Origin of the sequence: Sphingopyxis sp. H115 (assembly GCF_001468465.1) — a bacterium.
Lineage (GTDB): Bacteria > Pseudomonadota > Alphaproteobacteria > Sphingomonadales > Sphingomonadaceae > Sphingopyxis.
The window spans coordinates 1-56436 of the sequence record NZ_LNSA01000029.1 but is presented as its reverse complement, the minus strand read 5'-3'; the positions used below and the strand labels follow the sequence as shown (position 1 = coordinate 56436).

Annotated in this window: 47 protein-coding genes and 1 tRNA gene; 25 read left to right on the top strand and 23 right to left on the bottom strand. The window is 66.4% G+C overall.

Annotated features, from left to right (window positions below; genetic code table 11):
* Window positions 1-1139 (bottom strand): terminase large subunit domain-containing protein (locus ATE71_RS17395; protein WP_058804598.1); only part of this gene is annotated, 1139 nt, incomplete at its 3' end.
* A gap of 2 nt (window positions 1140-1141) precedes the next feature.
* Complete coding sequence (locus tag ATE71_RS17390; protein WP_058804597.1) at window positions 1142-1654, bottom strand: hypothetical protein; 513 nt, start codon at window positions 1652-1654, stop codon at window positions 1142-1144.
* Window positions 1655-1938: 284 nt separating this feature from the next.
* Between ATE71_RS17390 and ATE71_RS22750 the strand changes: the two genes are divergently transcribed.
* Together ATE71_RS22750 and ATE71_RS17380 are read left to right on the top strand one after the other, a co-directional pair.
* Entirely contained in the window at window positions 1939-2766 is an 828-nt protein-coding gene (locus tag ATE71_RS22750; protein WP_058804596.1) for a LytR/AlgR family response regulator transcription factor, read from the top strand.
* A 99-nt stretch (window positions 2767-2865) separates the two neighbouring features.
* Entirely contained in the window at window positions 2866-3600 is a 735-nt protein-coding gene (locus tag ATE71_RS17380) for a hypothetical protein (RefSeq protein ID WP_058804595.1), read from the top strand.
* Between the two features lie 12 nt (window positions 3601-3612).
* On the opposite strand, the gene fahA is transcribed toward ATE71_RS17380, so the two are convergent.
* The gene (gene fahA / locus ATE71_RS17375) at window positions 3613-4932 is read right to left on the bottom strand and encodes a fumarylacetoacetase (protein WP_058804594.1); all 1320 of its coding nucleotides are present in this window, start codon (window positions 4930-4932) and stop codon (window positions 3613-3615) included.
* Complete coding sequence (locus ATE71_RS17370) at window positions 4929-6170, bottom strand: amino acid aminotransferase (RefSeq protein WP_058804593.1); 1242 nt, start codon at window positions 6168-6170, stop codon at window positions 4929-4931. The genes fahA and ATE71_RS17370 overlap by 4 nt, the downstream gene beginning before the upstream one ends.
* A gap of 111 nt (window positions 6171-6281) precedes the next feature.
* Here ATE71_RS17370 and ATE71_RS17365 point away from each other — a divergent pair, with 111 nt between their 5' ends.
* Window positions 6282-6734 carry an Lrp/AsnC family transcriptional regulator gene (locus ATE71_RS17365; RefSeq protein ID WP_058804592.1) on the top strand — a complete coding sequence of 151 codons (453 nt, stop codon included), beginning with the start codon at window positions 6282-6284 and terminating at the stop codon, window positions 6732-6734.
* Window positions 6735-6743: 9 nt separating this feature from the next.
* Here the strand turns inward: ATE71_RS17365 and pip are convergent, their stop codons facing one another.
* Entirely contained in the window at window positions 6744-7835 is a 1092-nt protein-coding gene (pip, locus tag ATE71_RS17360) for a prolyl aminopeptidase (RefSeq protein ID WP_058804591.1), read from the bottom strand.
* A 145-nt stretch (window positions 7836-7980) separates the two neighbouring features.
* Here pip and ATE71_RS17355 point away from each other — a divergent pair, with 145 nt between their 5' ends.
* Window positions 7981-10143, top strand: coding sequence for a S9 family peptidase (locus ATE71_RS17355; protein WP_058804590.1), 2163 nt, complete (start codon window positions 7981-7983; stop codon window positions 10141-10143).
* A 458-nt stretch (window positions 10144-10601) separates the two neighbouring features.
* Window positions 10602-12113 (top strand): MFS transporter, encoded by a 1512-nt coding sequence (locus tag ATE71_RS17350; RefSeq protein WP_058804589.1) that lies wholly within the window; start codon window positions 10602-10604, stop codon window positions 12111-12113.
* Here ATE71_RS17350 and ATE71_RS17345 read toward each other — a convergent pair.
* The 6 genes from ATE71_RS17345 to ATE71_RS17320 all read right to left on the bottom strand — a co-directional run bounded on the left by ATE71_RS17345 (window position 12110) and on the right by ATE71_RS17320 (window position 19709).
* Complete coding sequence (locus ATE71_RS17345; RefSeq protein WP_058804608.1) at window positions 12110-13519, bottom strand: efflux transporter outer membrane subunit; 1410 nt, start codon at window positions 13517-13519, stop codon at window positions 12110-12112. The two genes, ATE71_RS17350 and ATE71_RS17345, sit on opposite strands and share 4 nt — an antisense overlap.
* Window positions 13520-13530: 11 nt before the next feature.
* On the bottom strand, window positions 13531-16722 hold the full coding sequence (locus tag ATE71_RS17340; RefSeq protein ID WP_058804588.1) for an efflux RND transporter permease subunit: 3192 nt from the start codon (window positions 16720-16722) through the stop codon (window positions 13531-13533).
* 63 nt (window positions 16723-16785) lie between these two features.
* Complete coding sequence (locus tag ATE71_RS17335; RefSeq protein ID WP_058804587.1) at window positions 16786-18057, bottom strand: efflux RND transporter periplasmic adaptor subunit; 1272 nt, start codon at window positions 18055-18057, stop codon at window positions 16786-16788.
* Window positions 18058-18460: 403 nt separating this feature from the next.
* Window positions 18461-19081, bottom strand: a complete 621-nt coding sequence (locus ATE71_RS17330) for a TetR/AcrR family transcriptional regulator (RefSeq protein WP_063132303.1) — start codon at window positions 19079-19081, stop codon at window positions 18461-18463.
* Window positions 19082-19130: 49 nt separating this feature from the next.
* Window positions 19131-19511 (bottom strand): OsmC family protein, encoded by a 381-nt coding sequence (locus ATE71_RS17325; RefSeq protein WP_058804586.1) that lies wholly within the window; start codon window positions 19509-19511, stop codon window positions 19131-19133.
* A gap of 124 nt (window positions 19512-19635) precedes the next feature.
* Window positions 19636-19709: transfer RNA gene (locus ATE71_RS17320), tRNA-Cys, on the bottom strand.
* 248 nt (window positions 19710-19957) lie between these two features.
* Between ATE71_RS17320 and ATE71_RS17315 the strand changes: the two genes are divergently transcribed.
* From ATE71_RS17315 to ATE71_RS17305, 3 genes are all read left to right on the top strand, one after another.
* On the top strand, window positions 19958-20620 hold the full coding sequence (locus tag ATE71_RS17315; RefSeq protein ID WP_058804585.1) for a protein-L-isoaspartate O-methyltransferase family protein: 663 nt from the start codon (window positions 19958-19960) through the stop codon (window positions 20618-20620).
* Window positions 20621-20648: 28 nt separating this feature from the next.
* Window positions 20649-22145 carry a TolC family outer membrane protein gene (locus tag ATE71_RS17310; protein WP_414893032.1) on the top strand — a complete coding sequence of 499 codons (1497 nt, stop codon included), beginning with the start codon at window positions 20649-20651 and terminating at the stop codon, window positions 22143-22145.
* 104 nt (window positions 22146-22249) lie between these two features.
* Window positions 22250-22642, top strand: a complete 393-nt coding sequence (locus ATE71_RS17305) for a DUF2497 domain-containing protein (protein ID WP_058804605.1) — start codon at window positions 22250-22252, stop codon at window positions 22640-22642.
* A 53-nt stretch (window positions 22643-22695) separates the two neighbouring features.
* Here the strand turns inward: ATE71_RS17305 and ATE71_RS17300 are convergent, their stop codons facing one another.
* From ATE71_RS17300 to ATE71_RS17285, 4 genes are all read right to left on the bottom strand, one after another.
* Window positions 22696-22911 carry a hypothetical protein gene (locus tag ATE71_RS17300; RefSeq protein WP_058804584.1) on the bottom strand — a complete coding sequence of 72 codons (216 nt, stop codon included), beginning with the start codon at window positions 22909-22911 and terminating at the stop codon, window positions 22696-22698.
* Window positions 22912-22972: 61 nt separating this feature from the next.
* A complete protein-coding gene (gene nudC, locus ATE71_RS17295) occupies window positions 22973-23845 on the bottom strand; it encodes an NAD(+) diphosphatase (protein WP_058804583.1) in 873 nt (290 codons plus the stop codon).
* Window positions 23845-25131, bottom strand: a complete 1287-nt coding sequence (locus tag ATE71_RS17290; RefSeq protein ID WP_058804582.1) for a serine hydrolase domain-containing protein — start codon at window positions 25129-25131, stop codon at window positions 23845-23847. The genes nudC and ATE71_RS17290 overlap by 1 nt, the downstream gene beginning before the upstream one ends.
* Window positions 25128-26192 (bottom strand): A/G-specific adenine glycosylase, encoded by a 1065-nt coding sequence (locus ATE71_RS17285; protein WP_235588062.1) that lies wholly within the window; start codon window positions 26190-26192, stop codon window positions 25128-25130. The genes ATE71_RS17290 and ATE71_RS17285 overlap by 4 nt, the downstream gene beginning before the upstream one ends.
* A gap of 26 nt (window positions 26193-26218) precedes the next feature.
* Between ATE71_RS17285 and ATE71_RS17280 the strand changes: the two genes are divergently transcribed.
* The 4 genes from ATE71_RS17280 to smc all read left to right on the top strand — a co-directional run bounded on the left by ATE71_RS17280 (window position 26219) and on the right by smc (window position 32016).
* Window positions 26219-26815, top strand: a complete 597-nt coding sequence (locus tag ATE71_RS17280; RefSeq protein ID WP_414893031.1) for a DUF721 domain-containing protein — start codon at window positions 26219-26221, stop codon at window positions 26813-26815.
* Between the two features lie 10 nt (window positions 26816-26825).
* The gene (locus tag ATE71_RS17275) at window positions 26826-27539 is read left to right on the top strand and encodes a thioredoxin domain-containing protein (protein ID WP_058804581.1); all 714 of its coding nucleotides are present in this window, start codon (window positions 26826-26828) and stop codon (window positions 27537-27539) included.
* A gap of 37 nt (window positions 27540-27576) precedes the next feature.
* Window positions 27577-28317: a thioredoxin domain-containing protein gene (locus ATE71_RS17270; protein ID WP_058804580.1), complete on the top strand. Its 741-nt coding sequence runs from the start codon at window positions 27577-27579 to the stop codon at window positions 28315-28317.
* 255 nt (window positions 28318-28572) lie between these two features.
* Entirely contained in the window at window positions 28573-32016 is a 3444-nt protein-coding gene (smc, locus tag ATE71_RS17265; RefSeq protein WP_058804579.1) for a chromosome segregation protein SMC, read from the top strand.
* Here the strand turns inward: smc and ubiA are convergent, their stop codons facing one another.
* The 4 genes from ubiA to ATE71_RS17245 all read right to left on the bottom strand — a co-directional run bounded on the left by ubiA (window position 32017) and on the right by ATE71_RS17245 (window position 36284).
* Window positions 32017-32925: a 4-hydroxybenzoate octaprenyltransferase gene (gene ubiA, locus ATE71_RS17260; protein WP_058804578.1), complete on the bottom strand. Its 909-nt coding sequence runs from the start codon at window positions 32923-32925 to the stop codon at window positions 32017-32019. It lies immediately after the preceding gene.
* Between the two features lie 86 nt (window positions 32926-33011).
* The gene (locus ATE71_RS17255; protein ID WP_058804577.1) at window positions 33012-33686 is read right to left on the bottom strand and encodes a hypothetical protein; all 675 of its coding nucleotides are present in this window, start codon (window positions 33684-33686) and stop codon (window positions 33012-33014) included.
* 19 nt (window positions 33687-33705) lie between these two features.
* Entirely contained in the window at window positions 33706-34290 is a 585-nt protein-coding gene (locus tag ATE71_RS17250) for a TadE/TadG family type IV pilus assembly protein (protein WP_058804576.1), read from the bottom strand.
* Entirely contained in the window at window positions 34287-36284 is a 1998-nt protein-coding gene (locus tag ATE71_RS17245) for a TadE/TadG family type IV pilus assembly protein (protein WP_058804575.1), read from the bottom strand. The genes ATE71_RS17250 and ATE71_RS17245 overlap by 4 nt, the downstream gene beginning before the upstream one ends.
* A 204-nt stretch (window positions 36285-36488) precedes the next feature.
* Between ATE71_RS17245 and ATE71_RS17240 the strand changes: the two genes are divergently transcribed.
* From ATE71_RS17240 to ATE71_RS17220, 5 genes are all read left to right on the top strand, one after another.
* A complete protein-coding gene (locus ATE71_RS17240) occupies window positions 36489-37238 on the top strand; it encodes a 16S rRNA (uracil(1498)-N(3))-methyltransferase (RefSeq protein WP_058804574.1) in 750 nt (249 codons plus the stop codon).
* A 223-nt stretch (window positions 37239-37461) separates the two neighbouring features.
* Complete coding sequence (locus ATE71_RS17235; RefSeq protein ID WP_058804573.1) at window positions 37462-39372, top strand: proprotein convertase P-domain-containing protein; 1911 nt, start codon at window positions 37462-37464, stop codon at window positions 39370-39372.
* A 2-nt stretch (window positions 39373-39374) separates the two neighbouring features.
* The gene (locus ATE71_RS17230) at window positions 39375-41732 is read left to right on the top strand and encodes a hypothetical protein (protein ID WP_058804571.1); all 2358 of its coding nucleotides are present in this window, start codon (window positions 39375-39377) and stop codon (window positions 41730-41732) included.
* Between the two features lie 51 nt (window positions 41733-41783).
* The gene (locus tag ATE71_RS17225) at window positions 41784-43157 is read left to right on the top strand and encodes a glutamate--cysteine ligase (RefSeq protein WP_058804602.1); all 1374 of its coding nucleotides are present in this window, start codon (window positions 41784-41786) and stop codon (window positions 43155-43157) included.
* 306 nt (window positions 43158-43463) lie between these two features.
* Complete coding sequence (locus ATE71_RS17220) at window positions 43464-45725, top strand: TonB-dependent receptor (RefSeq protein WP_058804569.1); 2262 nt, start codon at window positions 43464-43466, stop codon at window positions 45723-45725.
* 39 nt (window positions 45726-45764) lie between these two features.
* Here the strand turns inward: ATE71_RS17220 and ATE71_RS17215 are convergent, their stop codons facing one another.
* Window positions 45765-47171, bottom strand: coding sequence for a methyltransferase family protein (locus tag ATE71_RS17215; RefSeq protein ID WP_082665281.1), 1407 nt, complete (start codon window positions 47169-47171; stop codon window positions 45765-45767).
* A gap of 231 nt (window positions 47172-47402) precedes the next feature.
* Here ATE71_RS17215 and ATE71_RS17210 point away from each other — a divergent pair, with 231 nt between their 5' ends.
* On the top strand, window positions 47403-48614 hold the full coding sequence (locus ATE71_RS17210) for a M23 family metallopeptidase (RefSeq protein ID WP_058804567.1): 1212 nt from the start codon (window positions 47403-47405) through the stop codon (window positions 48612-48614).
* Window position 48615: 1 nt separating this feature from the next.
* Window positions 48616-49008 carry a bactofilin family protein gene (locus ATE71_RS17205; RefSeq protein WP_152998823.1) on the top strand — a complete coding sequence of 131 codons (393 nt, stop codon included), beginning with the start codon at window positions 48616-48618 and terminating at the stop codon, window positions 49006-49008.
* Between the two features lie 31 nt (window positions 49009-49039).
* Here ATE71_RS17205 and ATE71_RS17200 read toward each other — a convergent pair whose 3' ends face one another.
* The 3 genes from ATE71_RS17200 to ATE71_RS17190 form a co-directional block, all read right to left on the bottom strand.
* Complete coding sequence (locus ATE71_RS17200; protein WP_058804564.1) at window positions 49040-50797, bottom strand: sensor domain-containing diguanylate cyclase; 1758 nt, start codon at window positions 50795-50797, stop codon at window positions 49040-49042.
* A 61-nt stretch (window positions 50798-50858) separates the two neighbouring features.
* The gene (locus tag ATE71_RS17195; RefSeq protein WP_058804562.1) at window positions 50859-51164 is read right to left on the bottom strand and encodes a DUF1905 domain-containing protein; all 306 of its coding nucleotides are present in this window, start codon (window positions 51162-51164) and stop codon (window positions 50859-50861) included.
* Window positions 51164-52672 (bottom strand): YifB family Mg chelatase-like AAA ATPase, encoded by a 1509-nt coding sequence (locus ATE71_RS17190; protein WP_058804560.1) that lies wholly within the window; start codon window positions 52670-52672, stop codon window positions 51164-51166. Before ATE71_RS17190 ends, ATE71_RS17195 begins: the two co-directional genes overlap by 1 nt.
* 162 nt (window positions 52673-52834) lie before the next feature.
* Here ATE71_RS17190 and ATE71_RS23075 point away from each other — a divergent pair, with 162 nt between their 5' ends.
* The 6 genes from ATE71_RS23075 (at window position 52835) to ATE71_RS17160 (ending at window position 56432) form a co-directional block, all read left to right on the top strand.
* Window positions 52835-53536: a TetR/AcrR family transcriptional regulator gene (locus ATE71_RS23075; RefSeq protein ID WP_082665280.1), complete on the top strand. Its 702-nt coding sequence runs from the start codon at window positions 52835-52837 to the stop codon at window positions 53534-53536.
* A 73-nt stretch (window positions 53537-53609) separates the two neighbouring features.
* A complete protein-coding gene (locus ATE71_RS17180) occupies window positions 53610-54044 on the top strand; it encodes a VOC family protein (RefSeq protein WP_058804558.1) in 435 nt (144 codons plus the stop codon).
* A gap of 24 nt (window positions 54045-54068) precedes the next feature.
* Complete coding sequence (locus ATE71_RS17175) at window positions 54069-54509, top strand: DoxX family protein (RefSeq protein WP_082665279.1); 441 nt, start codon at window positions 54069-54071, stop codon at window positions 54507-54509.
* Window positions 54506-54724 carry a DUF4287 domain-containing protein gene (locus ATE71_RS17170; RefSeq protein ID WP_058804556.1) on the top strand — a complete coding sequence of 73 codons (219 nt, stop codon included), beginning with the start codon at window positions 54506-54508 and terminating at the stop codon, window positions 54722-54724. Before ATE71_RS17175 ends, ATE71_RS17170 begins: the two co-directional genes overlap by 4 nt.
* Window positions 54725-54753: 29 nt before the next feature.
* A complete protein-coding gene (locus tag ATE71_RS17165; protein WP_082665278.1) occupies window positions 54754-55725 on the top strand; it encodes an alpha/beta fold hydrolase in 972 nt (323 codons plus the stop codon).
* Window positions 55726-55757: 32 nt separating this feature from the next.
* Window positions 55758-56432, top strand: a complete 675-nt coding sequence (locus ATE71_RS17160; protein WP_058804552.1) for a glutathione S-transferase family protein — start codon at window positions 55758-55760, stop codon at window positions 56430-56432.
* Window positions 56433-56436 lie beyond the last annotated feature (4 nt).

Genomic DNA, 56436 nt, shown 5'->3' with positions numbered 1-56436 from the left:
ATCGCGACCGGCTCGGCGCGCCGCGCCTTGCCGACGCTCGCATGCACCGGCACCACCGGCAGCGTCAGTTCGGCCTGCCGCAGCGTATTTTCGACCATCTCGCCGCCCATATTGCTCTCGGCCACCACCCGGTCGGCGCCCCAGCGCGCCGCCGCGCTCGCCACCGCCTGCGCCCACAGCGCGGGCGGCGGGTTCGGGACGCTCGCATCCTCGACCACCGCCAGCCGCCCGTCGCGCAGCAGCGCCGCCACCACGATCCCGCACGCATCGCCGGTGCTGGTCGCCGGCGGATCGACGCCGATCACGACGCGTACCGGCTTGCCGATCTCGTCCGCAGCAACGCGGCACCGCTCGACCAGCCCCCGCGTCCACAGTGCGCCCTCGACATCTTCGAGCAATTCGCCATCGAGTTCCTGCCGCCCCAGCCGGGTGCCGCCATAGCTCGCCACCATCGCCTCGACGAAATTGGAAGGAAGATAGGCATTGTCATTTGTCCCGCCGCGCGTTTCCTCGAAACCCGGCAACGCCATGATCCGCCGTATCAGCGTCGTCGGACGCGGCGTTGTGGTGACGAGCACGCGCGGCGCATCACCCTGCCGCAACCCCATCATCAGATTGTCCCACGCTGCGTCGCCCCTGGGCCATTTCGCCAGCTCGTCGCACCACGCCACATGGTGCTCGGGCCCGCGCAGATTCTCGGCTGCGGCCGCCGAATAGAGCGTTGCGACCGCGCCGCTGTCGAAATGCACTTCGCGCCGCCCACCGATCCAGTGCGGCTTCTCTTCCGATCGCGCGACCGCCAGCAGCCCGCTCGGCCCCTCGATCATCACGCGCTGCCCGTCGGCTTCGTTCGCTGCGACGAGCGCGATCCGGGCGCCCGGAACCATGCGCGCCCATTCGCTGATCCACTCGGCACCCGCACGCGTCTTGCCGAAACCGCGCCCGGCACGGATCATCCAGATGCGCCAGTTGCCCGGCGGCTCGCACTGTCCCGGTTGCGCCCAGCCCTGCCAGCGTTCGATCAGTTCCCGGCGATGCTTTTTCGACAAATGGCGCATCAACAGCCGGAGTTGCCCCGACGTCAGCTCGCCCAATTGCTCCAATATATCGCCGACGACGTCGCGGATCGCCTGCGCCACGGCTATAATTTGTCCCAGCCGCGCTGGCGGCGCAGGATCGCCAGTCGGGACAGGATCGCCTCGTCGGTTTCTTCCGAGGTCGGCACGCGCGCCGCGCCGCGCCGGTTGCTCTGCACCTTGCCGCTGCGAACCGTCGCGCGATAGCGACCCAAAAGCTGGATAGCCTGCTCCATCGTCATCGATTCGATGATCGGCGGCGCGACGTCGCCGTCCGTGGCACTTTCGGCCGCGCGCCTGTCGACGCGCGCAAGCGCCGCTTCGATCAGCCCTAGCTCCAGCCGCTGATATCCAACCTCGATCGCGTCGACCCATGCCGCCGCAAAGTCGGCATCGCGGGTACGCAGCCGATAGATCATGCTCTTCGAAACGCCCGCCTCCCGCGCCGCGCGCGACATGTTGCAACATTCGGCCAGCCGCGCGAGAAAATCGTCGATCCGTTCTCGCGGAACCTCGCGCCCCGATGCCTTGGCCTTCATCAGCAAGCGTTCGTTACCGGCCCTGATGATCTCCTCCATCGCCACCTCCAAAGCATTCGGGCCGGAACACCCTCCCGCATCGGAAGGGCGCCGGCCCGAATCGCAATTCTTCATGATGTGATACTTGTGCCATAACAGCGTTACGATGTCAATAAAAATAACCTATATGGTGATTTATTTCGGCGAGCGCCCCTTTCTACATGCATTCAACCCTTCTAAGGCTGCGGGGGCGATCGGGACGGTGCCGAGGCCGGTCCCGACGGTGTGGTTTCCGGTGGACCGGCGCGGCAGGCGCCCCGCCGATCGAGCGGGATGACCGGCGCATGATCGACGACGGCAAGGCAACAACGCGTGATGCGCGCCTCGTCGCGATTGGCGCCGGCGCGCTGCTCTGGGCGTTCGTCACGCTCGCCAGCGCGGCGCAGGGACAGATTTTTGCCGCGTACCATGGGCGGGCGCAGGACTGGTGGCCAACGCTTGGCTATACGGCGGCAATTTTTTCGGTCTGGGCGCTGCTGACGCCGCCGCTGCTCAAGTCGGCCGACGCGCTGCTCGCCGCGCGGTTGCCGCGTTGGGCAATCGCGATGCTCTGGGTGGCGGGCTATCCGCTCGCGACCACGCTGCACGTCGCGCTCTTCGTCCTCTTCTTCTGGCCCCTCTACGGCGCGCAGCCGTCGACCCGATGGGACATGGTCGAACCGGTATTCCTCGCCAATGTCGACAAGGCCGCCTTTGCCTATCTGGCCGTGTTCGCCGCCGCGCATCTGCGCCGACGCCTGCGCGCGCGGGCCAACGCCGCCGCACCGCCTTCCACACCCGCGGGCGACGACGTGCTGTGGATCCGCGTCGCGGGCGGGTCGCACCGCGTCGCGCTCGCCGAAATCGACTGGATCGCGGCTGCGGGCGATTATGCCGAGGTCCATGCGGGCGGGCGCAGCCTGCTTACCGACCGCTCGCTCGCGGCGCTCGCCGCCGAATTGCCGGTCGCCGAATTTGCGCGCATCCATCGCGGTGCGATCGTGCGGCTCGACCGGGTGCGCGAGGTCCGCCGCCTTGGCCATGGCGATGCCAGTCTGCTGCTTTGCACCGGCCATACGCTACGCCTCAGCCGCCGCTACCGCGAGAATGTCGCCGCGCATCTTGCACTTTGACCCGTTTGGCGAAGCGGCGATCCCGCTTGCCGATCACCTCTCGCTTGCGCCCCGCCGCGTGCCGACATGCTCCGGCAGCCACAGCAAAGGGTTATCGCCATGCGCTCCGCACATTTGTTCGCCTTGCTCGCCGCTCCGGTCCTCGCCGCCGTCGCGCCCCTCGCTTCTGCTGCGGCGCCCCCGGCGCCGCGCGGGGATGCAGTGCTCGTCATCGGCGCGCTCCACGACCTCCACCTGCGCGAGCCGGCGTTCGGCTACGACGATCTCGACGCGGCGATCCGCGCTTTCGCCCCCGATGTCCTCGTCCTCGAAGTCCGCGCCGACGAACTCGCGCGCCGCACGGTAACCCCCGGTCGCCCCGAATATCCGGCCGTGATCTGGCCGCTGCTCGCCGCGATGCACGTCGAAACGGTGGCGATGGAGCCCGACGGCGACCTGTTCGAGGCGATTTCGGGCGAAGCGGGCGCCGCCTTCGACGCGATGCGCCAGCGCGATCCCGAGGGCGCCGCCGCGCTGTCGCGCCTCGCGGCCGATGTCGACAGCTTCCTCCTCGCCTATTGGGGGGACGCCGGACAGGTCCATGACGCGACGACCGCCGCGCTCGCGGGCGGCGTGCAGTCGGCGCGCTTCGCACTCGCCGGCCCCGCCTTCGTGCAGGCGCAGGCGCGCTGGGACGATTTCATGACCGGCCGCGCGCTCGATGCGATCCGCGCGCATCCCGGCAAGCGCGTGATGGTGATCGGCAGCTACAAGAATCGCGCGCTGCTCGAAACCGCGCTGCGCAAGGCCGCGCCCGACCGCGTGATCGACGCCGCGCAATGGTTCCGGCGGTAAGCCCTCGCACTCTCAGCGCGCTTCGACGATCCCCCGGCACGGCCCGAAACCGATCGACACGAACCCCGGCGCTTCGAGGGTGCCGGTGATCGAAATCTCGTCGCCATCCTCGATGAAACGCCGCTCCTCGCCGGTCGGCAGTTTGAGCGGATCGCGCCCGCCGGCGGTGATTTCGAGCAGGCTGCCGAAAGCGCCGCGCTCGGGCCCCGAAATCGTCCCCGTGCCCAGCAGGTCGCCGGGGTTGAGGTTGCACCCGCCGACGCTGTGATGCGCGACCATCTGCGCGATCGTCCAGTACATATGCGTCGCCGTGCCGCGGCTCAGCCGGTGCGGCGCCAACTCTTCGTCGCGCATCCGGCGCGACGCGATTGCCACCTCCAGCCGCGCCGCAATCGCGCCCGCCTGCTGGTCGCGCTCGTCCCACAGATAGGGCATCGGCCGCGGGTCGCCCGCGGGCCGCGCCGGCTGCGCGACGCGAAAGGGCGCCAGCGCTTCGGCGGTCACGATCCACGGCGACACGGTGGTGATGAAATTCTTGGCAAGGAAGGGCCCGAGCGGCTGATATTCCCACGCCTGCACGTCGCGCGCCGACCAGTCGTTGAGCAACGTCAGCCCCGCGATATGCTCGCCCGCATCCCCGATCGCGATCGGCTCGCCCAGCGCGTTGCCCGGCCCGATCCAGACGCCGAGTTCGAGTTCATAGTCGAGCCGTTCGGTCGGCCCGAACAGCGGTTCGTCGCGGTCGGGCGCGCGGCGCTGTCCCGATGGACGCACCACCGGCGTTCCCGAAACCGCAACCGACGACGCGCGGCCATGATAGCCGATCGGGACATGCTTGTAATTGGCGAGCAGCGGCTGGTGGGGACGAAACAGCCGGCCGACATTGGTCGCGTGGTGGATGCCGACGTAAAAATCGGTGTAGTTGCCGATCCGCGCCGGCAGGTGCAGCGTCGCGCTTGCCGCCTCGTGCAGCATCGGCGCCACCACGGCCGCGTAGCCGGGGTCCGACAACAGCCGCGACACGTCGCGCCGCAACGCGCGCCGCGCGCCACCGCCGAGCGCCAGCAGCGCGTTGAGCGTATCGCCCGCGCCCGCCCGCGCCGCGCCTTTCGCCTCTTCGCCGATCAGGTCGCCGAGCCCCGGCGCCGACAGGTCAAGAATTTGGTCGCCGATCGCGATCCCGCCGCGCGGCACCTCACCGGGCGGCGAAAAAATGCCGAGCGGCAGATTCTGGACCGGAAAATCGGCATGGCCGTTGGCCGATGCGACCCAGCTCGTCCGCGCGGGGTCATGTGTCTCGTCGATCGCCGCGACGCCGGCCTCGGGGCTCATTGCCTTTGCCCCAGATGCGGGGCGCAGGCGGCGACGAAACGGTCGACGCTCGCCTCGCCCAGCCCCGCGATATTGATCCGGCCATTGCCCGCCATATAAATGCCATGCTCGCGGCGCAGCGCCGCGACGGCACCCTGCGCCAGCGGCAACAGGGCGAACATGCCCTGCTGCCGCCCGATCGGCTCCAGCCGCGGATCGCCCGCCGCCAGCCGCTGCCGCAGCATTCCGATCCGCGCCGCCATCGCCGCCAGCTCGGCGATCCATTCGGCCCGGAGCGCCGGGGTTTCGAGGATATGGCGCACCACCGCCGCGCCATGGTCGGGCGGCATCGACCAGTTGACCCGCGCGAGCGCATAGAGGTTCGATCGCACCGCATCGACCCGCCCCGACTGCGTCTTGACCCAGATCGCGCCGACGCGGTCGCGGTACAGGCCGAAATTCTTGTCGCAGCTATAGGCGACCACCGCCTCGGGCACGCGCTCGACCAGCCGGCGCACCCCCGCCGCATCGGCATCGAGCCCCGCGCCCAGCCCATGATAGGCAAGGTCGACGAAGGGCAGCAGCCCGCGCCGCGCGCACAGTTCGGCGATCGCCTCCCATTGCGCGAGGTCGAACGACACGCCGGTCGGATTGTGGCAGCATCCGTGGAGCAGCACGATATCGCCCGCCGCCGCCGCATCGAGATCGGCCATCATCGCGCCGAAATCGAGATCGGACTGCTCGGCGTCGAAGAAGCGATGGCTTCGCACGACCAGCCCCGCACCGGTCAGCAGCGGCGCGTGATTGGCCCAGGTCGGCGTGCCGACCCAGATGCTGCGCCCCGGCGCCGCACGGGCAAGCAGTTCGGCGCCGAGCCGGAGCGCGCCCGTCCCGCCCGGCGTCTGGAGCCCGATCAGCTCCGCCGCCGCGCCCGCCCCGAACAGCAGTTCGGCCAGCAGGGCGGCGAAGCGCGCATCGCCCTCGGGCCCGAGATAGGATTTGCTCGCCTGCGTGTCGGCGAGCCAGCGCTCGGCCTGCTTGACCGCCGCAAAGACCGGGGTCGCCCCCGCCGCATCGCGATAAACGCCAACGCCGACGTCGATCTTGCCGGGGCGCGGGTCGGCGGCGTGCAGGCCGATCAGCGCGAGCAGCGCGTCGGGCGCCTCGGGTATCAGCGTCGCGAAATGCGATCCGCCCCCTGTTGCGAGCGCCCCGTCGTCGAATGCGCCCGCGGGGCGCGCCTGCCTGTCGCTTGTCATGGCGGCGCTTTTTTCACATTATCGGCGAATTATCCGTTCAAAATCGTCGCTTTCTGCGGGATCATTGAACAAGTCCTTTCAATTTTTCCGACTTTGCGAAATAAACGATCCATGGACGAGATCGACCGCCGCATCCTGCGCGAACTTCAGGCCGACGCCGCGCTCAGCAATGCCGAACTGGCCGAACGCGTCGGCAGTTCGGCGCCATCGTGCTGGCGACGCATCCGGTCGCTCGAGGCCGCGGGCATTCTCGGCCCTGCGGTCCGCCTGCTCGACGCGGCAAAGGTCGATTGCGGCGTCAACGTCCTCTGCAACATACGCATGCGCGACCATGCGGCCGAGAGCACCAAAGCGTTCGAGGCGTTCGTTCTCGGCCGCCCCGAAATCATGGACTGCTATTCGATGTCGGGCGACTGGGACTATCTCCTGCGCATCGTTGCGCCCGACGTCGCGGGTTACGAACGCTTCCTGATGCGCGTCCTCCTCGGCCATCCCAGCGTCGCGACCGCGTCGTCGCATTTCGCGCTGTCGCAAACCAAATACAGCACGCAGCTTCCCGTCTGACGCCGCGCGTCAGCCCCCGATCGGCGCCAGCCCGTCCATGATCGCGGTCAGCGCCAGCGCATTCTCGCGCTCCATCGCGCTGTGCCCGGCGTTGGTCACGACATAGGTCCGCGGCGCGCCGCCCGCCTCGGTCAGCGCCGCGACCAGCCGCGATGCCTGCGTCAGCGGGCACACCTCGTCGAACCGCCCATGGACGATATGCACCGGGATGCGCGCCAGCGTCGCGATATGGTCGAAGAAATGCCCCGCCGGCAGGAACAGGTCATTGGCGAAATAATGCGCCTCGATCTGCGCGAAGCACAGCGCGAAATCGGCCTCGCCGAACTTGCCCGTATCGGCGGTCTCGGGGATCATGTTCGAAATCACCCCCTCCCACAAAGACCAGGTCAGCGCCGCCTGCAACTGGCGCTCCTTCTCGGCCGCGTTCGCGGGCACCATATCGAAAATCGCCTTGTAGGATGTCATCACGTCGCGGCGTTCGTCGGCGCTCAGCACCGACAGCAGCGCCGCCCACTCCTCGGGATATTTCATATAGGCGCCGGGCTCGGTCAGCCCATAAGGGTCCGCGTCCCAAGTCGCCGCATTGCCCTGATAAAGATACAGCAGATCCTCCGCCGCGCCGAGGAAGATGCCGCGCAGGATCAGGCTCGCGGTATGATCGGGATGCGCGATGCCATAGGCCATCGCCAGCGTGCTGCCCCAGCTGCCGCCGAACACATGCATCGGCCCGGCAATCTCCAGCTTTTCGCGCAATTTCTCGATATCGCCGATCAGGTCGGCGGTGGTGTTTTTGCTGAGCGCCACCGCCGGCCCGGCCGACGCCACATTGGGCTCGCTCTTGCCGCAGCCGCGCTGGTCGAACAGGATGACGCGATAGCGTTTGGGATCGAAAAAGCGCGCCATCGCCGGCGCGCACGCACCGCCGGGTCCGCCGTGCAGGAACATAACCGGCTCGCCGCCCGGATTGCCATATTCTTCCCAATAGATGCGATGCGCCGGGTCGCGGTCGACCTCGAGCCAGCCGAAATTCAGGCACGGCGGCTGCGGATAAACCCAGTCGTCGCCGATCTTGCTCGAAGCCTGCAACCGCGAAAAATCCATTCCCATAGCCTTCCCTGCCACCTTTCCTCCGTCCACGCGCGGCCCGCGTCAAATCCTTGAGTCAAATCCTTGAACCGTCGGGTAGTTGACCGCCCGCCCTCGAATGTCCAGACCCTGCACTTCGGAAAAAACGGGGAAGCATATCATGCGCAAAACGGCTTTGTTCTCAGCCACCATTTTCGCTTTCGCGGCCCAGCCACTCTGGGCGCAGCAGGAGGAGGCGCCCGACACCGCGCTCGCATCCGAGCCCGTCACCGCCACGCCCACCCCCGCTCCGATGTCGGCCTCCGCAGTCGGCAGCGCACGTACCGGCCCCGAACGCCGCCTCACCGGCGCCGACCTTTTCGACCTTTCGATCGCATCGGATCCGCAGATCGCTTCGGACGGCCGCCACATCGCCTATGTCCGCCGCTCGAACGACATCATGACCGACCGCGCGGTCAGCTCGATCTGGCTGATCGACACCGCGACCGGCGCGGAAACGCCCGTCGTTGGCGGCGCCTTCGCGCCACGCTGGTCGCCCGACGGCAAGCGCCTTGCCTATGTCTCGACCGACGGCGGCAGCGCGCAGCTCTGGGTGCGCTGGATGGACGGCGGGGAAGCCGTGCGGCTGACCGGCCTGCCCACCAGTCCGTCGAGCCTCGCCTGGTCGCCCGACGGCCGTTCGATCGCCTACACGATGCTCGTCAAGGACGAGGGGCCGAAATTCGGTAGCGCCCCCGCGAACAAGCCCGAAGGCGCGAAATGGGCCGACCCGCTCGAGGTCCGCGACCTCCTCACCTACCGCGCCGACGGGCAGGGTTATCTCGAACCGGGGTTCGAAAAAATCTTCCTCGTCCCCGCGACCGGCGGCGCGCCGCGCCAGCTGACCTTCGGCCCCTATCATGACGGCGGCCCCTTGAGCTGGTCGCGCGACGGCCGCACCCTCTATTTCAGCGCGAACCGCCGGCCCGACTGGGAAAGCGATCCGGTCGAAAGCGAAATCCATGCGCTCGACATCGCCAGCGGCACGATCGCCACGCTCACCGACCGCAACGGCCCCGACGCGAGCCCGCTCGTCTCGCCCGACGGCGGCAAGATCGCATATCTCGGCTTCGACGATGCCGGCCGCGCCTATGAAAACACCAACCTCTATGTGATGAACCGCGACGGCTCGGGCCGCCGCGCCATCGCTGAAAATTGGGACTATAGCGTCGATGCGATCCAGTGGGCGGCGGACAGCCGCGCGCTTTATGCCCAATATGACGACCATGGCGAAACGAAGGTCGCGCGGATCGGCCTCGATGGCGCGGTCCGCGACGTCGCCAAGGGGCTGTCGGGCGGCGGGATGGACCGTCCCTATACGGGCGGCAGTTTCACCGTCTCCGACGGTGGCGCGATCGCCTTCACCGGCGGAACCTGGGCGCGCCCGGCCGAAGTACAGCTCGCGCGCGGTGGCGAATCGCGCATCCTCACCGACCTCAACCGCAGCCTGCGCGAGGTGAAATCGTTCGGCGAGGTGCGCAAGATCACGACCGCCTCCAGCCATGACGGCAAGACGATCGAGGGCTGGCTCACCCTGCCGCCCGGCCATGTCGAGGGTCAGCGCGTGCCGCTGATCCTCGAGATCCACGGCGGCCCCTTCACTGCCTACGGCCCGCATTTCTCGACCGACAACCAGCTTTATGCCGCTGCGGGCTACGCGGTGCTCTCGGCGAACCCGCGCGGCTCGACGAGCTATGGCGAGGCCTTCGCACAAGAGATCGACAAAGCCTATCCGGGTAATGATTATTACGACCTCATTTCGATCGTCGATCGCTCGATCGCGCTCGGCATCGCCGATCCCGACGCGCTGTTCGTCACCGGCGGCTCGGGCGGCGGAGTGCTGACGAGCTGGATCGTCGGCAAGACCAACCGCTTCAAGGCCGCGGTGACGCAAAAGCCGGTGATCAACTGGACGACGCAGGCGCTGACCGCCGACGGCCCCGCCTTTTTCGGCCGTTATTGGCTCGGCGCCCAGCCGTGGGAAAAACCCGAACTCTACTGGTCGCTATCGCCACTCTCGCTCGTCGGCCAGGTCGAAACCCCGACAATGGTCGTCGTCGGCGCCGAGGATTATCGAACCCCGGTCAGCGAGTCCGAACAATATTACACCGCGCTGCGCCTCCGCGGCGTGCCGACCGCGCTGGTCAAGGTCCCCGGCGCCAGCCATGGCGGTATCGCAGCGCGCCCCTCGCAATCAGCGGCCAAGGCCTCGGCGATCCTGGCATGGTTCGAAAAATACAAAAAAGGCTGGACGCGCCCGGCAACCGACGCGCCGACAAAATAGCCAACCCGCCCCAGATCGGCTCCGCGATGGCAAGCTGCCATTGGCGCCGTCGGCTATCGCAGGATGGGTCCGCGACGTGGACGGCGCATGGGCCCATGACGCATAGCAAAGTTCGGGAAAGTTCAGCCTTTGCGTCTCCCGATTTGGCGCCTGTGGCGGACATGCCGCGCGGGTTTGCCCGCATCCGCAAACCGGGCAGCAGCCGCATTGGTCGACACATTAAAGAGCCGAGACGAAGGTTCGGCATAGCCAGATAATGTAGGCAAGACTTTTTTGAAGGCCCGACTTCGGGGTGGGAGCGGACATACTCATAACCCATATTCGGCGACCACAAGCCGCTCGAAACCGGCCCCTACACGTATTCGTATACGCAGCGCCGCAATGCTTGCCCTGCCACGCGCCGCCTGCGACAGCGGGCGACGAGAGCCGCGACCGGCGGCCCGACGGGGAGACGCGTGATGGACAAGCCGAAACAAGGCTTTGCTGGCCTGTGGAATATCAGCTTCGGCTTTTTCGGCATCCAGATCGGTTTCGCGCTGCAAAATGCGAATATGAGCCGCATCTTCCAGTCTTTGGGCGAAGATATCGAAAAGCTCCCCGGCCTGTGGGTCGCCGCGCCGCTTACCGGGCTGCTCGTCCAGCCGGTCATCGGCCATATGAGCGACCGGACCTGGCTCGGACGGCTTGGCCGCCGCCGTCCTTATTTCCTCGCCGGCGCGATCCTTGCCGCGATCGCTCTTTTTATCATGCCCGAAAGCCCGGCGATCTGGTTTGCGGCGATGATGCTGTGGATTCTAGACGCCTCGCTCAACATCTCGATGGAGCCCTTCCGTGCCTTCGTCGGCGACATGCTGCGCCGCGACCAGCACAGCGCCGGCTACGCGGTGCAGACCGCCTTCATCGGCGCCGGCGCGGTCGTCGGATCGCTGTTCCCGACGCTGATGGAAGCGCTGGGCGTCGCCAATGTCGCGCCGCCCGGACAGATTCCCGACACGGTCCGCTATGCCTTCTGGTTCGGCGGAGGCGCGCTGTTCCTTTCGGTGCTGTGGACCGTCGTTACGACGAGCGAATATGATCCCGCGACGATGGCAAGGTTTGAGGCGGAAGCCCGGGCGCAAGAGGCCCCCGCGATGCGTGCGCTCGCGTCGCACAGCTATGCGGGCGGGCTGGCCTGGATCGCTGCGGGTATCGCGACGACGCTGATCCAGATCGAGTTTGCCCTGCTGCGCGAGGTGCTGCTGCTCGGCGCGCTGCTGATCGGTTATGGCCTTGCCAGCCTGTTGGCGATCGCGCTTGCCCGCGCAGGCAATGCGCAGAATATGCTGTCGAGCATCGTCGGCGACTTTGCGGGTATGCCACCGCTGATGAAACGGCTGGCGCTGGTACAATTCTTCAGCTGGTCGGCGCTTTTCATCATGTGGATCAACACCACGCCGATCGTCGCTCAATATCATTTCGGCGCGACCGACGCAGCGAGTGCGACCTACCAGCAGGCGGCGAACTGGGTCGGCGAACTGTTCGCCATCTACAACGCCGTCGCCGCAGTAGCGGCGTTGACCCTGCTCCCCTGGCTAGCGAAACGCATCGGGCAGGCGCGGACGCATATCGCGGGGCTCGTCTGCGGCGCGATCGGTTACGGCAGCTTTTTCGTCCTGCGCGACCCGACGCAGCTGATCGCGAGCGAAATCTTCATCGGCATCTTCTGGGCCTCGGTGCTCGCTATGCCCTATGCGATGCTCGCGTCGAGCCTGCCGCAGGCGAAACTTGGCATCTATATGGGATTATTCAACGTCTTCGTCGTGATCCCCCAGTTGCTCGTCGCGACGGTCATGGGGTCGATCATGCAGGCCTTTTTCCCGGGCGAGCCGATCTATACGATGGCGTTTGCGGCCGCGACCTTGCTGATCGCCGCGCTCGCGATGCTGCGCGTCGTGCCGCTCACCGCCGCCGCGCGGCCGGTCGAAGCCTAGCTCGACCAGCCCCCCGCGAGCGCGCGGAACAGCGCGATCTGGCGGCGCGAGATCTGCCCATCCTGTTCGGCGAGCGTCGCTTCGGCTTCGGCAAAGGTGCGCTCGGCATCAAGCCATTCGAACGAATCGGACGCGCCTTCCTCGCGCTTGGCACGGACGATCCGCGCCGCGCGTTCGGACTGGTCGCGCGCCGCGCGCAGCGCCTGCCGTTGCTCGAGCGCGCGCGCGTAGGAGGAGAGCGCAGTCTCCGTCTCCTCGAGCGCGCGCAGTACCGTGCCGTCGAATTCGGCGAGCGACGCCTGCGTGTCGGCCTCGGCCGCCGCGATTCTCGCCCGTGCGGGCTCCTGGTTCGGGAAGGCCCAGTTGAGCAAGGGCCCGAGCAGCCAGCGAACCGGACCGCCGCCGAAGATGTCGCCGAAGCCCGCGCCCGTCGACCCCGCCGATCCGCCGAGCGTGATGCGCGGATACAGGTCCGCCGTCGCGACGCCGATGCGCGCCGTATCGGCGGCCAGGCGGCGCTCGGCGGCGCGAATATCGGGGCGGCGCTTGAGCAGCGCCGCCCCATCACCGACCGGGACGGGATCGGTGATTTCGAGGCTGATGTTGCGGTCGCCCGCGATCGCGGGGAGCGCAGCGGGCGCGCGACCGGTCAGAGTCGCGAGGCGGAACAAGGCCGCCTGCCGCTCGGCCTCGATAGCCGGAATTTCTGCGGAGCGCTGGTCGCGCAGCGTCGTGATGCGCGCAAGGTCGAGCCCCGTCGCCATTCCGACCTCTTTGCGCCGCTGCGTCAGCTTCACCTGCTGGTCGAGCAGACCGACGATGCGCCGCGCGACGTCGAGCCGCGCCGCGCCCGATGCGGCGTCGGCATAGGCTTGAGTCGTATCGGCGGCGACGATCACGCGCACCGCGTCGGCATTGGCCTCAGCGGCTTCGGCATCGCCGCGCGCGGCCTCGACCGACCGGCTGACACGGCCGAAAAGGTCGACTTCGTACGACACGTTGGCCCCGACATCGACGGTCCAATCCTCGCGGTCCGCACCGGGAAGGCGCTGCCCCTCGGGACTGCGGCCGTAATTGGCGCCGGCGCCGATCGCGGCCTGCGGCAAGCGGTCGGCGCGCGCACCGCGAAGCGATGCCCGGGCGCGGGCGATATTGGCAACCGCGACGCGGACATCGGTATTGTTGGCGAAAGCATCGTTCACGAGCCCGTCAAGGACGGGATCGTTATACAGGCGCCACCAGTCGGCGGCGACCGGATCGAGCGACACCGCGGGGCTGTTCGCCGAGACGAAGGGCCCGGTCGCCACCGGCGCCGACGCCGATTGCGGCGCCTTGTAATCGGGGCCGACAGCGCAGGCGGCGAGCGCGAGCGCTGATGCGGCCGTGAGGATGTTGCGGAGGATCATGACGTTACTCCTTATTCCGCCGGAACCGGCAGCGCGGTCCTGTTGTCGTCCGACCCGCGCCGCGCGCGCCGCGCAGCCGACCATTGGCTGAGTGCACGCGCGACGACATAGAAGGTCGGGGTGAAGATGAGGCCGAACGCCGTCACGCCGAGCATGCCGAAGAAGACCGCGGTACCGAGCGCCTGGCGCAGCTCCGCCCCCGCCCCGCTCGCGATCAGCAGCGGCACCGCGCCGAGGATGAAGGCGAAGCTGGTCATCAGGATCGGGCGGAGACGGTCGCGTGCCGCACGCACCGCAGCGTCGATCGGCGACAGACCATCTTCTTCTTCGGCCTGCTTGGCGAATTCGACGATCAGGATCGCATTCTTCGCAGCGAGCGCGATGAGCACCACGAGCCCGATCTGCGTCAGCACATTATTGTCCATGCCGCGCAAATTTACGCCGATCATCGCTGCGAGCAGACACATCGGGACGATGAAGATGATCGCCAATGGCAGCATCAGGCTTTCATATTGCGCAGCGAGCACGAGGAAGACGAAGACCACCGCAAGCGCGAAGACGATGCCGGCGGTATTCGCCGCCGCCTTTTGCTGAAAGGCGATGCCCGTCCATTCGGTGCCGTAGCCGGCGGGCAGATTATCGGCCGCGAGCTTTTCCATCGTCGTCAGCGAGGCGCCCGACGATGAACCCGGCGCGGTATCGCCGTCGATCTCCACCGCAGGGAAGAGGTTGTAGCGCGTGACGCGATACGGCCCCGTGCGGTCCTCGAAATTGGCGACCGACCCGATCGGCACCATTGCGCCCGAGTCCGACCGCGTGCGAAGGTTCGCGATATCGGCAACGGTCTGGCGATAGGGCGCATCGGCCTGTGCGGTCACGCGATAGGTGCGGCCGAGCAGGTTGAAGTCGTTGACGAAAGCGGAGCCAAGATAGACCTGCAGCGCTTCGAACACGCGTTCGGGCGGGACGCCGAGCATATTCGCCTTGGCCCGGTCGATATCGGCATAGACGCGCGGGTTCGACGGGTCGAAGAAGGTGAAGACATTGGCAAGTCCGGGGGTCTGGTTGGCCTTGCCGATCAGATTGTTCGTCTCGTTCGCTAGCGCCGCATATCCGTTCCCGCCGCGGTCCTGCAGGATCATCCGGTAACCGCCGGCCGAACCGATTCCCTGAATAAGCGGCGGCGGGATGACCACGATCTGCGCCTCGGTGATATCGGCCGTGCGCGCGCGCGCCTGGTTCATGATGTCCTCGAAATCGACGCCGAGTTTCTTGCGCTCCTCGAACGATTTGAGCGGGAAGTAGGCGGCGGCTGAGTTGGGCGCGAGCGTTTGCGAAGGGCCGTCGAAGCCCGCGAGCATCACCGAGCCGAGGACGCCCTCGACCGGCAGCACGCGCGATGCGACCTTTTTGAGCACCGCATCGGTACGCTCGACCGAGGCACCTGCGGGCAGTTTGGCGACGACGAGGAAATAGCCCTGGTCCTGCGCCGGGATGAAGCCGGTCGGCGTCGCCCAGAACAGGCCTGCGGTCGCGGCGATGAGGCCCGCATAGGTGACCATCATCTTCTTGGGCGCGCGCACCAGCCGGTCGGTGAGCCGCGCATAACCGTTGCTCAGCCGCTCGAACGCCGCATTGAAGCGTTCGCCGGCGCGGTGGATATGCGCCATCAGCCAGCCGTCGGCCTGCGTCGGCGCGTGAGGCTTCAACAGGATCGCGGCGAGCGCCGGCGACAGGGTGAGCGAGAGGACGAGCGAGATGATCGTCGCGGTCGAGATCGTTACTGCGAACTGCTGATAGAAAGCACCCGACAAGCCGGTGAGGAATAGCGTCGGCACAAACACCGCGCAGAGCACGAGTACGATGGCCACCAATGCGCCCGACACCTCGTCCATCGAGGTACGCGCGGCTTCGAGCGCGCTCATCCCTTTTTCGAGATTGCGTTCGACATTTTCGACGACGACGATCGCGTCGTCGACGACGATGCCGATCGCGAGCACCAGGCCGAACAGGGACAAATTGTTGAGGCTGTAGCCGAACGCAGCGAGCACCACGAAGGTCCCGATCAAGGATACCGGGATCGCGAGCACCGGAATGATCGCCGCGCGCCATTTTTGCAGGAACACGAGGATCACGATCACGACGAGGAAAACCGCCTCGATCAGCGTTTCCATCACCGCGTCGATCGACTGGGCGATGAATTCGGTGGGGTTGTAGATGACCCGATATTCGAGCCCCTTCGGGAAATTCTTCGACGAGGACGCCATTTCGGCCTCGACCGCTTCGGCGGCGGCGAGCGCGTTCGAACCGGGGCGCTGGAACACCGCCATGATGACGGTCGGGTCGCCCGAGAGATAGGTATTGCTGTTGTAATCCGATGCACCGAGCTCGACGCGCGCGACGTCCGACACGCGGACCTGGCGCCCGTCGGCATCGCTGCGGATGACGATATTGGCGAAATCCTTGGGATCGGTCAGGCGGCCCTGCGTTTCGACACTGAGCTGGAAGTCGCTGCCATTGGCGTAAGGGGGTTGCCCGAGCGTGCCTGCGGCGACCTGCACATTCTCACGCCGCAGCGCGGCGACGATCTCACCCGCCGTGAGGTCGAGCGCGGCGGCGCGGCCGGGATCGATCCACACGCGCATCGCATAGTCGCGCGCGCCGAATAGCCGCACGTCGCCGACGCCGTCGATGCGGGAGAGGCGATCGCGAAGCTGGGTCAGCGCATAGTTCGAGATATAGGCGCGATCGAGCGACTTGTCGGGCGAGACGAGGTTCACGACCATCAGGAAGTCGGGCGAAGTCTTGCGCGTCACGACGCCGAGGCGCTGTACCGTCTCGGGCAGGCGCGGGGTTGCGATGGCGACGCGGTTCTGCACCAGCACCTGCGCGGCATCGAGGTCGGTGCCGATCTTGAAGGTCACGGTGATCGTGACGACGCCGTCGCCGGTCGACTGGCTGCTCATATAGAGCATATTGTCGACGCCGTTGATTTCCTGCTCGATTGGCGCCGCGACCGTATCAGCGACGGTTTCGGCCGATGCACCCGGATAGGTTGCGGTCACCGTCACCGTCGGCGGGACGATGTCGGGATATTGCGAAACGGGCAGGCCAATATAGGCGACCGCGCCGACGATGGTGATGATGACGGCGAGCACGGCTGCGAAGATCGGCCGGTCGATAAAGAAGCGTGATAGGCGCATGGGAGAGCCCCTGTCTGAAAACTGTTCGGGTTACCCCCTCCCGCAAGCGGGAGGGGAGATAAGTCACTTTGCGAAGGTCGCCTGCGCCGACACGGGTCCGTTCGAGGTTGCCGCCGCCTTTTCGGACGCATCGGCGGCGATTTTGCCCACCTTGGTCACCGCCTTGGTGCCGGGGCGTGCGAACTGATATCCGTTGATGACGACTTGGTCGGCCGGGGCGAGGCCCGAACGGATGACGCGCAGGCCATCGACTTCGGGACCGATTTCGACCGGTTTCGCCGCGACCATGCCGTCCTTGCCGACGACATAGACGATCTTGCGCGCCTGGTCGGTCTGCACCGCGGCGGCGGGGACGAGCAGCGCGCGCGCCGTCTGGCCGGTCGACAGGCGCATGTTGCCAAACATGCCGGGGGTCAGGAACATCTCCGGGTTGCGGAAGCTGGCGCGCGCGCGGATCGTTCCCGAACGCGGGTCGAGGCCATTGTCGGTAAAGTCGAGCTGACCCTTCCAGCGATAATCGCTTTCGTCCTGCAGGCGGACTTCGACCGCTGCCCCCTCGTCGCCGCCCTCGCGCTTGGTCTTGAGGAAAAGCGCCTCCGAACCCTGGAATGTGAAGTAGACGGGATCGAGGGCGTTGATCGTGGTCAGCAAGGTGCCACCGGCATCGCCCGCCGACACGAGATTGCCCGCGTCGATCTGGCGGTCCGAGATGCGGCCGGAAAGCGGCGCGCGGACGGTGGTGAATTCGACGTCGAGCGCGCGCGCCGCGATGCGCGCTTCGGCGCCCGCCAGCGCCGCGTTGGCGGCACTGACCCGCGCGCGAAGCCGGTCGATCTCGCTCTGCGACACCGCCTCGATATCGACGAGGCGATTTGCGCGATCGAGTTCGAGCTTTGCCAGCGCGAGGTCACTGCGCGCGCTCGCCGCCGAAGCCCGCGCCTCGGCCAGCGCCGCGCGATAGGGACGCGGATCGATGGTGAAGAGCGGCTGGCCCTGCCGCACGATCTGGCCGTCGGTGAAGTGGATGCCCGTGATCGCGCCCGAAACGCGCGGGCGCACTTCGACCGCCTTCGACGCCTCGAAACGGCCGATATATTCGTCCCACAAAGTCACGTCGCGCGCGATCGGCGCGGCGACGGTGAGCACCGGCGCGGGCGCGGCCGCGGCTTGCGGCGCACCGTCGCGCAGCAACCACCAGGCGCCGACGATCAGCACGAGGAACGCGCTGATCCACGCGGCGCGGCGCCCGCGCCCCGGATGGAGCAATGTCTTGAGTTCGCGGCGGACCTTCGCGTCGGCGGGGTCGAGTTTTTCGATCGGCGTATGGACGGTCATGAAATGCCCTCTTCTTTTCTTTCCTTTCGGCTGCCCGCGCCCCGGGGGAGGGGGAGAGGGGGCGCGGGCAGCCGACGCCGGAAGCGCATGCGCCCGGCTGATGTCACACATGGTCGTTGTTGCCGGAGCGTCCCTGCTGAGAGGACGATCGCCCCGTCCCGCCGCACGCATCCGATGCGCAGGGGGTCCCTGTTTATATCTTGCCGGCGAACGCCACGGGGCGCCCGACCGGAGCAAGGCCCGCTCCCGGGACAATATTCGATGATGAAAGTTCCGGCCGCCGCACGGTCTGCGTCATGCGGCGGCCGGTCTCGGGGGAGAGCCTCTTTGTATACTGAGTGGTATATAAGTCATGTTGCGCTGCGTCAAGCGCATTCTGTACCGGGCAGTAAAAATAATTCTATCAGCGCCCCGGCCACAGCTTCAGGCTGGTTTCGACCAGCCGCTCGAGCTCGGCGCGCGTCGCGCCGGCGCCGGCCTGCACCGACATGCCCTGATTGACCGCGGTCAGGAAGGCGGCGAGCCCCTCGGCATCCGTGTCGGGCGGAAAGTCGCCCTCCTCCTTCGCGCGCGCAAAGCGTTCGAGCATCGCGCGCTTCGCCGCCGCGCCGCGTTCGAGCACGGCCTGGCGGATGCACTCGGCCTCGGCTCCGCACGCCACCGAGGTGATCACGCCAAGGCAGCCGTTCGGATTTTCGGGGCAGGTGTACATGTCGAGCGCGCCGTACATCAGCCGCTCGGCCACGCCGCGCGCGGTCGGCGCGTCGAGCGCGGCGCGCATATAATCGGCCTTCTCGCGCTCATAGAGGTCGAGCGCCTTGTTGAAGAGCGCTTCCTTGTTGCCGAATGCCGCGTAAAGACTGGGCTTGGTGATCCCCATCGCCTCGGTCAGGTCAGCCATCGACGCGCCCTCATAGCCCTTGGACCAGAAAACGCGCAGTGCCGACGCCAGCGCGGCGTCGACGCAAAATTCGCGCGGACGGCCCTTGTGCGGCGTGGCAGCGGTGGCGGTGTCGATTTCCATAACGTCTGGTATATAAGTGCTGGATCGCAACTTGTCCAGTGGCCGCCGGTCAGGCGAGCCGCGTATCGATCGGCAGACCGCCCTTCAGGGTCAATGTCACCGGCGTCCGCTCGGCAATGTCGGCGAGGCGGGCCATCTGTTCGTCGTCGAGGCCGGCGATCGTCAGTACGCGGTCGATACGAAGACCGTCCTTGTTGGTGAGCCGCAATCCCACCTCGACCGATTCGAGCGGCCAGTCCTTCCTGTCCGCATACATGCGCAACGTGATCGCGGTGCAGGCGCCAAGGCCGGCGAGCAGGAAATCATAAGGCGCGGGCCCGACATTCTTTCCGCCCAGCCCCGGCCCCTCGTCACCGACCAAAGCGTGCCCGCTGACATCGATTTCGGTGCGATAATGATCCTTGCCGATGCGGGCGGTTCCATAGGCCATGACGATCCTTTCGATGGGGCGATCGCCAATCCTATTCCGGTCCTGGGCCCAACAACAAGGCGAAACCCGAACGCGGAGCCAGGGCCTCCCACTTCGGGGGCGGTCAATTCGCCGGAATGGTCGATGGAGGCCCGAGCCGGAATCGAACCGGCGTATACGGATTTGCAGTCCGCTGCGTCACCACTCCGCCATCGGGCCTCGCGCCGAAAGCCGTGGCCGCGGATGCGGACGGCCGGGTGTTGAACGGCGCCGCTAGTGAGGGGCTTTGATCGCCTTGTCAAGGATTCGCCGGAGGCTCCGCTCGCGATGCGGGGTTGGCGGCATCGGTGTTGCCAGCTATGCGCGGCGACAGTACGGCGCAGGGCTGTATTACTATTGCAATACAGCATGGCTTCGGCTAGGGCTGCGGTGCAAAGGTTGAAGCCCCAGGGAATCGGAAAAGGCTGATGGCGACCAAGTTTAGCGAATTCACGGCGGCGGAAATGCGTTCCGCGATGATCGACAGTCAATTGAGGACGAACGACGTCATCGACCCGGCGGTCATCGGGGCGATGGCGGCGGTGCCGCGCGAGGCGCATGTGCCCACCGCGCTTGCGGGCGTCGCTTATATGGACCGGGCGATCGCGCTCGGCCACGGCCGCGTGCTCAACCCGCCGCTGGTCACCGGCCGCATGCTGGTCGCTGCGGCGGTTCGTCCGGGGATGCGCGTGCTGCTGGTCGGCAGCGCCACCGGCTATAGCGCGGCATTGCTCGCACTGATCGGTGCCGAAGTCCATGCGCTCGAGGAACAGGGCGAATTGATGGCCTCGGCCCAAAGCGCAGTAAGCAACGCCAATATCCACTGGGCCGAAGGACCGCTGTCGGCCGGCTTGCCCGACGCCGCACCGTTCGATCGCATCATCATCGAAGGCGCGATCGATGTCCTTCCCGAAACTTTGGCGGCGCAGCTCACCGAAGGCGGCCGGCTGGTCGCGGCGCGGCGCGAAGGTGCGGTCACGCGATTGGTTCAGGGGGTAAAGGCCGGCGGTACGCTTCCGCTGCGCAGCTTCGCCGACATGGACGTCCCCCCCCTGCCCGGCTTTGCGGCGCCGGCGGGTTTTCAATTCTGACGCAATTTCTCCCCTGTTGCAGGCTGATATGACGATGCGCGATACCAACAAAATACAGTTTCGCCGGACGCGCTGGCTCGTCGGCCTGGCGGCGGGGGCGCTGGCGCTGCCGGCTGCGGGGCATGCCGAAACGCTGCAAGGGGCGCTTGCCAAGGCGTATGAAAACAACCCGACGCTGACAGCGGCGCGCGCCGGCCAGCGCGCGAACGACGAAAATGTCCCGATCCAGAAGAGCTACGGCCTTCCCGACATCGGATCGCAGGCGTCCTATGACGAAAATATCATAGTCCCGGGCAACAGCTTCAACGCACCGGCACGCTCGCTGAGCGCGGGCGGCCAGCTGACGGTTCCCCTCTATCAGGGCGGGGCGGTACGCAATGCGGTGCGGGCAGCCAAATATCGCGTCGAGGCAGGGCAGGCCGATCTGCGCGCGACCGAGGCGAGCATCTTCTCGCAGGTCGTCGGCGCTTATATGGACGTGATCCGCGATCAGGCGATCGTCCAGCTCAATCAAAAGAATGTATCGGTCCTGCGCACAAATTTGCAGGCGACGAGCGACCGGTTCGAAATCGGCGACCTGACCCGCACCGACGTGGCCCAGTCCGAAGCCCGGCTGGCGCTGGCCGAGGGCGACCTGCGCACCGCCGAAGCCAATCTAATCGCCAGCCGCGAGAGCTATATCCGCCTGGTCGGAGAGGCGCCGGTCGACCTCGAGGCGCCGCCGACGCTGCCGAACCTGCCCGGCACTGCCGAAGAGGCCGTCGCGGTCGCGCTGAACAGCAACCCCGACATCGAAGCGGCGACCCAGCAGGTCAACGCGTCGAAGGCCGACATCGGCACCGCCAAATCGTCGCGCGCGCCAAAGGTGTCGGCGATCCTGAACGGCGGTTACAACAATTATCTCGGCTCGCTCGACAGCGGCGTTCCCGGCGTCAGCGTGACGCAGGAAACCTCCAGCGCGGCGGCGGGCGTGCAGGTCACGCTGCCGATCTTCACCGGCGGGCGGCGTTCGGCGCAGGTCCGGCAGGCGCAATCGCGCAGCAGCCAGGCAATGGAACAATATATCGAGGTCGAACGCGGCGTGATCGCGCAGACGCGCGGCGCCTACGCCGCGTGGCAGGCGAACGAGCGGATTATCGCCGCGACGCAGCAGGCGGTCGGCGCGAACGCGCTGTCGCTCGAGGGTGTGCGCGCCGAAAACAGCGTCGGCACGCGGTCGATCCTCGACATATTGAACGCCGAGCAGGAATATCTGAACACGCAGGTCCAGCTCGTTTCGGCCCAGCGCAACTCCTATGTCGCCGCCTTCTCGGTGCTCGCCGCGATGGGCAAAGCCGAAGCGCGCGACCTGGGGCTAGAGGGCGGCGCGCTTTACGATCCCGAGGTCAATTACAGGCGCGTAAAAGGCGAGTTGTGGGACTGGGCCGACGATCCGGCGCCGCAACAGGTCGCGACCGACACGCGCACCGTTCCGGCGGCAAATGCCGGCGTTCCCGAAGGCCCGCCGTCGCTGCCGCCGCAATAAGGATTGGCAAAAGCCGCCCCGAATCGGTAAGAGGCGCGTTAACCATCCGGTAAGCGCGATGGTTTAGGGGGTTGGTTATGGGCGATATGTCGCGGGAACCGTCGATGGAAGATATCTTGTCGTCGATTCGGCGCGTGATCGCTCGCGATGAAGCGCCCGGCAGCGCACGCGAGATTCGCGTCCCCGAAGCCGACGACATCCTCGACCTCCAGGATGAAGAAGACCGCGCCCAGGCCGATCGTGCGGACGACGAGCTTGTCTCCGAAGCCAGCGCCGATGCCGCGCGCCAGTCGCTCGACGCGCTGACCGCCGTCGTCACGCCCGCCGTCGCCGCCGCGACCGTCGCAGCGCCCACGGTAGCCGGCCGTACGATGGAAGAGGTCGTGCTCGACGCGCTTCGCCCGATGCTCAAGGAGTGGCTCGACGCCAACCTGCCCTCGCTCGTCGAAGCGATGGTCGCGAAGGAAATCAGCCGGATCACCGGCAAGAAATTCTAAGCCTCGCAATCTACACGCCTCGCGGCCGGTTTCGACCGGTTGCGGACGTCAGCTCACTGTCTGAGCTTTGCCATCCATGGAACCTGTTGCATTGCCTCAGTCTCTGCGGTCAGGGCGGAATCATAGATGCCGCACTCAGGTCCGAGCGGCCCCCAACCAGTGCCATCCCGCCAGCGGCGCTGAAACGTAAAGGTCGCATCGTCCCTTTTAGATATGACGACCTGCTCCTGATCGTTGGGGCTGGTCAGATATTTCTCGATGCTGCCCATGGACTGCAATTAGTTGAAGTCATGTCCGCTTCCCACCCTAAACGCCGTCATCGATCTCGCCCTATAAACCCGCCCAATCCTCCAGCAAATGCCGCGCGATCGCCAACGACGGGGGCGCCATGAACGGCGCGCCCATATCGCCCGCCAGCGCCGCGCGCACTTCGGCCTTGTCCACCCACATCGCCGCCTCGATCTCGGTCGTGTCGAGCGTGAGCGCAGTATCCTTGGCGGTCGCGCGGCAACCGATCATCAGCGACGACGGGAAGGGCCAAGGCTGGCTCGCAACATAGGCGACATCCGATACGCGGATACCCGCCTCTTCCCACAATTCGCGCGCGACGGCTTCCTCGAGCGATTCGCCGGGTTCGACGAACCCCGCAAGCGCCGAAAAGAAGCCCGGCGGAAAGCCGCCCTGCCGTCCGACGAGGACGCGGCCCTCGCATTCGGCAAGCATGATGACGACAGGGTCGACGCGCGGGAAATGTTCGGCGCCGCACGCGCCGCATTTGCGTCCCCAGCCGCCGCGGAACAAATCGGTCGGCGCGCCGCACACCGCGCAGAAACGGTGCCGCGCGTGCCAGTCGACCAAGCTGCGCGCGCCGCCATAGAGCGCCGCCTCCTCGCTCGCGAGCAGCGGCAGCAATCGCATCACCGTGCGCGAACGCGCATCGATGCGCACTCCCGCGGGCGCTTCGCGCACAAAATGCGGAACCCCCGCCTCGTCGATGCCAAGCAGCATCGGCGCACGCTGATCAGCGGGATCGATCGGGTCCCAGCGCAGCCCGCCGCTCTCGCCCGGCACGAAGTCGATCCCGTCGAGCGCGAGGCAACGCGCGCGTGGATCGGCAACCGCGGCGGCGAGGGCCTCTGCATTCGTGCGCAATTGGTCGGCGCGGTCGAGCCGCGCGCCGGTAAAACCGAGCGGGAGCGACATCAGACCATCACATCCTCGAAGAAAGTCTCGCCGAACTTCGACTGGAAAGGCACGGCGTCGGACGGCATGATCTGCGTGTAGCCGGCCGCGCGATAGCCGAGCTTACGGTGAACGAAACCGATCGTCCCCGCCGCGCCGGCCCAGCCGAAAACCCCCTCGCCGCCCGGCGAGGTCGGCAGCGACACGCGCCCGCCAGCGCCAAAGCCCTGCCCGTCGATGAAGGTCCCCTTGCGATCGACGCTGTCGGCGATCAGGTTCGACATCGCGAGCCGCGCGGTTTCCGGGTTCATCACGCGCACACCGCCGGTGATGCCTTCACCCAGCAGCATCGCAAGGAAGCGGTCATAATCGCGTGCGCTCGAAACCAGCCCGCCGCCGCCATAGGGGATCGGCGGCGGGTCGAGATAGATTGAGCTGGTCGCCGGATCGACCGGCAACAGCGCACCGCCCATCGGCGCATAATTGGTCGTGAACCGCCCGACATCGCGCTCGGCGACGCGAAAACCCGTGCTCGCCATTCCCAGCGGGTCGAAGATGCGCGCCTTCAGGAATGCGTCGAACGCCTGGCCCGACACGACTTCGATCAACCGCCCGGTCAGGTCGAGGCTGACCGAATAGCTCCAGCGCGTTCCGGGTTCGTAAACGAGCGGCAGCTTCGCCAGCCGGTCGGCAAATTCGGCCAGGCTGGGCGCGGGTTTCGTCGTCGGCAACCCCGGGATCGGCAGGCGGCTGACCTGCCCGCCAAAGATGCCCGCATCGTCATAGGCTTTTTTGATCGGGCCCTTCTGCATAATGCCATAGCCGAGACCCGCCGTATGGGTGAGCAGCTGCCGCACCGTGATAGGCCCCTTGGCCGGGCGAACATCGGTGATCGAGCCATCGGGGACATTCTGTACCGTCATATTCGCAAAGGCGGGCAGGAAATCGGCGATCGGCTGGTCAAGCGCCATCTTGCCGTCTTCGACCAGCAGCATCGCAGCGATGCCGGTTACCGGCTTGGTCATCGAATAGAGGCGCCACAGCGTGTCGGGTCCGACCGGCACCGCATCGCCGATCGACTGGACGCCCGCGCCGAAAAAGACAGCCCCCTCCTGCCCCTTGCCGATCGCGGCGAGCGTGCCCGCCAGTTCGCGGCGATCGACGAAGCCCTTGATGAAGGCGTTGGTCGCGGGATAGAGCGCCGCGCCGTCGACTTTCCATGCCAGCGCCGCGCGCGGCAGCAACGCACCCGCACCCGCCAGCGCCATTCCACCCATCAGCGCGCGGCGCGACACCATCATGTTCATGCGTCTCTCTCCAGCATCTTGTCGGTCAGTTTGCGATAGAGCGTTGGCAGCCCGGCCGCGTCAAGGCCCGCGATCGGCCACCAGCCACCTTCCGTTGCGGCATCCGGGGCTTCCGAGGCCCCCTCGGTGGGGGCTTCGCGCCGCACCAATGCCAGCGTCAGGTCGAAATGGGTAAAACCATGATCGACGCTGACGATTCCCGACTCGGCCGGCCGCACGTCGGTCCAGTCGCCGCCGGGTAGCGCACGCATGCCGCCGAGCATGCCCTTCGCGGGACGCTTGACCAGCCATATCTTGCCGTCGGCTTCGATCCAGTGCGCCAGCCCATAGCGATGCGGCTTCGCCTTTTTCGGCGGCTTGACCGGCAGGCGCTCGATGTCGGGCCGCCCCCGCGCGCGACAGTCGGCCATCACCGGGCAGATCGCACAGGCAGGTCCGCGCGGCGTACAGACGGTGGCGCCAAGATCCATCAGCGCCTGCGCAAAGTCACCCGGTCGCTCCGTCGGGACGAGCGGCGCCAGCGCGGCCCGTATATCGCGCTTTGCCATCGGCAACGGCGTTTCGATCCACCGATGACGGGCAATCACGCGCTCTATATTCGCATCGACCACCACCGCGGGCTGCCCGAATGCGATCGCAGCGACCGACGCCGCCGTATAGTCGCCGATGCCCGGCAGCGCCCGCAGCGCGGCTTCGCTGTCGGGGAAATGCCCGCCATGATGGGCAACGACGGCGCGCGCGCAGGCAAGCAGGTTGCGCGCGCGGGCATAATAACCAAGCCCCGCCCACGCCGCCATGACGTCGGCATCTTCAGCCGCGGCAAGGTCAACGACGGTCGGCCATCGCCCGGTAAAACGGGCAAAATAGCCCGCGACCGCCGCGACGGTCGTCTGTTGAAGCATCACCTCGGCAAGCCAGATACGATAAGGATCGGGGAGTTCGTCGCTGTTGGGCGCGATCCGCCAGGGCAGGTCGCGCGCGGCGCGGTCGTACCAGGCGAGGAGCCGGTCCGCGAAGGCGTCGGCGATGGTCGCTGCGATGCTCGAAGTCTGGACGCTCACCCCTCGCCTATGGCATGGCACCCGCCATGACGAAAGACGCAGGCGAGGATCGGCCGGCCAAAAAGGCAACGGCCAAGACTGGGGCCAAGACTGGGGCCAAGACCGGCGCCAAGGCCGCGAAGGCGCCGGTGCGCGCCTATGAGCGCCCGCGCGGCGGCGAAGCGCGCATGATATCCGACCTCGTTCCCGAAATCGGCCGCGCCGCGTTCCGCAAATTCGGCTTCATCCAGGCGTCGGTAGTCAGCCGCTGGCGCGAGATCGTCGGCGACCGGCTCGCCGACGTCACGCAGCCAGCGATGATCCGCTTTCCCGCCGGACAAAAGGCGGGCGGAACGCTGCACCTGACGATCAGCGGCGCGCACGCGCCGATGCTGCAACATGTCGCCCCTGACATCGTCGCTTCGGTCAACCGCTTCTTCGGCTATGCCGCCGTCGCGCAGGTCCGCATGACGCACGGCCAGGTTACGCCCGCCGCGCCCGTTCAGCCGCCGGCAATGCTGAAACCCGTACCCGCCGAACTGGGGGACAGTTTGCGCGACATCGGCGACCCGGAACTTCGCACTGTGCTCGAACGCATGGCAGCGGGGCTCGCGACGCCGCCCAAGCTGCCCCGTATCAGATAGGGTCCATATCATGTCCGCTTTTGACGATCCGCTCCTCGATCGCCGCGCCGCCGTCCTCGCGATTTCGGGCGCCGCGCTGACCTTGCTCGCCGCGACCCCGGCCAGACCTGCCTGGTCGGCGACCGTCACGACTAGCCCGATCGGCGCCTTCCTCGTCGGCAACCCGGCGGCAAAGGTGAAGCTCGTCGAATATTTCAGCTACACCTGCCATGTCTGCGCCGATTTCGCCAAGGCGGGCTCGCTGCCGCTCAAGACCGGCTACATCGACCGCGGGCTGATCCTGTTCGAATATCGCAACCTCGTTCGCGATCCCGTCGACATGGTCGCCGCGCTGCTCGCGCGCGCTGGCGGCGCCAAGGGCTTCGCGGGTAATCACCAGGCGATCTTTGCCGCCTTCCCCGCCATCATGGACAAGGTCCAGAAAGCGAGCGAGGCGCAAAAGAAGAGCTGGCTCGAAGGCAGCACGGCCGAGCGCGCGCGCAAGATCGCCACCGCCACCGGCCTCGCCGCACTGATGCGCGGCCGCGGCTATACGCAGGCGCAACTCGACGCCGCGCTCGACAGCGAGGTCGCGCAGGCCGAACTCACCGGCATGACCAACATCGGCCTCAACGCCGACCGCGTCGAAGGCACGCCGAGCTTTTTCGTCAATGGCCGCAATGCCGGCGTCACCGCCTGGCCCGCGCTCAAATCGAAACTCGACCTTGCGCTCAAGGCCTCGTAAAAGCCCCGCATTCCCGTTTCCGTGGAGAAAGAAAAAGATGAACGCATCGCTTCGTATCGCCCTGTTGTCCTCGCTCGGCGCCCTCGCCCTCGCCGGTTGCGGCGACGGCGCGACCGACCCCTCCAAGGAACAGGACGTCGTCGCCAAGGTCGCGCCGCCCGCCGGCAAGAGCTGGTCGCAGGTCGTGCGCGTCGACGGCGATGGCGTCGTGATGGGCAACCCCGACGCACCGATCAAACTCGAAGAATATGGCGCCTTCACCTGCGGCCATTGCGCGAAGTTCGCCCAGGATTCGCACGAGGAACTGAAGCGCGACTTCGTCGACACCGGCCGCGTGTCGTACAAGCTGACGCCGTTCATGCTCCACCCGGTCGACGCCATCTCGGGCGCCATCGTCAAATGCACCGGCCCCGATCGCTTCTTCCCGCTCGCCGACGCGACCTTCCTCGAGCATGAAGCCTTCATCGCCGGCGCGTCGAAGCCGCAGCCGGGGATCGAGGAAGCGATGAAGCTGCCGCCCGCGCAGCGTTTCGTCGCGCTCGCCAAGGGCTGGGGCATCGACCAATTCTACCAGCAGCGCGGCGTCCCCGCCGCGACGATCCAGGCGTGCCTCAGCAAGGTCGAAAATGTCGAGGCGGTCGAGAAGGGCACCAACAACGCGGTCGAGCAACATCAGATCAACAGCACACCGTCGTTCGTCATCAACGGCCAGGTTGCCGAAGGCATCAACGGCTGGGGCCCGCTGCGCGACCGCCTGCGCACGATGGGCGCGCGCTGATTCAAATCGATCCTCCCTGCGGCGCAGCCGTGGGGAGGGGGACCGTTTGCGAAGCGAATGGTGGAGGGGCGGCAACGTCGCGCTGCCAGCCCCTCCGTCAGTCCCTGCAAGACTGCCACCTCCCCACGCCTTCGGCGCAGGGAGGATTTGACCCCCTTGCGACTCCCCCGACCACGCGGCATGACGGGTTCATGGGGGATATGTGACGACAAGGTTGCACCAGCTCCGATTCGTTAAGCTGCACGGGCCTATCCCGTGCAGATAAAGCGGCTGCGCCTGACCGGTTTCAAAAGCTTCGTCGAACCCACTGAACTGCGCATCGAGCCCGGGCTGACCGGCGTCGTCGGGCCCAATGGCTGCGGCAAGTCGAACCTGCTCGAAGCGATCCGCTGGGTGATGGGCGAATCCAGCCCCAAATCGATGCGCGGCGGCGGGATGGAGGATGTCATCTTCGCCGGCACCTCGACGCGCCCGGCGCGCGACTTCGCCGAGGTCGCGCTCCACTGCGACACCGAAGGCGCGCTCGTCGCCGGCCTGTCCGATTCGAACGACGGCGACGATCTCGAGGTCATCCGGCGGATCGAGCGCGGCGCGGGCAGCGCCTATCGCGCCAACGGCCGCGACGTGCGCGCGAAGGACGTCGCGCTGATCTTCGCCGACGCCGCCACCGGCGCGCACAGCCCCGCACTCGTCAGCCAGGGTAAGATCGCGAACGTCATCGCCGCCAAGCCGACCGACCGCCGCGCAATGCTCGAGGAAGCGGCCGGCATCGCCGGGCTCCACGTCCGCCGCAAGGATGCCGAGCAGAAACTGCGCGCGACCGAAACCAATCTGACGCGCCTTTCCGAAATCGTCGCCGACATGGAAGTTCGCGCCAATGCGCTACGCCGGCAGGCGCGGGCGGCGGAGAAATACAAGAAACTCTCCGATGATATTCGCATTGCCGAGGGGCGGCTGATCTATGCGCGCTGGCGCGATGCCGCCGCCGCCGCCGACCAGGCGCGCCGCGACGCCGACGCGGCTGAGGCGGCGGTCAAGACCGCACAGGACGAGCTCGAAACCGTGACGAAAGCTCAGGTCGAGGTCGCCACCCGCGTTGCCGCGGCGCGCAGCGATGCGCAGGCGCAGCGCGATGCGCTCGCCGAGGCGACTGCAACCCAGGTGAGATTGCAGGGCGAAGAGCGCGCCGCGCTCCAGCGGCTCGAGGATCTGGCGGCGCAGCAGCGGCGCATCGCCGACGACCGTGCGCACGAAGGCGAACTCGCGCGCGAAGCCCATGCCGCGCTGACCGCGCTCGACGCCGAAACCAAAAAGCTCGCGCAGGACATCGCCGGACACGACGCAGGCAAGACCGCGCTTGCAGACGCCAGCCTGGTCGCGCAGGCCCGCCTTCGCGACGCCGAAGTCGCGCTTGCGCAGGCGCGCGCAAAGGCGGCAAGCGAGGCGGCCGACCGGCGCATCGCCGTATCGGCGGTGGAAAGCGCCGAAGCCGCGGTGCGCCGCGTGGCGAACGACAAGACGCGCGTCGACGCCGATCTGGCCGCGCTCGGCGACAGCGCCGCGCTCGCAGCGAAGCACGCCGATAGCGTAAAAGCCGCGGACGCGGCCGAAAACGCAATCTCCGCCGCCGAAGCCGCGCTGCACGAAGCCGAGGCCGACCGCGAAGCAACCGCTGCCGACCTTGCAAGCGTCGAGGCGGGGCTGGCCGAGGCGCGTGCCGCGCTCGCCGCGCTCGATGGGGAGACGACGACGCTCGAACGCGCGCTTGCCGCCGCGCGCAGCGACGAGGGCCGCATCCTCGACAAGCTGCGGGTTGCGCCGGGTTATGAAGCCGCGCTCGCCGCAGCGCTCGGCGACGACCTCGACGCCGGCACCAGCAGGGATGCCCCACGCAGTTGGGGCGGCGCCGACAAAGCAAAAGCCGACCCTGCGCTTCCGGCGGATACCAAAGCGCTCGACTCGTTCGTCCAGGCACCCGACGCGCTCGCGCGCCGTCTCGCGCAGGTCGCTGTTGCCGAGGCCGATAAGGGGCAGCCGCTTGCGGTCGGCCAGCGCCTCGTTACGCTCGAAGGCATGATGCGCCGCTGGGACGGCTTCGTTACGCGCGGCGACGGCGCGACCGCGACCGAGCGGCTGAAACGCCAGAACCGCCTCGAGGCGCTCGCGGCGCAGCGGCCGCAGATCGAACTCGGCGTGCAGGAACTGCGCGACCGCCGCGAAGCCGCGGCCGCTAAAGCCGCCGCGTTGACCGAAGCCGCTGCCACGGCGCGCAGGGCACTCGCCGCGGCTGACGAAGCGCGACGCAGCGCGTTGCGCGCTGCCGACCAGGCGCAAGCTGCGCTCGATCGTCACAGCGACGCGGCCGCCCTGTTTGACCGCCGCCTCGCCGAAATCGCCGAAGCCGCGAAGGAGGCCGCCGACGCGCTGGCGGTGCAGCAGGCCGCTCTCGCCGCGCTTCCCGACGACAGCATCGCGCGGGCCGCGCTCGACGCCGAGGAACAGGCGGCCGAACGCGCGCGCGCCGACGCCGGCACGGCGCGTGACGCCCTTGCCGCGCACGAACGCACGCTCGCTGCCCTAAGCGAACGGCAGGCGGTGGTGAGCGCCGAAATCAAGAGCTGGAAAGCGCGCGCTGGCGAAGCCGCGCGCCGCGTGACCGAGATGGACAAGCGCGCCGAGACGCTGGCGGTCGAGGCCGCCAAGCTTGCCAACGTGCCCGAAAATCTGGCCGCGCAACGCAGCGCCGCCGAGGCGCAGCAGGCGGCGCTGCGCGAAAAAGTCGCTGCGGCCGAAGCGCAGGAGCGCTCCGCCGAGGCCGCTCTCCGCGAAGCCGAAACCGCATTGAACGCGATCCGCGAACGCGTCGCCGGCGCGCGTGAAACGCGCGCCGGCGCGGTCGCGCGCTCCGAAAACGCCGAACTTCGCCGCATCGAGATGGGGCGCCTATCGGGCGAGCGCTTCGAATGTCCGCCGCCGCTCCTCCCGCAAAAGGCCGGTTTCGAAAGTGCGAGCGTCGGCGACGCCAACGCCGAATCGGCGCAGCACGACCGGCTGATCGCCGATCGCGAGCGATTGGGCCCGGTCAATCTCGTCGCCGCCGACGAACTCGTCGAACTCGACAGCGAACGCGAGAAGAGCGCCGCCGAGATCGAGGAGCTGACGCAGGCGGTGAACCGCCTCCGCGGTTCGATCGGCAGCCTCAACCGCGAGGGGCGCGCGCGGCTGCTCGCGGCGTTCGAGGCGGTGAACGGCCATTTCCAGCGGCTCTTCACGACGCTGTTCAACGGCGGGCAGGCGCATCTCGAACTCGTCGATTCGGACGATCCGCTCGAGGCCGGACTCGAAATCATGGCGCAGCCGCCGGGCAAGCGGCTCGGCACGCTCACTCTGCTCTCGGGCGGCGAACAGGCGCTGACCGCCGTCGCGCTGATCTTCGGCCTGTTTCTCACCAACCCGGCGCCGATCTGCGTGCTCGACGAGGTCGACGCGCCGCTCGACGACGCGAATATCGAGCGCTTCTGCGACCTGCTCGACCGGATGAGCCGCGAAACCAACACCCGCTATCTGATCGTCACGCACAATGCGGTGACGATGGCCCGCATGCATCGCCTGTTCGGGGTGACCATGATCGAGCGGGGCGTCAGCCGCCTCGTCTCGGTCGATCTCGGCGGCGCCGAGGAATTGCTCGCCGCAGAATGATCAGGGCGCGCTGCCCACCACCAGCATCGCCGCAAAGACGAGCAGCCCCGCAAAGCGGTTGCTGCGGAATTTCGTCAGCGCATCCTCGCCGTTTCGGGGGTCGAGCGTCACCACCTGCCCGGTCAGGTGCAGCGCCGCGGGTACCAGCGCCACCAGCACCAGCGGGTCGGGCCGCATCGCCCATAGCGCGCCGCCCCAGCAACCGAGCGCCGCAGCATAGCATAGCGCCACCCCAGCCTTTACATGATTGCCCATCGCGCGTGCGCTCGACTTCACGCCGACCAACATATCGTCCTCGATATCCTGCAGCGCATAGATCGTGTCGTATCCGATCACCCACGCGATGCACCCGGCATAGAGCAAGGGCAGCGCGAGGCCGTCCTGCCCGCCGACCGCGACCCACGCGACAAGCGCGCCCCAGCTGAACACAAGCCCGAGCCACGCCTGCGGCCACCAGGTGATGCGCTTCATGAAGGGATAGCCGGCGACGAGGACCAGGCTGCCCAGCGCGACAATCTGTGCCGGCCGCGGCAATTGGAGCAGGACGAACAGCCCGACGAGCGACAGGAACATCGTCCACAACAGGGCATTGCGCACCGACACCACGCCGCTTGCCACCGGTCGCGATGCGGTGCGTGCGACCTTTGCATCGAGGTCACGGTCGACAATATCGTTATAAACACAGCCCGCGCCGCGCATCGCGATCGCGCCGAGCAGCATCCACAGGAAGAGCGGCCAGTGGCTGACGGCCCCGCCGCCCAGCGCAAGGCCCCAGGCGCAGGGCCAATAGAGCAGCCACCAGCCGATTGGCCGGTCGAAGCGCGCCAGCAGCGCATAGGGACGCGTGGCGGCGGGCAGCAGGGCGACGAAGCCGCGAAGCTGGCTATCTGGAGGATGGGTGGCAGTCATCGGCAGCGGCGCATGTAGCAGCCGGTGCGGCCGCGATAAATGGCCGATTGGCAATCCGCAGTTATCGGCGGCTTAGGGTCAGGCCCCTAGTTGCAGACGGACTTGATCCCCGGGCCATAAACCTGACTCAGGTCGCGCGATTCGCGGATGTTGAACGCCGCCGTCGAACGGATCGTCCGCGGCCCCAGCCATGACCCGAATGCAAGCGGCTGATATTCATAAACGATTTCCACGAACATAACCGCCGTGCCGGCTGCCGCGGTGACTTCGCGGCCCTTCGGGCCCATGCCCTTGAAATCGGTGCCGGTCTTGCCGGTGCCTTCGAGACCATAGCTCGAAGTCGCCACGAGGTCGCCGTAGCAACGCTGCCAGTGAATCCATTGGCCGCCCTCGGGATTGCGTTCGAGGCTCGACAGGATAATGCGCCCATGTTGCTTGAAATCGAGCCCGTTGGCCTGTTCCTCGACGCCCGTGAACACCTCGTTGATGTCGAGTTCGCGGATCTGCGGCAGCGACAGCGACGTGCCCGCCGCGATGCGCGAGGCGTTGTCGGCGGCGCTGAGGCCGATCTGGCTGATCCGCGTGTTCGCCAGCGTCAGATACGCCATTTCCAGCCCGCCAAAGCCGAGGAGCACGAGCAGCGGCACCGCAAAGGCCATTTCGATGATGACGGTCCCGCGCGTGTCGCGCGCCAGCCGGGCGCGGCGCGCCAGCCGGGCCGGAAACGCGCGGGCGCGGGTTAGGATAGCCTTCAGTCGCATGGCGTGCTCCGTTGGATCGTCATGTCGTCACACATATATTCTTGCTGGTTGACGTATTCGCGCCATAGGGCTGGTTGCGCAGCACCGACGTCGCGGTCAGCGTCGTTTCCTTCGGCTGGCCCAGCATGTGCCAGACCGGCAGGATGCGATCGAACTTCATCTTGACGGTATACAGCACGACGTCTTCGGCGCTGCCGTTGCCGTCGCTGCCGACGTCGTCGTCCAGCGTTCCATTGTTGTTGAGGTCGTCGAAGCAATAGCCCGTCTCGTTCGGCACGGCGACTTCGGGATCGCCGATCTGGTCGAAACTTTCATAGGCCTTGCGCTCGAAGGTGAGCGCCGCGTCCTTGAACACATTCTGGACCTGCTGCTTGACGTTGTTGTCGATCGCCACCTGGTTGCCCGCATTGATCTCGAGCGTCGAGTCGCGCGCGGCATTGGCGACCGCGCCCTGCAACACCTGGTTGGCGTACATCTGCCAGCTATAGTCGAACAGCCCCATCACCAGCAGCAGGAAGAAGGGTCCGGCGAGCGCGAATTCGATGATGACGTTCGCACGCTGGTCGCGGCCAAGCCGTCGAAGCAGGATGAGCCGGCGCATCATTCCGACAACCGCAGTTTGGATATCTGGCGCGCGATCGCCTGGAAATGATCGTTCAGCTGCGACGCATTGTTAGCCTGATACGCCTTGCCCGACGACGCGCATTTGGTCAGCTGGTCGTTGAGCGTCACGCCGAAACCGACGACCCACACCGTGATATTCTTGGCCTTGGCCTTTTCGCACAGTTGCAGGAAGCGATTGTTATGCCGCGCGGTCAGCGATGAATCGCTGGTGCCGCCGACGCGCTTGTCCTTCCATTCATATCCTTGGAACGACAGATTGCCCATGTTCGCCGACATTTCGCCGTCGGTCATGAAAATGATGTGGCGGCTGATCGGCCGGCCATTCGGTGCGGAGGCATTTTCGTCGGAGAACATGCCATCCGCCGACAACAGCCGCACGCCCCACACCATGCCCGCGTCGTGATAGGTACCGCCGACCGGCTGGAGCGAATTGATATAGCTGCTGAAGCTCGACCGGTCGTTCGCCGTCTGCGTCGTCAGCTTCATCGCCGGCGCAGGGCACACGCCCCAGCCGTTCGACCAATATTTCGAAAAGCGCTGCCAGCTGCCGTTGGTGCTGCCGTCGCCGCTGACGCTGCTGCTGTTTACGGTGACTTCGCTGGCTGACGAGGGCGTGCTTCCCGGGCCGCTGGCAAAGGGGAAGGCGATTTCGGGCACGAGCAACTGCCATTTCGTGATCGGGTCGCTGCCCGGTGCGGTATCGACATCCATGTCGTAGGCGTCGTTTGGCGCGGTCTCGGTCGGGCCGAACGCCTCGGTCCCGCGCTCGATGACGCACCCGCCCCAGGTCGAAGAAATCTTCGCGCCCGAATCGCCGGTGTCATTTTCGAACGACGATCCGCCCTTGGCCTGGGCAACGTCGAAGTTCCGCTTCTGGTAGATATATTTATTGTCGAAAACGAGCGTCGGAGTTTCGGTCACCGTCGTCGTATGCGTCCGGGTGAAGGTCGCGGTGCGGCGGTCCAGCGCGCAATAGGCTTTCGTTTTCCCATTCTTTGGGACCCACCGATAGCGGTGCGTGTAATAACGATAGGTCTGGCTCGTATCGTAAGTGGTGACGCGGTTGCCGTCGCTGTCGACATATTGGTTCGTCTGGTTCGCCGACGGGCTCCCCTGCGACGTCGGCGTCGTATCGGCGGGCGGCGTTTCGGATTCGCACGTCGACTGGCCGTAGTTGGTGCTGTTCAGCGTCGACCAGTTGCCATAGCTGGTCGTGCCGTTCTGATAATCGTCGTCTTCCTCATAAGACGGGTTCGAATAGACCGTCTTCATCTTCGCCGACCGCGACCACAACTCGGTATTGTCAGCGAGCCAGGCCGGATTCTTGTCATAGAGGATCTTCCCGACATTCGCCGCCGAGCTGTACGGCACGACGCCGAAACGCAGCCGGCCGTCGCCGATCTGCGCTCCCGTCATCGTGTCGAAAAAGTCCATCGTCGCGGTCTTGAGCGCCGCGATGCGGTTGACCGAGTCGCCCGAATTGGTCTGCGCCATCGACCCGGTGACGTCGAGCACCATCATGATGTCGGCGTTAGAGATTTCGAGCTTCGCGGTGCAATTGGCCGTCAGGTCGAAGCCCGGATAGGCGAAGATCCGCATTACCGCGGTCGGCAGATAGGCGCGCGCGGTGCCGACGACGCTCGACGGGCCCGATGCCTGTGACGCGAAGCTGACCTGGCTGCTGCCATATTTGTCGGTGGAATAGTTATAGTTGAACATCTTGTTCGCTTCGGCCTTGGCCGCCGCCGAATATTCGGTGCCGGTCATGGCACGGCGCCCCGCAAGCACGCCCGCGTCGCAGGCCTGCTGCAAGCGGAGCTGCGCCATATAGCCGCGCCCGATATCGATGCCCGACCCGACCATGGCCACGACGGGCACAAGTGCCGCCGCGGTCAGGAAATAGACGTTGCCGCGCCGGTCACGCAAAAGATTGCTAGCGCCCAGCCGCAGCCGGCTGAATACGGTCCCTCGCATAGTCTAACCCCTCTTGGTCCAGACACGCGGCCCACTCAGATGCGTGGCTGGCATCCTTGCACTAGGGGGAAACTGCTTACCAAACCGCTAATCGGAGGGGCGGGCATATCGCCTCGAAACGGCCTAACTGACCCGAATCGGGACAGATTCACCCCCGCAAGGCAACAGATGCGCAAAATTTCGCCGTCTGCTATCGCCGCTGCCATGCCTGCCACCCCCGCCTGGCCGCCCGCCAGCACACCCCGCCTGTTCGTCGACCAGCCCCTGGCGCTCGATGCCACCGTGGCGATCGACGGGAACGCCGCACATTACCTGCTGGGCGTCATGCGGATGAAGGCCGGCGATCCGGTCCTGCTGTTCGACAATCGTAGCGGCGAATGGCTCGCGATAGTCGCCGAGACGGCGAAACGGTCGCTGGCGCTGCGCATCGATCGCCAGACCCGCGACATCGAGCACGTCCCCGACCTCTGGCTGTGTTTCGCGCCGGTCAAGAAAGCGCGGCTCGACTGGATCATCGAAAAGGCGACCGAACTCGGCGTCGCCCGGCTGCAACCCGTCATCACCGAACGCACGATCGTCGAACGCGTCAAGCAGGAGCGCCTCGAGGCCCAGATCGTCGAAGCGTGCGAGCAATGCGGCCGCACCGCGCTCCCGGCGCTCGCCGCCCCTGTCAAGCTGCCGCAACTGCTCAAGGACTGGCCGGCTGACCGCGCGCTGCTGTTCGCCGACGAAGCGGGCGGCGTGCCGCTCGCACGGGTCTCCGCGCCCGCCCCCGCAGGAATCCTGACCGGGCCTGAAGGGGGCTTTACGGCGCGCGAGCGCGACATGCTTCTCGCCCATTCTGCGGTCCGCCGCATTGCGCTCGGCCCGCGCATCCTGCGCGCCGAAACCGCGGCGATCGCCGCCATCGCCCTCTGGATGGGGCAGCATGGCGATTGGGCGGACAAGGAATAGGTAAAGTCCGGGGCAGGCAGCCGCTTTTGGGGTGGGGAGTTGCCATAGCCAGCCCTTCGCCATCTCTCAAACTGTCCCACCTGCGTACAGAATCGACGCTAACCGCCCGATTTTAACCCGATATTAGCTAACCGCAGCGCATAAGGACGGCATGCAACGGCGGGACCAGAGCCGATACCGCTGGCGTGGGGGCCAGTGTTTGCAGTCTGTGCGGGTATGTCTCATGCTCGTTTGGCTGGCGTTGACGCTTGCCAGCAATCCCGCCGCCGCACAGACGACCACCAGCTACAGCAATACGACCAGCGGGACGATCAGCGAAAGCGCAACGCCGTGCATCAGCCCGATGGTGCGCAATTTCACCGTCGCCGCCAATGCGCAGATCACCGACGTCAATATCGGCGTCCAGCTGACGCATACCTATCGCGGCGACCTGCGCGCTACGCTCGTGTCGCCCTCGGGCACCGTGGTCAATCTCATCACCAATATCGGAACGAGCGCCGACAATCTGAACGTGCTGTTCGACGACAGCGCGGCGGCGAGCGTCACGACGCATACGGCGAACGATTCGACCGCCGCGGCACCGCCCTATCAGCGGACGTTCCGGCCGCAGGGGTCGCTGGCCGGCTTCAACGGCGAAGCGGCGGCGGGCACGTGGCAACTGACCATCTGCGATTCGCTCAATGGCGACAGCGGCGCCTTTACGCGATCCGACCTGACGCTGACGACGGTTCCGCTCACGCCCTATGCCGACCTGTCGCTGACCAAATCGGTCAGCAACGCCGCGCCGGCATTCGGTGCCAGCATCAACTACGTCCTCAGCGTGACCAATGCGGCAGCGTCGCCGCTGACCGCAACCGGCGTCACGGTGCAGGACACGCTGCCCGCCGGTTTCGCCTTCACGTCCGCGTCGGGTTTCGGCAGCTATAACAGCGCGACCGGCGTGTGGACCGTCGGCAGCATTCCGCCGGGGGTGACGCGAACACTGACAATCAGCGGCACGGTCGCCGCGACCGCGGGCGCCAGCGTGACCAACATCGGCGAAATTAGCGCCTCCGCCGCCTTCGATCCCGACAGTTCGCCCGGCAACGGCACGGCAGCCGAGGACGATCAGGACAGCGCCAGCTTCACCGTGTCGGGCACCCGCATCGCGGGAACACCGCCGACGCTCGTCTGTCCGGTGGGTATGACGATCTACGACTGGGACAGCGTCAGCTGGGCGGCGGGCACGACGAGCGACAGCCAGTCGCTCACCGCGATCGGCACGGCGAATTTCAATATCGCGATCAGCGGCGGCGCCTTCCTGAGCAATGCGACCTATGGCGGCCAGTCGCCGACGCGACAGAATGTCGTGACCGGCGGGTTGTCGCCTGCGCAATATTCGATCTTCCAGCTCGTCGATTTTTCCAGCCAGGCGGGTATCGTCACCTCGACGATCACCCTTCCCACCGCGGTGCCAGGCGCACAGTTCCGCCTGTTCGACGTCGATTACGCCTCCGGCCAGTTCGCCGACCGCGTGACGGTTACCGGCACGTATAACGGCGTGCCGGTCTATCCCCTCCTTACCAACGGCACTGCCAATTACGTCATCGGCAACAGCGCCTATGGCGATGTCCTGTCGGCCGACGGCAGCCCGGACGGTACCGTCGTCGTCACCTTCCAGGCGCCGGTCGACAGCATCACCATCGAATATGGCAGCCACGCCCTCGCCCCCACCAACCCCGGACAACAGGGCATGGCGCTGCACGACATCAGCTTCTGCCGACCGGTGGGCAATCTCGCGATCGCGAAAACGAGCAGCATCGTCAGCGATCCGGTGAACGGAACCGCCAATCCCAAGGCGATCCCCGGCGCGATCATGCGCTATTGCCTGCTCGTCACCAATAATGGCAGCGCGACCGCAACCGGGATCGCCGTGGCCGATCCGCTGCCCGCGACGCTGGCATTCGTCCCCGGCTCGCTGCGTAGCGGGACGACCTGCGCGAGTGCCACCACGGTCGAGGACGACAATGCCGCCGGTGCCGACGAAGGCGATCCGTTCGGCGCCGCCTTCGCGGGCACCAGCGTTTCGGCGTCGACCGCCTCGCTCGGCCCTGCCGCCGCGATGGCGCTGGTCTTCAACGCGACCGTGAACTGACGGTGCGGACCCGCCTAACCGCCGCGCTCGCCGCCTGCGCGCTCGTCTTCGGCGCGGTGCCGACGGCGGCGCAGCGCGTGATCGTCAATCCCTCGTTCGAATCGAACAATCCGCAGGGCGCGGGCGGCGCCAATTACGAAATCTATGCCAATGGCTCAGTACCCGGCTGGGAATCGACCTCGGGCCAGATCGAGCTGTGGGATTCGGGGTTCAACGGCGTCCCCTCCTATGACGGATCGGTCCACGCCGAAATGAACGCGCACAATCCGGGCGCGCTCTACCAGAATATCTGCATGGTCAGCGGCGAGCCGATCGGCTGGACCTTCGCGCACCGCGCGCGCAGCGGCGGCCCCGCGACGCAGACCGCGCGCTTCCAGATCGCAAATGGTTCGGGCACGCTGATCCAGAACCTTGCGACCCAATCGTCGACCACCGCGAACCAGGTCTGGAACGTCAATAACGGCAGCGCGACCTACAGCGGCGCGTCGGGGGTGCAGCGCGTCCAGTTCGTCACCACCGATGCCGGCAGTATCGGCAATTTTCTCGACGACATCCGCATCACGCTCAATCCCTTCGTCGAGCTGTCGACCGCCAGCGCCGCAGGGGTCGAATCGATCGCAAGCGCGAACCTGCCGCAACTGCGCGTCAACGGCACGCTCTTTGCCGCGCGCACGGTGAATGTCAGCATCACGGGCGGGACCGCGACACGCGGCAGCGACTATACGACCCCGAACGGCAGCGCGAATTTCACGGTCACCCTGCCTGCGGGAACCTATACAAACACGCTTGTGCCCTTGGGTATCGCCATCACCGACGATACCGGCACCGAGAGCAGCGAGACGATCGAGATCGCGCTCACGGGCGGCACCGGCTACACCCTGTCGAGCACCGCAAGCTGCGGCGGCGCCCCGGTCACCGGCGCAACCTATACGATCACCGACAATGATTCGCCCGTCGTCCTTGCCAAGGCATGGTCCAACGGGATCGCGGGCGATGCGGTGAACCTTTCGATTGCCGGCGGCTTTCTGCCCGTCGGCGGCAGCTCGGCTGTCGGCGGCGCCAGCAGCAACGCGACCAGCATCGCGGTCGCGGGCAGCACGTTGACGCTGACCGAAAGCTTCACCAGCGGCAGCGCCGCCAATTATAATTCCACCCTCGAATGCCGCCGCAACAGCGACAATGCGATCGTCGCGACATCGGGCAGCGGGCTCAGCCGCACCGTCACCATGCCCTCGGGCAGCGCGCTCACCTGCACCTGGACAAACAGCCGCAAGTCGGCGACGCTCGTCCTGCGCAAGACGTGGGCCAATGCAAAGCTGGCCGACGCTGCGACCCTCGCAACAATGGGCCTGCTGAACAACGCCAGCTTCCTGTCGGTCGCCAACGCCGCGAAAGAAACCGACACCAACGCCGCGGTCACGGTCTATGCCGCCGAGGCTGCAACGCTGTCGGAGACCTTCTCGGTCGGCAGCGCGGCGCATTATGATGCTGCCCTGGCCTGCACGGGCAATGCCGCCGCGCTCGCGGGCAATGTGCTGACCGTGAGCGCTGCCGACACCGCGATTATCTGTACCTTCACCAACAATCGCATCGCGCAGCAACTCCGTCTCGCCAAGGTATGGAGCGGCGCGACGGCGGGACACAGCGCCGCCGCGACGACGAGCGGCGGCACCGCGAACGCGAGCTTCGCCTCGACCGCGCCCAATGCCGTGATGGGCAGCTATGTCACCGTGCGCGCGGGCGACACGGTCACCCTGCCCGCCGAGACATGGGGCGGCGGCGCGGTCGCCGCGCTTTATAATGCAAGCGTCGAATGCGCCGGCGGCAGCCCGCTTGCCAGCGGCCCGACCGGGCGCACGCTAACGATCGCGGGCAGCACGACGCCGACGACCTGCACCTACACCAATGCCTATGTGCTGCCGCTCGCGATCGCCAAGACCTCGCTCGCCTACAGCGACCCCGTCAACGGCACGGCCAACCCAAAGCTGATCCCCGGCGGTCTTGCCACCTACACGCTCACGGTCTCCGCGCCGGCGGGGACGCAGGCGACGGCGGGCAGCGTCGTCGTCACCGACGCGGTCCCGGCAAACCTTGCGCTGTTCGTCGGCACCTTCGCCCCCGGGCCCGGCCCGGTGCGCTTTGCGGCGGGCGCGAGCGGGCTCAGCTATGCCTTCACCAGCCTCGCGAGCACCGCCGACAGCCTGGAGTTTTCAAACGACGGCGGCGCCAGCTGGGCTTATGTACCCACCCCCGATGTCCACGGCGTCGACCCCGCGGTGACGCATGTGCGCGTCCGCCCGCAGGGGGCGATGGCGCCGGGATCGAGCTTCGCGATCGAGCTGCGCGCCAGGGTCGAATAGGGGCGTTCATAGCCCGATTGCATTCTATACCGGATAGTCTAAATGCGCGAAATGAGCACGCGCACCGCTTCGGACAGCAACGATCCCATCGTCGAAAACCGCGACCAGCTTGCGGCCCCCATGATCAGGGGCGAAAAGCCCCGCGAACAATGGCGCATCGGGACGGAGCATGAGAAATTCGTCTATCGCACCGCCGACCACCGCGCGCCCTCCTACGACGAACCCGGCGGCATCCACGACCTGTTGATGGCGCTCACCCGCTTCGGCTGGGAACCGGTGATCGAGGGCGGAAAGGTCATCGCGCTGGCGGGCAGCGACGGCACCGTCAGCCTCGAGCCCGCGGGGCAGTTGGAACTGTCCGGCGCGCCGCTCGAAAATCTCCACCAGACCTGCGCTGAAACCGGCCGGCATTTGAAACAGGTGAAAGAGGTCGGCGCCGAACTCGGGCTCGGCTTCCTCGGCCTTGGCATGTGGCCCGACAAGACGCGCGCCGAACTGCCGATCATGCCCAAGGGGCGCTACAAGATCATGCTCGAGCATATGCCGCGCGTCGGCAGCTTGGGGCTCGACATGATGCTGCGCACCTGCACGATTCAGACCAACCTCGATTATGCGAGCGAGGCGGACATGGTGCAGAAATTCCGGGTATCTCTCGCGCTCCAGCCGCTCGCGACCGCGCTCTTTGCCTCATCGCCCTTCACCGAGGGCAAGCCCAACGGCTATATGTCGTATCGCAGCCATATCTGGACCGACACCGACCCCGCGCGAACGGGGATGCTGCCTTTCGTGTTCGAGGAGAGCTTCGGCTATGAACGCTATGTCGATTATATGCTCGACGTGCCGATGTATTTCGTCTTCCGCGACGGCAAATATATCGACGCCGCGGGGCAGAGCTTCCGCGATTTCCTGAAGGGCGAGTTGCCCGCGCTCCCCGGCGAAAAGCCGCGTCTTTCCGACTGGAACGACCATCTCTCAACCGCATTTCCCGAAGTGCGGCTCAAGAGCTTCCTCGAAATGCGCGGCGCTGACGGCGGTCCATGGAACCGCATCTGTGCGCTCCCGGCGCTGTGGGTAGGCCTGCTCTACGACCAGGGCGCGCTCGACGCCGCCTGGGACGTCGTCAAGGGCTGGAGTATCGAGGAGCAGCAGGCGCTGCGCGACGCGGTGCCGAGCGAGGGCCTCGACGCCCCCGCCCCGGGAGGCGGCACGGTCGGCGACCTCGCCCACCGCGTTCTCGACATCGCCGCGGCAGGCCTCGCAGCGCGTGGCGAGGTCAATTCGATGGGTGACAACGAGGTCGGCTTCCTCGAACCGCTCCGCCGCATTGCCAAGAGCGGCAAATCCCCCGCCCACGACCTCCTCGACCGTTACGAAGGCCCGTGGGGCGGCGATCTATCGAAAATCTATGACGAGCTGAGCTTCTAAGCGCCGACGTCCGATTTGGAACGTGAAGCTGCATTTTTTCTTATACTTCATCATCCCGGACTTGATCCGGGGTCCATGACTTCGGTGCTGCGGTGGATTTTGGATCAAGTCCGCGATGACGATGACATATGGGCCCGCGCCCGATCGCAAGCCGATGCGCCGCCCCAAAAGTGCAGCAATTCAGCAACACTGTTGACATGAACGTAAGCGGGGCCTGCTTCGGCGATTGATTGCGCGGGCGCTCGGCGTCAAAGAACCGTTGGTTTTTACTCTCCCATCGTCAACTCTGTTTCAGGAAGCTCGCCCATGCGCCATTTTCCTTCCGCTATTGCTATAAGCTTTGCCCTCGCCGCCGGAAGCTGGGTCGCGCCCGCTGCGGCACAGGAAACCCCCGTCGCCGAGGGCGACAGCGGCCTCGGTGACATCGTCGTCACCGCACAGCGCCGCGAGGAAAGCCTGCAGGACGTGCCGGTCGCGGTCAGCGTTCTGTCGGGCGACACGCTCGGGGCGATCACCTCGACCGGGTCGGACGTACGCGTACTCGCGGGCCGCGTCCCCAGCCTGAACATCGAAAGCTCGTTCGGCCGCACCTTTCCGCGATTTTATATCCGCGGGCTCGGCAACACCGACTTCGACCTCAACGCGTCGCAGCCGGTCAGCCTCGTCTATGACGATGTCGTGCTCGAAAACCCGATCCTCAAGGGCTTTCCGATCTTCGATCTCGACCGTGTCGAAGTCCTGCGCGGGCCGCAGGGCACGCTGTTTGGCCGCAACACGCCGGCGGGCATCGTCAAGTTCGACACCGTCAAGCCCGGCAAGACCGGCGGCTATGCCCGCGTTTCCTATGGCCGCTATGGCACCAGCCAGGTCGAGGTCGCGGCAGGTGCCGCCGACGACAATGGCTTCTCGGTCCGCCTTTCGGGTATCTACCAGCATCGCAACGACTGGGTCGACAATATCGCGACCACGGACAAGAATGATCTTGGCGGCTATGACGACATCGCCGCGCGCCTCCAGCTGCAATATGAAAACGGCCCCTTCACCGGACGTGTAACCGGGCAGGTGCGCGTCTATGACGGCTCGGCGATCATCTTCCGCGCCAATACGCAGGTGCCGGGCAGCAACGAACTGGTCGGCCTCGGCGGCGCGGGCACCGAATTCGAACGCGACAAGGTGTGGCAGGACGGGATCAATTTCCAGAAGCTCAACACCTACAATGTCGGGCTGAACCTCGAATATGATTTCGGGCCGGTGACGGCTTATTCGATCACCTCTTACTGGAACGGCAATTTCCGCAGCCGTGGCGACATCGACGGCGGCTTCGGCGCGGTCTTCCTGCCCGAATCGGGCCCGGGCCTCATCCCCTTCCAAGCGCAGAGCCAGGACAATGTGCCGAGCCTCGACCAGTTCACGCAGGAGTTCCGCATCGCGTCGAACAACAGCGGGGGGCTCGGCTATCAGTTCGGCGCCTTCTACTTCGACGAGAAGCTCGACATTTCGAGCTTCGAGTTCGGCGGCCCGACCGACGCCACCCCGTCGGCGATCGCGGTCCAGCGTCAGGACAGCGAAGCTTACGGCATCTTCGGTTCGGTCAATTATGAATTCGACAATGGCTTCAAGCTGCAGGCCGGCGCGCGCTACAACCACGACACGCGCGATTTCGTCGCGTCGCGGCCGGTCGAAACGCGCCCCGACTTCGTCGTCAACCCGAACACGCCGGTTCCGCCGCAGGCCGCCAAGGTCAAGGGCAAGCTGCTGACATGGGACGCCAGCGCGACCTATGAAGCGTCGGACGCGGTGACCCTCTACGCCCGTGTCGCGCGTGGCTATCGCGCGCCGTCGGTGCAGGGCCGCCTGACCTTCTCGCGCGTCATTTCAACGGCCGACCAGGAAGAGACGATGTCGTACGAGGCGGGGATCAAGACCAACTTCCTCGACAACCGCGTCCGTTTCAACCTGACCGGCTATTATTTCGACACCAAGGATCTGCAGCTCACCGCGGTCGGCGGCACGTCAAACGTCGCGAGCCTGCTCAATGTCGATGCAAAGGGCCATGGCATTGAAGCCGAATTGCAGGCGGCACCCGCACGCGGCCTGACCTTCTCGGTCGGCGGCGCATGGAATATCGCCGAGATCGACGATGCCAATGCCTTCGTCGCGGGCTGCGGCTCGGCGACGCCGTGCACTGTACTCGATCCGCCACGCGCCGGCAGCCCGGGCATCTTCTCGATCGACGGCAACCAGTTGCCGCAGTCGCCGAAGTGGACGCTCAACGCGACCGCGGGTTATGAAATCCCCGTCGGCGACGGCGCCATCTATGCCTTCACCGACTGGTACTACCGCTCGAAGGTCCAGTTCTTCCTCTATCGCTCGGTCGAATTTTCCGACGACAAGCTGATCGAGGGCGGCGTGCGTGTCGGTTACAAGACCGACCGCTTCGACATCGCGGGCTTCGTGCGCAACATTACCAATGATGAATCGCCGACCGGCGGCATCGATTTCAACAATCTGACCAGCTACGTCAACGAACCCCGCATCTACGGGATCGAGGCGGGCGTGAAGTTCTGATGCAATGACCTGACCGCGCGTGAGGAAACTTCCGCGCGGTCAGGCGACCGGCCCGACGCGCGGATCGGGCTCCAGCCGGACCAGCGGGCGCTTGCGCCCGGTCAACCTGGCGAAGAAGCGCGGGACTAGCGCATTGTCCTGCGCCCAGTTCCAGTAGGCGACATAGGCGGGATCGGCGAGGAGATGCTTCTCCTCGGTCTTGGCGCGCCAGTAATAGACGCCGCTGACGAGCCCGAGCAGCACGACGTTGCGCGCGCCCTCGACCCAGCCGCCGGCAGTGACGAGGAAGGGGAGCGAGCCGACCCACCAGCTCAAATTCTTCGAAATATAGGCAGGGTGGCGCGTATATTTATACGGCCCGTGCGTGATCACGCCGCGGTGCGTCAGGTTCGAAAAGCGGATGCCGAACGCCATTGTCGCCCAGCTGTAGACCGCGGTCAGGCCGACAAGCACGATCCCCCAGGCGATCATCAGATTGTCGTGGCCTGCGAGCCAATAGCCCCAGTCGGACCCGTTCACCTGATAGTCGAGCGGGCCGCCGTTCATCAGGATGAAGGGCGGGTAACAGACGAGCGCCGCGACCCATGCCATGCCATAGGGATTGGCGGTGCGGATATGCGCGTCGAGCGGCTTTAACGTCAGGATATAGCCGACCGTCGCGATATGGACGTCGACCAGATAGAGGAAATTGATCGCCCAGATGCCGGTCATATAGGGGTTCGCGAACACCTCGCTCATCGGCACCGTGACCAGCGAGGAGAAATTCCCCGGCACGATCGACAGCATGAAAGCGGTGAAAAAGCCCTTCACCGCCCAGGCGCGCAGATGGTGGCCGATCGCGCGGCCGTCGACCGGCTGACCGGGTGCGATCAGCCAACGCCCGAACTGCCAGCATCCGTCGCGCGGTTCGACCATGCGGCGGTCGAGCCACAGCATATAGGGCACCGAGACGAGCAGCAGCCAAGGCGCGACCGTTTCGAGCAGGTTCATCGAAAAGGCATAATTGCCCTCCCAATAATAGCGCATCGTCGCATAGATGAGCGCGATCAGCCCCCAGGTCGCCCACATGCCGGCGAGCTTGGTCAAGCTGATATCGATCGTTTCGCGCCACGGACGGCGCAGCGACCAGTCGATCCCCGTCGACGGATTGCGGTGAACCTTATCGACCAGCACCGACCACAGCACCATCGGCAGGCCGCAGGCGAGAACGCTCGCGATCGCCGAACTGGGCCCGTCCATCCGCCCGCGGTCGCCCCAGTCGATTCCAAGGAACGCCGCGATGTCGGGCGCGAAACGAGCGAGCAAGAGATAGCCGACGAGCCCCGCCAGCCCGACGAGCCCGACGCCCGCGCTGACCGCCGAGCGCGGCCGCGCGCCGGCCTTTGCGAGCGGGTCGATCGCCGATTCGGCGGGACCGGAAGGGGCGGATTCGGCCATGATATTCATCCGCTTAGACCTAGGCAAAAATGGTAAGCAAGCCGTCAATGAATTTGGCCGATTCGCGCGGCATTTACTGCATAAATGGCAGCATTCGCCCATTTTGACACCGTTCACCGCATGATGGGTTCGACTCGACCCGACTCGCCCGCCAAAGATTCGCGGAGTCGCCATCTCGCTGATAAGGCGCCATCCAAGTCGGGGCGGAGGGCTCCATAAAAACAAAGACGGGGTCGTGACTTGTCTTCCAAAACGACGGGCCTGCGCCGCTGGCGCCAGCGCGTATCCGCGCTGTTCCAGGACCATGAAATCTTCATTCGCACGCACGGGCATGTCCGTTTCCTGCGTGTCAGCGCCGTTTGGCAAAAACGCGTTGCCCTGATCGCGGGGCTCGTCCTGCTTGCGTGGGCGGGTGCGACGTTGGCGGTGCTCGTCAACCAGTTGCTCACCGCCGACGAGCGGGCAGCCGTCGCAAAGCAGCAGGCCGCCGCCGCAGCGTCCGAAGCGCGAATCGCCAAATATCGCGACCGCGTCGCCGAAACCGCCGCCGATCTCGAGGAGCGTCAGGCGCTGCTCGAAAGCCTCGCCGAAACCCATTTCGGGATCGATCCCTCCGCCGTTCCCGCCGAAGCGGCGGAAAAGGCCGGCGGCGACGCCGCAACCCCGGCCGCGCCCCTCAAGACCAGCGCGATCGACCCCAATTTGCCGCCCGAAGCGCAGATTCTAGCGCGTCTCGAAGCGCGGCAGGAAGCCTTTTCGGCGCGCCTGCTCGCGGCGGTTCGCAGCCGGGTGACAAAGGCAGAAACCGCAGTCGCGGCGCTCGGTCTCAACCCCGATGCGCTCGTGCGCAGCGCCGCAGCGGGCCGCGGTGGTCCGTTTATCCCCTATCGCGGCCGCATGGGCAAGGCGAAGGCGCTCGGTCCGAATTTCGCTGCGCTCGACGGCGCGTTGGTCCGCATGGAAGTGCTCGAACGCACGCTCGTCGCGGTGCCCTCGGGCAACCCCGCCAACGTGCTGATGATGTCCTCGGGCTTCGGCTATCGCCGCGATCCGTTCACGGGGGCTGGCGCAATGCACGCCGGTCTCGATTTCCGCGGCCCGATCGGCACGCCGATCCTTGCCGCCGCGCCCGGACGCGTCAGCTTCGTCGGCGTCAAATCGGGTTATGGCAATGTCGTCGAGGTCGATCATGGGCAGGGGATATTGACCCGCTATGCCCACTTGTCGGGTTTCACCACCAAGGTCGGCACGCAGGTCACCGCCGGCCAGCAAATCGCCAAAATGGGCTCAACCGGCCGGTCGACCGGCAGCCACCTGCATTTCGAAGTCCGCCTGAACGGCGAAGCGGTCAATCCACGCAGATTCCTGGAGGCAAAAGCCGATGTTCTCGAAGTCAAAGACGACGCCCGACAGCGAGTCGGTTCCGTCGCTGCCGCCCGTGGCGCCCGCTAAGATGGCGACGGGCGCACGTCACACGACCTTCTCGATCCTGGGATCGGATGTCGTGGTCACCGGCAATGTGGCCGCCAGCGTCGACCTGCATGTCGACGGCAAGATCGACGGCGACCTCAAATGCGCCAACCTCGTCCAGGGCGAAGCGAGCGAGATCAAGGGATCGGTCGTCGCCGAGACCGCGAAGATTGCGGGTCTGCTCGACGGCGCGATCGAGGCCAAGACGCTGATCGTCCACGCGACCGCGCGGATCACCGGCGACGTGACCTATGAAAACATCACGATCGAAAATGGCGGCAAGGTTGAGGGCAAGCTGAGCCATCGCCGTCACGGCGCGGCAGCCAAGGCTCCCCCCCCGCTCGAGGTCGTCGAAAACAAGGCGGTCGGCATCTGACGCCACGCAGCGTGTCCCGTGCACGCGGCCTTTAATTCGAAATGGCGACTTCGCGGCTCCGCCCTGCATCCGCTCCGTCGCGGTGCCGCTGGACGACGACCTTGTTTCGGCCACCGTCCTTCGCGTCGTAAAGCGCCGCGTCGGCAAGCCGGTAAAGCTGCCTGAAATCGCACGCGGGCTGGACCTCGGCCACCCCGACACTGGCGGTGACCAGACGGTCGCCGATCGCGTCGCTATGGTCGCAGCCGGCGATCCCGCGCCGGATGCTCTCTGCGAACCGCGCGAGAATAATCCCCTCCATCCCGATCGTAAGCAGGCCGAATTCCTCGCCGCCCAGCCGCGCAACGGTGCACATCGGACCTTCCCAGCGCTCGATCCGCTGCGCAATGCCGCACAGCACGACGTCGCCGGCATCGTGACCATAGATGTCGTTGATCGACTTGAACCGGTCGATATCGACGAGCAACAGCGCGGCGGGCAGGTTATCGGCGCGCGCACGCTCGAGCAGCGGCGTCACGCTTTCGACGAAGCCGCGCCGGTTGGGCAAGCCGGTGAGCGGATCGCGCCGCGCGAGCGCCTGCGCCTGCGCCTCGGCGCTCAGCGCATGATCGCGCTCGATCCTGAGATGCGCCAGCCGGCGCGTCGCGGCGGCAGCCAGCCACAGCGCTTGCCAGGTCCCCGCTACGAATATCAAAAGCTGGGATCCGCCGCCCCAGAAGCCGCTTTCGACATCGACGATATGGATGAAGGCGAGCATCCCCATCGGCGGCCCCCACGCCGCCAGGAAATCGCGCGCCTCGATCGATCCGCGGCGCCACGCCCAACCGAGACAGACAGTGACGACCAGCAGGTCGGCGATAACGACGAGGCCGAGACTATCGGCAAGCAAGCCCAGGCTGCTGCCGCGGATCAGCGCGAGCGGTATGCCGGCAAGACCGACCCCGAAGCCTAGGACAAGCGCCGCGGTCCTGAGACGCGCGGGCAGCATTTCGCGATCGATCGCGGTCACCGCGCTGATGGTTGCCAGCGCGATGGCAAGGCAAGCGAGAAAGGTACAGATTTGCGAGGAGACGGTTCCCGCCATGCCAGGCAGAAGCGCAAGATGGACCTGCGACCAGAGCCCGCCCCACAACAGCATCGTCCCCGACCAGGCGGCTTGCCATGCCAGATATTGGCGGCGCACCGCAAAGGCGAGCGACAGACTATAGACACAGCTTATCAGCAGCAGCGTCAGCGCCGCACCGACTGCCGCCGCCATGCCCGAGGATTGCATCCCCGCCTCGCCCGTCGAAAGGACACGCGCGCGGACGAAGCGATGGCTGGAAAGACCATCGAAACGCATGGTGACCGCAGTCAGTGCGACGTCGCGATCGGGCGCTTCAAACAGGATTTGCCCCCCGGACCGCCAGTGCGGCCCGTAGGCGCCCGCGCGCACCTGCTGCCAGCGCGTCGTCCCGTCGGCATAGGAAAAGGCGACAGCCAGCCGGTCGAAACGCGACTGATGAACCATCAGCGCGACGTCACCGCGCCGCGCGGCCGCCCCCTCGAGTGGGGCGCGCAGCCAGAGGCTCCCCTGCTGATAGCCCGTGGGTGCCCCGCTGCATGAAAAGCGGATCGTCGACGCGATCGCGTCGGGCCGGTCCGCACCGCTTGTCGCGTGACACAGACCGCGATCGATATCGAGCGTTGCAGCGGTCGCCGGGGCGACCCAGAAAGCGAGCGTGAGAAGCGCAAAGCCGAGCCCAAGCCGGCTGCACAGCTTCGCCAGAATATATCCCGCCCCGCTCATATCCGCCCTATCGCACCAAATTCTTAGAAAATGTATACGCAGGATGAAAGACCGTCCCGTTTCACCGCCCGGCGCGTCCGATCCGCATGCCGACGTCGATCCGGTCGCCCGGACCGACCCCCTCGGCGCGCTGCACCGCAGCCTTGATCGGCAGCAGATAGGTACCGTCACGCGGGAAAAGCGAGGTCGAGAATTCGGTCCTCCCTACCGTTGCGACGACGGGGACGACACCCCAGCCATAGCTTTCCGAAAGCGACGCATAGCGTATTTCGGCGACCAGATCGTCGGGGACCGTTGCAAAGAAAAAGGGCGCGGGGCCCCGCCACTCGATGATCGTCGCCTCGAACCGGATGGGCTTTACCGACATCAGTTCCTCGGCGCCTGCCGCCGATAGCTGAGCGCCTCGGCAATATGGATGCGCCCGACGTCGCCGGCCCCGGCAAGGTCGGCGATCGTCCGGGCGACCCGCAGTATCCGCGTATAGCCCCGCGCCGACAACCGCATCGCTTCCGCTGCCTGCGCGAGCAACTTGCGCCCCGCGTCGTCGGGCGTCGCCACCGCGTCAAGCAGGTCGCCGTCGATTTCGGCATTGGTCCGCGCCTTGTACCCGGCATAGCGCGCCGTCTGCACATCGCGCGCCGCAGCGACGCGTGCCGCGACCTCCGCGCTGCCTTCGGCGGGCGGCGGCAGGACGAGGTCGGCGGCGCTCACCGCCTGCACCTCGACATGCAGGTCGATGCGGTCGAGCAGCGGCCCCGAGAGCTTCGCCTGATAGTCGGCGGCGCAGCGCGGGGCGCGGCTGCACGCGAGCGCGGGGTCGCCGAGATGGCCGCAGCGGCACGGGTTCATCGCCGCGACGAGTTGCACGCGCGCCGGGAAGGTCACATGCGCGTTGGCGCGCGCGACGCTGACTTCGCCGGTTTCGAGCGGCTGGCGCAGCGAATCGAGCACACCGCGCTGGAATTCGGGAAGTTCGTCGAGGAAGAGCACGCCGAGATGCGCGAGGCTGACTTCGCCCGGGCGGACGCGCAGCCCGCCGCCGACGAGTGCGGGCATCGATGCCGAATGATGCGGGGCACGGAACGGCCGCGCGCGCACCAGCCGCCCGCCCTCGAGCGTTCCAGCGACCGACGCGATCATCGATACTTCGAGCGCTTCGGCGGGGGTGAGGTCGGGGAGAATGCCTGGCATGCACGCCGCCATCAGCGATTTGCCCGCGCCGGGTGGTCCCGACATCATCAAATTGTGCGCGCCTGCTGCGGCGATTTCGAGCGCGCGCTTCGCCGTCTCCTGCCCTTTCACCTGACGCAGGTCGGCGGTTCGCGCCGCGACCTCGACCTCTCCGGGCACCGGTGGCGCGAGCGGCGCACGGCCCTTGAAATGATTGAGCAGCGCGAGGAGGTCGGGCGCGCCCAATACTTCGACATTGCCCGCCCATGCGGCTTCGGGCCCCTGCGCGGCGGGACAGATCAGGCCGCGTTCTTCGCTGCCGGCATGGATCGCGGCGAGCAGCACGCCGGGCGACGGCGCGACGCGGCCATCGAGCCCCAGTTCGCCGACGACCACATAGGAAGCGAGCGTTTCGGCATCGATCACGCCCATCGCGCCAAGCAGCGCGAGCGCGATGGGGAGGTCGTAGTGCGAGCCTTCCTTGGGCAGGTCGGCGGGCGAGAGGTTGACCGTGATGACCTTGGGCGGGAGCGACAGGCCGATCGCGGCGATCGCGGCGCGGACGCGCTCGCGGCTTTCGCCGACCGCCTTGTCGGGCAGGCCGACAACGACGAAGCGCGGGACGCCCGGCGTGATCTGGCATTGCACCTCGACCCCGCGGGCTTCGATGCCAAGATAGGCGGTGGTTGAAACGATCGCGACCATATTCCCCCCGGAACTGCGCCGATGTGCTCTCTTTGTTCCAATCCCTTTTTAGGCGAAGTGGCGGGAAGGTCGAGTCTTTTCCGGAAGTTGTCGAAAGTGCCGCAGAGCATAGGTCCGATTGCCCATTTGACAACATACCAACCAGTCGGTACGTAGATTCGCATGACGACGAATCAGCCGCTCCCAACCTCCCCCGCGACTCCCGCACCCGCCGCCCGCCGAGGGGACATCGCGGGCGGCGGCACCCCGGGCCAGCGGGCGCCGCGCGGCAGCGCGCGGACAAAGCTGATCGCGGCGGCGCATGCGACGGTGCGGAGGCAGGGCTATTCGGCGACGACGGTCGACCAGATTTGCGCCGCCGCGGGCGTCACCAAGGGCGCCTTTTTCCATCATTTCGCGTCGAAGGAAGAGCTGGCGGTGGCGGCGGCCGAGGGTTGGACCGAACGCGCCCGGCCGATGTTCGAGCTGGCGCCGCATGTGAAGCTCGACGATCCGCTGGATCGCCTGCTCGGCCATATCGACTTCCGCCTGTCGATGCTCGACGGGCCCACCGAGGATTATACCTGCTTCGTCGGCACGATGGTGCAGGAAGCCTATGCGACGAGCGACCGCATCCGCGCCGCGTGCGAGGCGAGCATCAACGCCTATTGCGAGGCGCTCGCCCCCGACATTGCCGCGACGATGGACGTTTACGGCGCCCCCGGCGATGTCACCGCGATCGGCCTTGCGCAGCATGTCCAGTCGGTGCTGCAGGGCGCCTTCGTCCTGGCGAAAACGACGAACGATCCAGCGATTGCGCGCGGCACAGTCACCCATTTGAAGCGTTATGTTCGGATGCTGTTCGGCAGCGGAGGCGCGGCATGACGCGACAGGTAATTGCAGCCGCGCGCCGCGCACGCTGACGTTCAAACCCCAACCCCCCCCAAGGAGAGAAGAGATGCCCCAGATGATTTTCGTGAACCTGCCGGTCACCGACCTCGACAAGTCGAAGGCCTTTTACGAGGCGGTCGGGGCGGTGAACAATCCCGCCTTCACCGACGACACCGCCGCCTGCATGGTCGTCGAGGAAGGGTCGATCCACGTCATGCTGCTGACGCATGAAAAATGGGCGACCTTCACGTCGAAGGCGATCCCCGACGCGCACACGACGGCGCAGGTCCTGATCTGCGTCTCGGCCGACAGCCGCGAGGCGGTCGACGGCCAGGTCGACAAGGCGGTCAAGGCGGGGGGCAAGGCCGACCCGACCCCGACGCAGGATTTCGGCTTCATGTACGGCCGCAGCTTCGAGGACCCCGACGGCCATATCTGGGAAGTGATGTGGATGGACCCCACCGCGATCCCCGCCCGCGAACCCGCCGAAGCCGAAGCGTAAAAGACCTTCAGGGAGGAGGAAGAGATGACCGAAGCAGTCGCCGGCACAATCAACGACGCAGTCGACGGCAAGGGTCGGACGATCGCAGGCCATGTCTTGAGCGGCCTTGTGATCCTCTTCCTCCTCTTCGACGCCGGGCTCAAGCTGGTGTCGCCCGAGACGGCGATCAAATATAGCCCGCCAGGCCTTGGATGGCCGCTCGACGTGCCAACCATGACGAGGCTCGGGCTCCTGCTGCTGATCCCGACGCTGCTTTACGTCTGGCCGCGCACCGCGATCCTCGGTGCAATCCTGGTCACCGGGTATCTCGGCGGCGCGATCGGGACGCATGTGCGGATCGGCAGCCCGCTGTTCAGCCACAGCCTGTTCGGCGTCTATCTGGGCGTCATGCTGTGGGGCGGCCTGTGGCTGCGCGATCCCCGCGTCCGCGAGTTGATCCCCTTTTCGAAGGCGGCCGTAGCATGAGCTTTCAGGCCTATCTCGACAATGTCGAAGCCAAGACCGGCAAATCGGCGAGCGCGCTGCAATCCATCGCGATCGACAAGGGCCTAGCCGACGAAAGCGGCCTTGCCCCCGGCGTCAAGCCCGGCGCGATCATCGACTGGCTGAAGCGCGATTTCGACCTCGGCCACGGCCACGCCATGTCGATCGTCGCCTATTTCAAAGGCAAACGGAGCTAGGCTCCGTAAAAAAACAAGAGGATGGTTCAATGACTAAAGGCTCCCCCCTCCCCACGCGCGCTTCCGCCTTGGCAATCATCGCCGTTGCGGCGACCCTCGCCGCACTGCCCCGGACCGCGGCCGCCGAAACGACCGTCGCAAGTCCGGCACCCGCCGCCCGCCAATCCTCCGCCGCCCTTCAGGCCGGCCACGTCGATGTCGCCGGCGCGGCGATCCACTATCAGGTGTATGGTGACCTGAAATCGGGCCCTACCCCGCTGCTGATCCTGCACGGCGCCTTCATGTCCGCCGACGCGATGAAGCCGCTGATCGGCCCGCTCGCCGCATCGCGGCCAGTGATCGCGGTCGATGCGCGCGGCCATGGCCGCTCGGGCGGTGTCGATACGCCGCTGAGCTATGACCGGATGGCCGACGACACCGCCGCCGTGCTCGACAAGCTCGGCGTCGAAAAGGCCGATGTACTCGGTTACTCGATGGGCGGTTCGACCGCGATCGCGCTGGCGGTGGGGCATCCCGACAAGGTCGGCAAGCAGGTGATATTGTCGGCAACCTCGCGGCTCGACGGCTGGTATCCCGAAGTGCTGGCGGGCATTTCCCAGCTGACCCCCGACGTCTTTGCGGGCAGTCCGATCGACACCGAATATCAGCGCCTGTCGCCTGCCCCCGACAAATTCCCGAAACTTGTCGCCAACATCAAGGCGCTCGACGCGACGCCCTTCGGCTGGTCCGACGCCGCGGTGCAGGCGATCCCCGGCAAGACAATGGTGATCATCGGCGACGCCGACGGCGTCACGCTCGACCATGCGATCCAGCTGTTCAAACTGCGCGGCGGCGGCGATATCGCCGCGGCGACGCAGGGCTTCCTGACCGCGGCGCCGAAGGCGCGGCTCGCGATCCTGCCCGCGACCTCGCACATCGGTATCATGGGCGAAATCCCCGCGATCGCGGCGATGGTCGTGCCTTTCCTCGACGACAAGGCGCCGCCGCCGCCGTCCTTCTGATCCCCCGACAAGAAAAGCGAGAGGAGTTCCCCATGCCCGTCAATCCCGACAGCAGCCTTGAAGTCACCGCTTTCGACTGGGTTCCCGATTTCGCGCGCGGCTATGTCCGCGACCTGCGCCCGCGCTGGGCGTGCGAGGAAATCGGCCTCGACTATGCCGAACATCTGATCAGCGCGATCAACCGGCCCGCCGACCATTTCCTGTTCCAGCCATGGGGCCAGGTGCCGGTGCTCAACGACGGCGGCATCCGGCTGTTCGAAAGCGGCGCGATCCTGCTCCACCTCGCCGAAAAGGACGCGCGGCTGATGCCGCGCGATCCGCAGGCGCGCGCCAATACGCTCGCCTGGCTGTTCGCCGCCTATAACAGCGTCGAACCGATGCTGTTCGAACTCGGCAATGTCGATATTTTCTCGGCCGAAGAGGAATGGGCGAAGCTGCGCCGCCCGGGCCTGATCGAATTCATCCAGGGCCGGCTCGGCCGCCTCAACGACGCGATCGGCGACAAACAATATCTGACGGGCGAATTCACCGTCGCCGACATCGCGATGGCCACCGTGCTGCGCGAAGCCGTCGAGGCGGGGCTGATCGCCGAGCAGCCGCAGTTACAGGGCTATCTCGACCGCTGCCTCGCCCGCCCCGCCTTCCAGCGCGCGATGGACGCGCAACTGGCCGCCTTCAGCGAAGAAGCGGGACCGCCCGCCGCCTGAAACC

Bases quoted from the DNA above. Each gene is read 5' to 3' on its own strand.
- ATE71_RS17390 (WP_058804597.1), bottom strand. From the start codon at position 1,654: ATGGAGGAGATCATCAGGGCCGGTAACGAACGCTTGCTGATGAAGGCC.
- ATE71_RS22750 (WP_058804596.1), top strand. From the start codon at position 1,939: ATGATCGACGACGGCAAGGCAACAACGCGTGATGCGCGCCTCGTCGCG.
- ATE71_RS17380 (WP_058804595.1), top strand. From the start codon at position 2,866: ATGCGCTCCGCACATTTGTTCGCCTTGCTCGCCGCTCCGGTCCTCGCC.
- fahA (WP_058804594.1), bottom strand. From the start codon at position 4,932: ATGAGCCCCGAGGCCGGCGTCGCGGCGATCGACGAGACACATGACCCC.
- ATE71_RS17370 (WP_058804593.1), bottom strand. From the start codon at position 6,170: ATGACAAGCGACAGGCAGGCGCGCCCCGCGGGCGCATTCGACGACGGG.
- ATE71_RS17365 (WP_058804592.1), top strand. From the start codon at position 6,282: ATGGACGAGATCGACCGCCGCATCCTGCGCGAACTTCAGGCCGACGCC.
- pip (WP_058804591.1), bottom strand. From the start codon at position 7,835: ATGGATTTTTCGCGGTTGCAGGCTTCGAGCAAGATCGGCGACGACTGG.
- ATE71_RS17355 (WP_058804590.1), top strand. From the start codon at position 7,981: ATGCGCAAAACGGCTTTGTTCTCAGCCACCATTTTCGCTTTCGCGGCC.
- ATE71_RS17350 (WP_058804589.1), top strand. From the start codon at position 10,602: ATGGACAAGCCGAAACAAGGCTTTGCTGGCCTGTGGAATATCAGCTTC.
- ATE71_RS17345 (WP_058804608.1), bottom strand. From the start codon at position 13,519: ATGATCCTCCGCAACATCCTCACGGCCGCATCAGCGCTCGCGCTCGCC.
- ATE71_RS17340 (WP_058804588.1), bottom strand. From the start codon at position 16,722: ATGCGCCTATCACGCTTCTTTATCGACCGGCCGATCTTCGCAGCCGTG.
- ATE71_RS17335 (WP_058804587.1), bottom strand. From the start codon at position 18,057: ATGACCGTCCATACGCCGATCGAAAAACTCGACCCCGCCGACGCGAAG.
- ATE71_RS17330 (WP_063132303.1), bottom strand. From the start codon at position 19,081: ATGGAAATCGACACCGCCACCGCTGCCACGCCGCACAAGGGCCGTCCG.
- ATE71_RS17325 (WP_058804586.1), bottom strand. From the start codon at position 19,511: ATGGCCTATGGAACCGCCCGCATCGGCAAGGATCATTATCGCACCGAA.
- ATE71_RS17315 (WP_058804585.1), top strand. From the start codon at position 19,958: ATGGCGACCAAGTTTAGCGAATTCACGGCGGCGGAAATGCGTTCCGCG.
- ATE71_RS17310 (WP_414893032.1), top strand. From the start codon at position 20,649: ATGACGATGCGCGATACCAACAAAATACAGTTTCGCCGGACGCGCTGG.
- ATE71_RS17305 (WP_058804605.1), top strand. From the start codon at position 22,250: ATGGAAGATATCTTGTCGTCGATTCGGCGCGTGATCGCTCGCGATGAA.
- ATE71_RS17300 (WP_058804584.1), bottom strand. From the start codon at position 22,911: ATGGGCAGCATCGAGAAATATCTGACCAGCCCCAACGATCAGGAGCAG.
- nudC (WP_058804583.1), bottom strand. From the start codon at position 23,845: ATGTCGCTCCCGCTCGGTTTTACCGGCGCGCGGCTCGACCGCGCCGAC.
- ATE71_RS17290 (WP_058804582.1), bottom strand. From the start codon at position 25,131: ATGAACATGATGGTGTCGCGCCGCGCGCTGATGGGTGGAATGGCGCTG.
- ATE71_RS17280 (WP_414893031.1), top strand. From the start codon at position 26,219: ATGACGAAAGACGCAGGCGAGGATCGGCCGGCCAAAAAGGCAACGGCC.
- ATE71_RS17275 (WP_058804581.1), top strand. From the start codon at position 26,826: ATGTCCGCTTTTGACGATCCGCTCCTCGATCGCCGCGCCGCCGTCCTC.
- ATE71_RS17270 (WP_058804580.1), top strand. From the start codon at position 27,577: ATGAACGCATCGCTTCGTATCGCCCTGTTGTCCTCGCTCGGCGCCCTC.
- ubiA (WP_058804578.1), bottom strand. From the start codon at position 32,925: ATGACTGCCACCCATCCTCCAGATAGCCAGCTTCGCGGCTTCGTCGCC.
- ATE71_RS17255 (WP_058804577.1), bottom strand. From the start codon at position 33,686: ATGCGACTGAAGGCTATCCTAACCCGCGCCCGCGCGTTTCCGGCCCGG.
- ATE71_RS17250 (WP_058804576.1), bottom strand. From the start codon at position 34,290: ATGATGCGCCGGCTCATCCTGCTTCGACGGCTTGGCCGCGACCAGCGT.
- ATE71_RS17245 (WP_058804575.1), bottom strand. From the start codon at position 36,284: ATGCGAGGGACCGTATTCAGCCGGCTGCGGCTGGGCGCTAGCAATCTT.
- ATE71_RS17240 (WP_058804574.1), top strand. From the start codon at position 36,489: ATGCCTGCCACCCCCGCCTGGCCGCCCGCCAGCACACCCCGCCTGTTC.
- ATE71_RS17235 (WP_058804573.1), top strand. From the start codon at position 37,462: ATGCTCGTTTGGCTGGCGTTGACGCTTGCCAGCAATCCCGCCGCCGCA.
- ATE71_RS17225 (WP_058804602.1), top strand. From the start codon at position 41,784: ATGAGCACGCGCACCGCTTCGGACAGCAACGATCCCATCGTCGAAAAC.
- ATE71_RS17220 (WP_058804569.1), top strand. From the start codon at position 43,464: ATGCGCCATTTTCCTTCCGCTATTGCTATAAGCTTTGCCCTCGCCGCC.
- ATE71_RS17215 (WP_082665281.1), bottom strand. From the start codon at position 47,171: ATGAATATCATGGCCGAATCCGCCCCTTCCGGTCCCGCCGAATCGGCG.
- ATE71_RS17205 (WP_152998823.1), top strand. From the start codon at position 48,616: ATGGCGACGGGCGCACGTCACACGACCTTCTCGATCCTGGGATCGGAT.
- ATE71_RS17200 (WP_058804564.1), bottom strand. From the start codon at position 50,797: ATGAGCGGGGCGGGATATATTCTGGCGAAGCTGTGCAGCCGGCTTGGG.
- ATE71_RS17195 (WP_058804562.1), bottom strand. From the start codon at position 51,164: ATGTCGGTAAAGCCCATCCGGTTCGAGGCGACGATCATCGAGTGGCGG.
- ATE71_RS17190 (WP_058804560.1), bottom strand. From the start codon at position 52,672: ATGGTCGCGATCGTTTCAACCACCGCCTATCTTGGCATCGAAGCCCGC.
- ATE71_RS23075 (WP_082665280.1), top strand. From the start codon at position 52,835: ATGACGACGAATCAGCCGCTCCCAACCTCCCCCGCGACTCCCGCACCC.
- ATE71_RS17180 (WP_058804558.1), top strand. From the start codon at position 53,610: ATGCCCCAGATGATTTTCGTGAACCTGCCGGTCACCGACCTCGACAAG.
- ATE71_RS17175 (WP_082665279.1), top strand. From the start codon at position 54,069: ATGACCGAAGCAGTCGCCGGCACAATCAACGACGCAGTCGACGGCAAG.
- ATE71_RS17170 (WP_058804556.1), top strand. From the start codon at position 54,506: ATGAGCTTTCAGGCCTATCTCGACAATGTCGAAGCCAAGACCGGCAAA.
- ATE71_RS17165 (WP_082665278.1), top strand. From the start codon at position 54,754: ATGACTAAAGGCTCCCCCCTCCCCACGCGCGCTTCCGCCTTGGCAATC.
- ATE71_RS17160 (WP_058804552.1), top strand. From the start codon at position 55,758: ATGCCCGTCAATCCCGACAGCAGCCTTGAAGTCACCGCTTTCGACTGG.